General features: G+C 39.3%; 42 protein-coding genes, 1 pseudogene and 1 other annotated feature (2 of these 44 cut by a window edge). Of the genes and pseudogenes, 3 read left to right on the plus strand and 40 right to left on the minus strand.

The features are described 5' to 3' along the window. The 11 genes and pseudogenes from rlmD to trpD form a co-directional block, all read right to left on the minus strand. On the minus strand, window positions 1-455 hold the start of the coding sequence (rlmD, locus tag BLP50_RS05840) for a 23S rRNA (uracil(1939)-C(5))-methyltransferase RlmD (protein ID WP_090152443.1). 934 nt of this gene lie to the left of the window's left edge; the window shows 455 of its 1389 coding nt (coding positions 1-455); its start codon is at window positions 453-455; its stop codon lies beyond the left edge, outside the window. Between the two features lie 67 nt (window positions 456-522). Further along, window positions 523-2859 (minus strand): ATP-dependent helicase, encoded by a 2337-nt coding sequence (locus tag BLP50_RS05845; protein WP_090152446.1) that lies wholly within the window; start codon window positions 2857-2859, stop codon window positions 523-525. Between the two features lie 177 nt (window positions 2860-3036). Beyond that, window positions 3037-3681: a DUF1836 domain-containing protein gene (locus BLP50_RS05850; RefSeq protein WP_090152448.1), complete on the minus strand. Its 645-nt coding sequence runs from the start codon at window positions 3679-3681 to the stop codon at window positions 3037-3039. 118 nt (window positions 3682-3799) lie between these two features. Beyond that, window positions 3800-5083, minus strand: coding sequence for a group II intron reverse transcriptase/maturase (ltrA, locus tag BLP50_RS05855; RefSeq protein WP_090152451.1), 1284 nt, complete (start codon window positions 5081-5083; stop codon window positions 3800-3802). 592 nt (window positions 5084-5675) lie between these two features. Continuing rightward, window positions 5676-6242 carry an anthranilate synthase component II gene (locus tag BLP50_RS05860; RefSeq protein WP_090152452.1) on the minus strand — a complete coding sequence of 189 codons (567 nt, stop codon included), beginning with the start codon at window positions 6240-6242 and terminating at the stop codon, window positions 5676-5678. Continuing rightward, on the minus strand, window positions 6239-7747 hold the full coding sequence (gene trpE, locus BLP50_RS05865; protein WP_090152455.1) for an anthranilate synthase component I: 1509 nt from the start codon (window positions 7745-7747) through the stop codon (window positions 6239-6241). The genes BLP50_RS05860 and trpE overlap by 4 nt, the downstream gene beginning before the upstream one ends. Further along, window positions 7737-8510, minus strand: a complete 774-nt coding sequence (gene trpA / locus BLP50_RS05870) for a tryptophan synthase subunit alpha (protein ID WP_090152458.1) — start codon at window positions 8508-8510, stop codon at window positions 7737-7739. Before trpA ends, trpE begins: the two co-directional genes overlap by 11 nt. Continuing rightward, entirely contained in the window at window positions 8503-9732 is a 1230-nt protein-coding gene (trpB, locus tag BLP50_RS05875; RefSeq protein WP_334292399.1) for a tryptophan synthase subunit beta, read from the minus strand. Before trpB ends, trpA begins: the two co-directional genes overlap by 8 nt. Then, window positions 9727-10293: pseudogene (locus BLP50_RS14625) on the minus strand (phosphoribosylanthranilate isomerase); the annotation flags it as partial. The gene trpB and the pseudogene BLP50_RS14625, both read right to left, overlap by 6 nt. 1 nt (window position 10294) lies before the next feature. Next, window positions 10295-11074 carry an indole-3-glycerol phosphate synthase TrpC gene (gene trpC / locus BLP50_RS05880; RefSeq protein ID WP_090152465.1) on the minus strand — a complete coding sequence of 260 codons (780 nt, stop codon included), beginning with the start codon at window positions 11072-11074 and terminating at the stop codon, window positions 10295-10297. Window positions 11075-11083: 9 nt separating this feature from the next. Further along, window positions 11084-12145 (minus strand): anthranilate phosphoribosyltransferase, encoded by a 1062-nt coding sequence (gene trpD, locus BLP50_RS05885; RefSeq protein WP_090152468.1) that lies wholly within the window; start codon window positions 12143-12145, stop codon window positions 11084-11086. A gap of 74 nt (window positions 12146-12219) precedes the next feature. Further along, window positions 12220-12463 (minus strand) — a binding site (T-box leader). A 146-nt stretch (window positions 12464-12609) separates the two neighbouring features. Here trpD and BLP50_RS14300 point away from each other — a divergent pair. Together BLP50_RS14300 and BLP50_RS05890 are read left to right on the plus strand one after the other, a co-directional pair. Next, window positions 12610-12765 carry a hypothetical protein gene (locus BLP50_RS14300; RefSeq protein WP_163927259.1) on the plus strand — a complete coding sequence of 52 codons (156 nt, stop codon included), beginning with the start codon at window positions 12610-12612 and terminating at the stop codon, window positions 12763-12765. 9 nt (window positions 12766-12774) lie between these two features. Then, window positions 12775-13503, plus strand: coding sequence for an ion transporter (locus tag BLP50_RS05890; protein WP_090152470.1), 729 nt, complete (start codon window positions 12775-12777; stop codon window positions 13501-13503). A gap of 45 nt (window positions 13504-13548) precedes the next feature. Here the strand turns inward: BLP50_RS05890 and BLP50_RS05895 are convergent, their stop codons facing one another. The 4 genes from BLP50_RS05895 to BLP50_RS05910 form a co-directional block, all read right to left on the minus strand. Next, the gene (locus BLP50_RS05895; RefSeq protein ID WP_090152473.1) at window positions 13549-13839 is read right to left on the minus strand and encodes a YerC/YecD family TrpR-related protein; all 291 of its coding nucleotides are present in this window, start codon (window positions 13837-13839) and stop codon (window positions 13549-13551) included. Between the two features lie 267 nt (window positions 13840-14106). Next, window positions 14107-15117, minus strand: coding sequence for an aspartate--ammonia ligase (gene asnA / locus BLP50_RS05900; RefSeq protein WP_090152477.1), 1011 nt, complete (start codon window positions 15115-15117; stop codon window positions 14107-14109). 187 nt (window positions 15118-15304) lie between these two features. Next, a complete protein-coding gene (gene asnS / locus BLP50_RS05905; protein WP_090152479.1) occupies window positions 15305-16705 on the minus strand; it encodes an asparagine--tRNA ligase in 1401 nt (466 codons plus the stop codon). Window positions 16706-17051: 346 nt separating this feature from the next. Beyond that, the gene (locus BLP50_RS05910) at window positions 17052-18524 is read right to left on the minus strand and encodes a methyl-accepting chemotaxis protein (protein WP_090152482.1); all 1473 of its coding nucleotides are present in this window, start codon (window positions 18522-18524) and stop codon (window positions 17052-17054) included. Window positions 18525-18732: 208 nt separating this feature from the next. On the opposite strand from BLP50_RS05910, the gene BLP50_RS05915 reads away from it, so the two are divergent. Beyond that, window positions 18733-19956: a DUF4317 domain-containing protein gene (locus BLP50_RS05915; RefSeq protein ID WP_090152842.1), complete on the plus strand. Its 1224-nt coding sequence runs from the start codon at window positions 18733-18735 to the stop codon at window positions 19954-19956. 169 nt (window positions 19957-20125) lie between these two features. Here BLP50_RS05915 and BLP50_RS05920 read toward each other — a convergent pair whose 3' ends face one another. The 25 genes from BLP50_RS05920 to BLP50_RS06040 all read right to left on the minus strand — a co-directional run. Continuing rightward, window positions 20126-20848 (minus strand): N-acetylmuramoyl-L-alanine amidase family protein, encoded by a 723-nt coding sequence (locus tag BLP50_RS05920; protein ID WP_176753697.1) that lies wholly within the window; start codon window positions 20846-20848, stop codon window positions 20126-20128. 274 nt (window positions 20849-21122) lie between these two features. Beyond that, window positions 21123-22325, minus strand: a complete 1203-nt coding sequence (locus BLP50_RS05925) for an ABC transporter permease subunit (protein ID WP_242869224.1) — start codon at window positions 22323-22325, stop codon at window positions 21123-21125. Between the two features lie 17 nt (window positions 22326-22342). Continuing rightward, window positions 22343-23512: a multiple monosaccharide ABC transporter permease gene (mmsB, locus tag BLP50_RS05930; protein WP_090152487.1), complete on the minus strand. Its 1170-nt coding sequence runs from the start codon at window positions 23510-23512 to the stop codon at window positions 22343-22345. A 14-nt stretch (window positions 23513-23526) separates the two neighbouring features. Continuing rightward, the gene (gene mmsA, locus BLP50_RS05935) at window positions 23527-25032 is read right to left on the minus strand and encodes a multiple monosaccharide ABC transporter ATP-binding protein (RefSeq protein WP_205467991.1); all 1506 of its coding nucleotides are present in this window, start codon (window positions 25030-25032) and stop codon (window positions 23527-23529) included. Between the two features lie 175 nt (window positions 25033-25207). After that, window positions 25208-26347 carry a substrate-binding domain-containing protein gene (locus BLP50_RS05940; RefSeq protein WP_090152848.1) on the minus strand — a complete coding sequence of 380 codons (1140 nt, stop codon included), beginning with the start codon at window positions 26345-26347 and terminating at the stop codon, window positions 25208-25210. Between the two features lie 195 nt (window positions 26348-26542). Next, window positions 26543-27574: a substrate-binding domain-containing protein gene (locus tag BLP50_RS05945; protein WP_090152493.1), complete on the minus strand. Its 1032-nt coding sequence runs from the start codon at window positions 27572-27574 to the stop codon at window positions 26543-26545. Window positions 27575-27589: 15 nt separating this feature from the next. After that, a complete protein-coding gene (locus tag BLP50_RS05950; RefSeq protein WP_090152496.1) occupies window positions 27590-29179 on the minus strand; it encodes a response regulator in 1590 nt (529 codons plus the stop codon). A 12-nt stretch (window positions 29180-29191) separates the two neighbouring features. Beyond that, on the minus strand, window positions 29192-30670 hold the full coding sequence (locus tag BLP50_RS05955; RefSeq protein WP_242869225.1) for a histidine kinase: 1479 nt from the start codon (window positions 30668-30670) through the stop codon (window positions 29192-29194). Continuing rightward, window positions 30663-31706: a sugar ABC transporter substrate-binding protein gene (locus tag BLP50_RS05960; RefSeq protein ID WP_090152500.1), complete on the minus strand. Its 1044-nt coding sequence runs from the start codon at window positions 31704-31706 to the stop codon at window positions 30663-30665. The genes BLP50_RS05955 and BLP50_RS05960 overlap by 8 nt, the downstream gene beginning before the upstream one ends. Window positions 31707-31819: 113 nt before the next feature. Then, window positions 31820-32455: a TetR/AcrR family transcriptional regulator gene (locus BLP50_RS05965; RefSeq protein WP_090152503.1), complete on the minus strand. Its 636-nt coding sequence runs from the start codon at window positions 32453-32455 to the stop codon at window positions 31820-31822. A 50-nt stretch (window positions 32456-32505) separates the two neighbouring features. Further along, window positions 32506-33078: an FMN-binding protein gene (locus BLP50_RS05970; RefSeq protein ID WP_090152506.1), complete on the minus strand. Its 573-nt coding sequence runs from the start codon at window positions 33076-33078 to the stop codon at window positions 32506-32508. 24 nt (window positions 33079-33102) lie between these two features. Next, the gene (locus BLP50_RS05975; RefSeq protein WP_090152509.1) at window positions 33103-33786 is read right to left on the minus strand and encodes a thioesterase II family protein; all 684 of its coding nucleotides are present in this window, start codon (window positions 33784-33786) and stop codon (window positions 33103-33105) included. Between the two features lies 1 nt (window position 33787). After that, a complete protein-coding gene (locus BLP50_RS05980) occupies window positions 33788-35338 on the minus strand; it encodes an amino acid adenylation domain-containing protein (RefSeq protein ID WP_176753698.1) in 1551 nt (516 codons plus the stop codon). Window positions 35339-35358: 20 nt separating this feature from the next. Next, window positions 35359-35694: an FMN-binding protein gene (locus BLP50_RS05985; protein ID WP_090152514.1), complete on the minus strand. Its 336-nt coding sequence runs from the start codon at window positions 35692-35694 to the stop codon at window positions 35359-35361. A 3-nt stretch (window positions 35695-35697) separates the two neighbouring features. Continuing rightward, window positions 35698-36816 (minus strand): MFS transporter, encoded by a 1119-nt coding sequence (locus tag BLP50_RS05990; protein WP_090152517.1) that lies wholly within the window; start codon window positions 36814-36816, stop codon window positions 35698-35700. Beyond that, on the minus strand, window positions 36813-40274 hold the full coding sequence (locus BLP50_RS05995; protein WP_090152519.1) for a condensation domain-containing protein: 3462 nt from the start codon (window positions 40272-40274) through the stop codon (window positions 36813-36815). Before BLP50_RS05995 ends, BLP50_RS05990 begins: the two co-directional genes overlap by 4 nt. Window positions 40275-40292: 18 nt before the next feature. Beyond that, on the minus strand, window positions 40293-46265 hold the full coding sequence (locus tag BLP50_RS06000; RefSeq protein ID WP_090152522.1) for a type I polyketide synthase: 5973 nt from the start codon (window positions 46263-46265) through the stop codon (window positions 40293-40295). Between the two features lie 26 nt (window positions 46266-46291). After that, on the minus strand, window positions 46292-47164 hold the full coding sequence (locus BLP50_RS06005; RefSeq protein WP_176753699.1) for an FAD:protein FMN transferase: 873 nt from the start codon (window positions 47162-47164) through the stop codon (window positions 46292-46294). Window positions 47165-47354: 190 nt separating this feature from the next. Then, complete coding sequence (locus BLP50_RS06010; protein WP_090152528.1) at window positions 47355-48398, minus strand: hypothetical protein; 1044 nt, start codon at window positions 48396-48398, stop codon at window positions 47355-47357. A 132-nt stretch (window positions 48399-48530) separates the two neighbouring features. Beyond that, window positions 48531-49415 carry a CPBP family glutamic-type intramembrane protease gene (locus BLP50_RS06015; RefSeq protein WP_176753700.1) on the minus strand — a complete coding sequence of 295 codons (885 nt, stop codon included), beginning with the start codon at window positions 49413-49415 and terminating at the stop codon, window positions 48531-48533. A 17-nt stretch (window positions 49416-49432) separates the two neighbouring features. Then, entirely contained in the window at window positions 49433-51889 is a 2457-nt protein-coding gene (locus BLP50_RS06020) for a glycogen/starch/alpha-glucan phosphorylase (RefSeq protein ID WP_090152534.1), read from the minus strand. Window positions 51890-52166: 277 nt separating this feature from the next. Then, window positions 52167-55325 carry an isoleucine--tRNA ligase gene (ileS, locus tag BLP50_RS06025; RefSeq protein ID WP_090152537.1) on the minus strand — a complete coding sequence of 1053 codons (3159 nt, stop codon included), beginning with the start codon at window positions 55323-55325 and terminating at the stop codon, window positions 52167-52169. Window positions 55326-55342: 17 nt separating this feature from the next. Beyond that, window positions 55343-55756: a DUF4190 domain-containing protein gene (locus tag BLP50_RS06030; protein WP_090152540.1), complete on the minus strand. Its 414-nt coding sequence runs from the start codon at window positions 55754-55756 to the stop codon at window positions 55343-55345. 119 nt (window positions 55757-55875) lie between these two features. Then, window positions 55876-56907 (minus strand): S66 family peptidase, encoded by a 1032-nt coding sequence (locus tag BLP50_RS06035; RefSeq protein ID WP_090152543.1) that lies wholly within the window; start codon window positions 56905-56907, stop codon window positions 55876-55878. 30 nt (window positions 56908-56937) lie between these two features. After that, on the minus strand, window positions 56938-57671 hold the 3' end of the coding sequence (locus BLP50_RS06040) for a hybrid sensor histidine kinase/response regulator (protein WP_090152546.1). The gene runs 2884 nt beyond the window's last position; the window shows 734 of its 3618 coding nt (coding positions 2885-3618); its start codon lies beyond the right edge, outside the window; it ends in the stop codon at window positions 56938-56940.

Below are 57671 nucleotides of genomic sequence, written 5' to 3' on the forward strand. Positions count from 1 at the left end.
TTATGCATGCCAAGAGTAAGAGGTCCATCCTTGACCTCATCTCCAAATGAAAATTCCATTTTATTTCTGTATTCAAATTGATTTGGACTGGCCTTGATACCCTCGTATGTATCATTCCAAACATCTTCACCAATCACAGGAACCATGAGATCATATATCATGTCCTCTTTTATTTTAAGCTGGTTCTCATAGGAAAGAGACTGGTATGTACAGCCACCACATTTGCCAAAATGAACACATGCAGGGGCGTCCATCTCAAGTGGAGATGGTGCATCTACAGAAAGCAAATTGCCCTGGGCCTTTTCCTTTGATGACTTTTTGACTCTCACAGACACAGTCTGTCCTGGAAGTACTCCCTTGACTCTAAGGCGGTCTCCCTCGGCTGTCTCTATTATTCCCTTATTAGGAAAAGAAACCTTAACTACTTTTCCCTGAACTATATCTCCACGTTTCATATATACCTCACATATATTAACTACTACTAAATTTTTACGCTCCCGCAAGCCAATTTAGCTAACATTTTTAAATCTTTTTTAATTTTGCAAAGGATGCGAACATCTTCTTCACGCCCACGCCATCGAACTCTACCGTAACCTCGTAGTCGCGGCCCTCATCGATGATATCCTTTACTGTACCTTCTTTAAATTTAATATGGCTGACACGATCTCCAATGCCGTAGTCAAGCTCACCCTTTTCTATCTTAGTGCCATTTTTATTGGCAACTGCAGTAGTAGAACTGCCAACAGAAAATCTGCTAGCGCTGTAGCTACCCTTACCAGTAGATGCAGTAGAGCCTGCACTGCCATAGCTTGTAGATGCAGCAAATGGCTTACCAAAACCAGTAGGCTTCTGATATACCGAGTACTCACCAATAGGAGTGCTAGAATAATCATCCATAGGCTTTGGCTCCCAAAGATTGCCCTGTACAAGGCTCTCTGGAATCTCTTTTACAAATCGAGAAATCTTGTGGAAAGATGTCTCGCCTCTAATCATCCTCATGCGGGCTGCTGTCATAGTAAGATGCTCTCTGGCACGAGTTATTCCTACATAGGCAAGGCGTCGCTCTTCTTCAAGCTCAGAATCTGCTCCGCCGCCATCGAAAATAGCACCCTGACCTGGGAACAATCCATCCTCCATGCCTGCCATATAAACTCTAGGAAACTCAAGTCCCTTAGCGCCATGGAGAGTCATAAGCACAACATAGTTGTCACTCTCCTCATAGCTATCAATATCTGCAACGAGAGCCACGTCCTCTAAGAATCCAGAAAGTGTAGGCTCACCACCATCATCTCTTGTATCCTTTTCATAAGCTACTGCCTTAGTAAGCAACTCGTCGATATTTTCAATACGAGCCTTAGCCTCGTCTGTGCCCTCAGCTCTAAGTTCAGCAACATAATCAGTCTGATCTAAAATCTCCTCCACAAGAGCAGATACAGACTCCTCTGCTGCTATCTTGCGAAGCTTTTCAATGAGGCTGGTAAATCCCTGAATCTTAGTAGCTGCCTTGCCAATAGATGGAATATCCTCGCAGTGAACTAATGCCTCATAGAAATTAAGTCCACGCTCTCTTGCAAAATCAGATACCTTGGCGATAGTTGTAGCACCAATTCCACGCTTTGGAATGTTGATGATACGCTGAACAGAAATATCATCACTGCCGTTATCAACTGTCTTCAAATAAGCCAGTACGTCCTTGATTTCCTTACGGCTATAGAAATTAACTCCGCCTACAATTTTATAAGGGATACCCTCATAAATCATCTTCTCTTCTATAAGACGAGACTGAGCATTGGTACGATAAAGTACAGCACATTCTCTGTAGTCTGCCTCGCCTTTTCTAACTAGACCGCCAATATTACCAGCTATATAGCTAGCCTCCTCGTATGCACTGTCAAACTGCTGGAATGTAATCTTATCTCCAGACTCTGCCTCAGTCCAAAGTGCCTTTTCCTTACGTCCCTCATTGTTGGCAATAACAGAATTAGCCGCCTCCAAAATGTTGCCAGTAGAACGATAATTCTGCTCAAGCTTAATAACATGCGCCCCAGGAAAATGCTCCTCAAAGTTGAGAATATTGTAAATATCAGCACCACGGAATTTGTAAATAGACTGGTCATCATCACCAACCACACAGATATTCTGAGCTGCTCCAGTAAGCAAACGCACAAGCTCAAACTGAGCTGCATTGGTATCCTGATACTCGTCTACCATGATGTATTTGAACTTGTCATTGTAGTATGCCCTCACATCTCCATCAAGCTTGAGAAGCTCAACAGTCTTCATAATCAAATCATCAAAATCAAATGCATTATTCTGACGAAGTCTAGCCTGGTACTCTCTATAGACAGTAGCCTGACGGGACATATTAAAATCTCCCATAGCACGATTAGTGAATTCCTCTGGACCAATCAATTTATTCTTCGCATCGGAAATCACATTTAAAAAAGTACGCTCCTTGAACTGCTTAGTATCAATCTGAAGATACTTGCATACCTCCTTCATAAGTGTCTTGCAATCATCTGTATCGTAAATTGTAAAATTGCTAGAGTATCCCTGTCCAAGATTCTCGCAGAAACGACGGAGAATGCGAACACAAGAAGCATGGAATGTGGCTACCCATACACCATCAGAACCAAATCCTACTATATTATCAATACGCTCTCGCATCTCGCGAGCTGCCTTATTAGTAAAAGTGATAGCCATGATGTTGTATGGCATCACTCCCTTTTCAATCAAATAAGCAACTCGATGTGTCAACACTCTAGTCTTACCTGAGCCGGCACCTGCCAAAATAAGAACTGGGCCCTCAGTAGTCTCAACACCCTCTCGTTGCCTATCATTTAACATACTTAAATCCATAACTATTATTATCCTTACTAAAAACTATTAAACTGCCCCTTGTATTTATCCCCCAAGTGACAGCCATCTATCAATTCTCGCATGATAGATTTTCGAAAATTTGTTCTATTATTGTAACATAGAATTAAATCCCACGCCACCTTTATAATGCTTTGTATAAAGAAAAATTTATTTCTGCTATTCCTCTTTCTTGTGGCTAGCTTCACTGTCCTCAGACTTCTCAGCCTGCTCCTCTTCCTCTTTCCTGCGGTCAGAAATATACTGCTCTATCATCATCTTCTTTACAAAGACGTCAAATGAAAGAAGGCAGATAAATGTAAAGTCCTGCAAAATATCCTTGCTCTCTTCATCCTCTTCTTCAAACACCTCACGGCTGAAGTTGTATTTCTTAATAATATCCTTTGTAACTTCCTTGGCAACAGTGTGCTCGTAGCCAACCATATTGCAGTAGATGTCAAAGAAATCAACGCCCTCGCTATCACCGTAATATTTGGCATTTATTGGGTCTAATATACTCTTGATATCCTTGAGCCCGAGGAAATTTTTGAAATAGTAAATAAAAATCAAATTGAGCATATGCTCTCTTGAATATTTCTTTTTCTCCGGAGGTGGTAGAATCTGATTCTTGGTGTAGTTGTTAATCATGGTCTTGGTCATAGCCTTGTCCTCATTAACCTCTCGGACAGTACCAAGCTCCTGATTCAAAAATGTCAGCACCTGATCCATGTATAAATCAATATTAGGAATATCCTCAGGATGCACATAATCTATCTCTGCCAACTGGCGCAATATATCATTAAGTCTCTTTTTTGAATTATCCATTTCCCACCTCATCATAAGATACTTAGTCAAATCGAGTAGGAGGAATTTCTCACAAGTGAGAAATTCCGACCTCTCACACCACCGTGCGTACCGTTCGGTACACGGCGGTTCAATCAACTTAACAAGTAACACACCTTTCGGTGTAGTAATCTAACATTGAGACTAGTCCAAATGAGGCCAGTCTCTTGTTGTTTATTGCTACATTCACCGCTCCCTTGTTGCAAACATAGGCTATTCTATGACCTGTGTATGCAACTCGTCTTGCAGTATCTCTGTCAATTCCAAGTTTTACCAGGTTCTTTTCACGATTCTGTGGAGTTTTCCAGTGTTTCCAAATGCACATGCGGAGTCTGTATCGGATGAGATTATCCATCTTCCTACATAAAGTTTTCATACTACCTATCTTGAAGTAGTTCAACCAACCTCTAATGAGCTGATTAAGTTTCTTAACTTTGTAGCTGTTACTAACGCCCCAGCTGCGACATGTGAGTTCTTTCATTCTCTTCTTAAACTTTGCTACTGATTTTGCATGTGGTTTTGCCTTAAACTGATGTGCTCTTAAATCAAAATAGAAGCCAAATCCAAGGTATTTAAGTCCCTGTGGTCTGTCCACTTTACTTTTGGTCATGTTGACCTTGAGACCCAGTTCCTCCTCAATGAATCGAGAGATATTTCTCATGACTCTATTAGCAGACATTTCACTACCAACCATGATGATACAATCATCTGCGTATCTTACAAAGTCAAGCCCTCGCTTTTCCATCTCCTTATCCAGTTCATTGAGCATGATGTTCGCTAATAACGGCGAGAGATTTCCTCCTTGTGGTGTTCCTACAATAGAGTCCTCGTACTCATCATCAATCATGATTCCACTGACCAGGTACTTCCTAACGATAGAAATAACATCTCCATCTTTGATAGTTCTACCTATGATGGTCATAAGTTTATCGTGATTTACTGTGTCAAAGAACTTTTCCAAGTCAATGTCTACAATCCAATCATTACCGTCATTCATCATATCGAGCGCTGTTAGGATTGCTTGCTGTGCACATCTATTAGGTCTGAATCCATAACTGTGGTCATGGAATTGTTCCTCATAGATTGGTGTTAATACCTGGGCAATGGCTTGTTGTATGAATCTGTCTGTTACTGTTGGTACTCCTAGGTTTCTGACACCGCCATCAGGCTTTGGTATCTCCACTCTTCGTACTGGCTGAGGTTTATACTTTCTTGTCCTCAACTGTTCCTTGATTACATCGCCGTTCTTTTCAAGATGTTCTTTGAGTTCTGTGTACTTCATTCCGTCCACTCCCTCAGCACCTTTGTTTCGTACGACTTGCAGATATGCTCTGTTGAGATTATCACTAGATAGTATCTGCTCCATTAGACTACTTGTGTCCATGCGTTCTTTCCTTTCCGCCTCGCTTGATTTGACCACCTTTATCCCGATTGGTTACGGCAGGTGTTGCCATTTCTGCAACACGAGACATACTCAAACTTATTGATTGTTCACCCCTTCGCTCCATCTCCGTTACAGAGACTTCCTCGCTACTATGGGTTCGGCTGACTTCTCACAGTTCGTTGTTACTAGGCTAATGAAACCTCTGTGAGACCTCCACGCTTAAGGTGCACGCTCTTTCCTCTCATCTATCCGCCACATTTACTCGATTCCTACAAACGGCAACTTTACGGCTTCATCTTATTTTGCAGACTTACCAAGCAGAACCTAGCCTTATATGTGATTTCTGTCCGTCGGACCGAGAGTTTGCCTACAGCTTCCTTCAGATTCCATCTCACGATGGACACCCTTGCTGTTCAGCTATACACTTCCTCGTTGCCTAGGCGTGTTTGGGACTTTCACCCGTTAGAGCGCGCCCATGGCGCGCAAACAAAAATAAGATGTAGTTACTAAAACTACATCTTAGATTTTATCATAATTGACACGTGGAAAATAGGATTAAATCTCTATCCTATTCTCTTCCATCACTATTTAATTATGCCATAAGGAAGTTTTCTAACATCTGCTTGCCATTTGGAGTCAAAATAGACTCTGGATGGAACTGTAATCCATATACTTCGTAATCCTTGTGTTTTACAGCCATCACATCATTGTCATCAGATAATGCAACCACCTGTAGATTGCCTGGAAGTGTGTTAGTATCTGCTGCAAGAGAATGATATCTAGCTACCTTTATCTCATCTGGAAGACCTCTAAATACCTTGCACTCCTTGTCTATCTTTACCCTAGACTGCTTGCCATGCTTGAGCTCCTTAGCATAGGTAATCTCAGCACCAAATGTCTCGCAGATAGCCTGATGTCCAAGACACACACCAAGAATAGGAATCTTGCCTGCAAAATGAGCTATTACCTCCTCGCAGATTCCAGCATCAATTGGACGACCTGGCCCTGGGGAAATGATAATCTGGCTAGGATTAAGCTTTTCAATGTCGTGTATACTAAGTTCATCATTTCTCACAACTCTCACATCAGGCTCGATGTCACCTATCAATTGATACAAGTTATATGAAAAACTATCATAGTTATCAATTAATAAAATCATTCTAATCCTCCCTCGGCCTGCTCCACAGCCTTCACTACAGCCTTGGCCTTGTTAATGCATTCTTCAGCTTCCTTTTCTGGTACAGAATCAAATACGATACCAGCTCCTGAGCGAATGCATATACTATCATTTTTCTTATAAACAAGTCTTATGGCGATACACACATCTAGATTTCCTGAGAAATCAATGTATCCAAGCGCTCCACCATAGATGCCTCGCTTGCTTTGTTCAAGCTCCTCGATAATCTCACAGGCCCTAAATTTAGGTGCACCAGAAAGTGTACCAGCTGGAAGGATGGCATCTACCGCATCGATTACATCCTTGTCCTCGGCCAGCTCTCCAACAACTGTTGAACCTATATGCATTACATGGGAATATCGCTCAATTTCCATGTACTTTTCCACATTTACAGAGCCAATTCGACTGATTTTTCCAATATCGTTGCGACCTAAATCCACAAGCATATTGTGCTCAGCTCGCTCTTTTTCATCTGCAAGAAGCTCTGCCTCCAGTGCCTCATCCTCAGCCTGATTTTTTCCTCTTGGCCTTGTGCCAGCAAGAGGGAAAGTGCTTACCTTTCGCTGCTCCACCTTAACAAGTGTCTCAGGTGATGCTCCTGCTATTTCAATGTCATCACTTGAAAAATAGAACATATATGGCGATGGATTGCTAGCTCTAAGAAGTCTGTACACATCAAATAGACTTCCACTTGCTTTTGCAGTAAGTGGATTAGAAAGAACCACCTGGAAAATATCGCCTTCCTTGATATAGTTCTTGGCCTTCTCCACCATATTTCCATACTCAGCCTTTGTAAACTTTGGCTGGATTTCTGAATCTAGCTTAAGATGCTCAAACTCTTTTTTCTTTCCCTTTGTGAGAATTTCCTTAAGAGCCTCAAGTCTGAGATTCGCATCCTCGTATTCAGAAGCGATATCGCTTTCCTTATATGATACTCCATCAAGGGAAATACCTGTAATTAAATATATTTTCTGTCTAAAATTATCAAAGGCTATTACATCATCAAAGAGCATCAAATCCATGTCCTTGAACTCATCCTCACCATGATTTTCAAGAACCAGCTTTGGCTCACTATATTTGATGTAATCATAAGAAAAATAACCTACCAGACCGCCTGTAAATGTAGGAAGTCCCTGGATTGTAGGAGACTTATATTTCTTGATGACCTCTCGTAAAATCTCTCCTGGATGAGCCACTTTTCTCTCTTCGATTAGTGTCTTGCTGTTACCACTATTCTCCTTGATAGAGACAACTCCATCCTGGCAGGTAATTTCCATTTTAGGATTGAATCCTAAGAATGAATATCTTCCCCAAGTTTCTGTCTGACTAGCACTTTCAAGAAGATAGCACTGATGACTTGCATTTCTTAAAATGCGCACTGCCTCAATAGTGGTAAGGCTATCTGAAAGCATCTCTATAGCAACTGGAATTCTTTTGTATTCTTTTGTCTTTGCAAGTCGTACTACTTCTTCGATACTAGGAAACATGATAAGCCTCTTTCATTGATTTAACGAACTTTCCTACCTGCTGTGGCGCATCTTTACCATACTCGGCTACCACTTTCACAATGGCAGAACCAACAATTGCGCCATCTGCAATATCAGCCATCTCTGCAGCCTGTTCTGGTGTAGAAATACCAAATCCTACTGCACAAGGTACCTCTGTATTCTTGCGAACGCGCTCAACTACAGCCTTGATATTGCTATTGATTTTAGAACGCTCGCCTGTAACTCCAAGGCTTGAAACGATATAAATAAATCCCTTGGCATCTGCAGAAATCTTGTCAATTCTATCCTCAGAAGTAGGAGCAACCATTGAGATAAACTCTACTCCATACTCTGCTGCAGCATCCTCAAACTCTGCTTTTTCCTCAAATGGTACGTCAGGTAAAATGATGCCGCATATTCCTGTATCCTGACATCTCTCAAAGAATCTGTCGATTCCATAAGAGTAAACCACATTGGCATATGTCATAAATACAAGTGGAGTAGAAACTGTAGGGCTTACTTCCGCTACCATTTCAAATACATCATCTGTAGTAATGTTGTTTTTAAGAGCTCTGATATTGGCCTCCATAATTACTGGTCCCTCAGCTGTTGGGTCAGAAAATGGAATGCCAAGCTCGATTAAATCAGCGCCATTTGCAGCCAATTCTTTTATGATTTCTTTTGTTGTATCTAAATCTGGATCTCCGCATGTAATAAATGGGATAAATGCTTTTTTGTTGAATGCTTCTGTAATCTTACTCATAGATGTCCTCCCCTCTATAGCGGGCAATTGCTGCGCAGTCCTTATCACCGCGGCCTGAAACTGTAACAATAATAATCTGGTCCTTGTCCATTGTAGGAGCAAGCTTTCTAGCGTATGCAATAGCATGGGAACTCTCGATAGCTGCAATGATTCCTTCTGTCTTTGCAATGTACTCAAAAGCCTCTACAGCCTCTACGTCTGTAACTGGCACATACTCTGCTCTATGAATATCATGAAGATAAGCATGCTCTGGTCCAACACCAGGATAATCAAGACCTGCTGAAATAGAGTAAACTGGAGCAATCTGACCATATTTATCCTGACAGAAATATGACTTCATACCATGGAAAATACCTACCTTACCAGTATTAACTGTTGCAGCTGTCTCAAATGTATCAATACCTCTACCTGCAGCCTCACATCCGATGAGCTTAACTCCCTCATCACCGATGTAGTGATAGAAGCTTCCCATAGCATTGCTACCACCGCCAACGCAAGCGATAACTGCATCTGGAAGTCTACCCTCTGCCTCTAAAATCTGCTGTCTGCTTTCCTTTGAAATAACAGCCTGGAAATCTCTAACGATTGTAGGGAATGGATGTGGTCCCATAACAGAGCCAAGGCAATAATGTGTATCATCGATTCTTGTAGTCCACTCACGCATGCACTCTGAAACCGCATCCTTAAGTGTAGCTGTACCGCTAGTTACTGGAACAACATCTGCACCTAAAAGCTTCATTCTATATACGTTAAGTGCCTGGCGCTTGGTATCCTCCTCGCCCATGAAAATGACACATTCCATTCCAAGGAGAGCTGCTGCTGTTGCAGTTGCAACACCGTGCTGACCTGCACCTGTCTCTGCAATAAGTCTTGTCTTGCCCATCTTCTTTGCAAGAAGAGCCTGACCTAATACATTGTTAATCTTGTGAGAACCTGTGTGATTTAAATCCTCTCTCTTAAGGTAAATCTTGGCTCCACCAAGATCCTTTGTCATCTTTTCTGCATAATATAAAAGGCTTGGACGACCTGCATAATTATCAAGTAAGTCCTTGAGCTCACGATTGAACTCTGGGTCATCTTTATAATGATTGTATGCTTCTTCAAGCTCATTTACTGCATTCATCAGTGTCTCAGGAATATACTGTCCACCGTGGATACCAAATCTGCCCTTGCTTTTCACCACTTTTGCATCCTCTCTTACCGCATTTACGAATTCTTTCATTTTCTGTCCATCTTTTAATTTATCAGTCTCAATACCTGTGCTGACATCAACAGCATAAGGATTGGTTGCCTTTATAGCCTTTGCTACATTTTCCTGATTGAGGCCACCAGCTAAAATAAATGGTCGCTCTACATATGTAAGAAGGTTCCAGTTTAAAGTATTGCCCTCGCCCTTTCCTGCATCAAACATAACCATGTCTGCGCTGGATTTTTCTGCCTTAAGCAATTCCTCAGGAGAATCTCCCTTAAACATCTTGATTACAGGAATGCTCTTGTCCTGAAGCTCCTTAATATATTCCTCATCCTCATTTCCATGAAGCTGAGCCACATCAATGATCTTCTCCTGGAATAAATCCTCGATTTCCACTGGATTAGCATCCACAAAAACACCTACTGTTTTGATTTCAGGATTAAGCATTGCTCTAAATTTCTTAGCCTGGTCCTTTGATACTTTTCTTCTACTTTTCTCGTAGAAAACAAATCCGACATATTCTGGCTTTACTTCATTTGCCTTTTTAATGTCTTCTTCTCTTGTAAGTCCACATAATTTAATTGCTGTCATATCAATTCCCTCTTAATTCCTTTAGCTTAGCGGCCTTATCCTGGGCCTTCATCAATGTCTCACCAATTAAAACTGCATCTACTTTAGCTTCATTTAAAAGCTTTATATCACTAGCGTCTTTGATTCCGCTTTCTGAGACAAAAACTACATCATCAGGTATCATCTGTCTCAAGCGTCTGCTGTTTGAAGTATCAACTGAAAAATCCTTGAGATTTCTGTTATTCACTCCAATCACTCTAGCTCCTGCGCGGACAGCCATCTGAATCTCTGCCTCATCATGTGCTTCAACCAAAGCGCTTATTCCAAGTGTATCGCATATACGAATATACTCTCTTATCTGCTCCTCTGTCAGGATTGCGCAAATGAGAAGTACTGCCTTGGCACCAAGTAGCTTAGCCTCGTAAATCATGTATTCATCTACTGTAAAATCCTTTCGGATAACAGGAATGCTAACTTCGTCTGTGATTTCCTGTAGATACTGATCACTTCCTAAGAACCACTTTGGCTCTGTCAAAACTGAAATGCAATCAGCTCCGGCGGCCTCATAATCCTTTGCAATTGTAAGATAATCAAATTCCTGGGCTATTATTCCCTTTGATGGAGATGCCTTTTTGCATTCGCATATGAAACTCATTCCATCTTTTTTCAGGGCTTTTTCAAATTCAAAATCACCCTTTGGTTTTGATAATGCCTCGGTCTTAACTACATCAAGTGGTCTATGCTTTTTTGCCTCTTTTACTCGTACCTTTGCATATTCTGCCAGCTCATCAAGTATATTCATAAACATCTCCTAAACTGCACTTGTCTTTGCTTCGCTAGCTGAAGAATCTTCCTTGATTTCATTGCTAACTATAATAAACTTCTCTAATGTCTCAAGAGCCCTACCTGAATCGATGATGCTTGCTGCAAGCTCAATTCCTTCTTTAAATGAATCTGCCTTGCCTCCGATGTAAAGTGAAGCACCTGCATTCATAAGAACTGCATCTCTCTTAGGTCCCTTTGCACCATTTAAAATCTCTCTTGTGATTTTTGCATTCTCCTCTGGAGTGCCACCCTTTAAATCATCCTTTGTGCACTTTGAAAAACCAAAATCCTCCGGCTCGATAATGTATGTCTTGTACCATCCGTCCTTAATCTCACAAACCTTTGTCGAAGCACTCATTGAAATCTCATCAAGCTTGTCCATACCATATACAACCATGCCGCGCTTTACGCCAAGGTTAATAAGTACCTGAGCAAGTGGCTCTACAAGATACTCATCATATACACCTAAAAGCTGCATGGATGGAGTAGCTGGATTGGTAAGTGGTCCTAAAATGTTAAATACTGTTCTAAAACCAAGTTCCTTTCTGATAGCACCAACGTACTTCATTGATGTGTGATATTTCTGAGCGAAGAAGAAGCACATTCCTACCTTATCAAGAAGCTCTACACACTTGTCTGGGTCCTGAGCAATGTTAACTCCAAGAGCCTCAAGGCAATCAGCTGTTCCGCAAAGAGATGAAGCTGCTCTGTTGCCGTGCTTAGCAACCTTCATTCCGCCGGCTGCCGCTACAAGAGCTGATGTTGTAGAAATATTAAAGCTGTGTGCATTGTCTCCGCCTGTTCCAACGATTTCAAACACTTCCATGCCTGTGTTAACCTTTACTGCATGCTCTCTCATGGCTGCTGCACAACCTGCAATTTCCTCTGTCGTCTCAGCCTTAGCGCTCTTAGTAGAAAGGGCTGATAAAAATGCTGCATTCTGAGTCTGGCTAGTCTCACCATCCATAATCTCATTCATAACAGCGTACGCTTCATCATATGTTAAATCTCCCTTGTTAACGATTTTAACGATTGCTTCTTTGATCATTTTTCTCCTCCTTTGTAATCCTGTCTCGGTTTCTGAGGAAATAAAAAAGTCCCTGACAGAAACCTTTAGTTTCTATCAAGGACGAATAATCTAATCCGCGGTGCCACCTTGAATTCATGGGCTATGCCATGCTCTTACAGGATACTAACATATCCATGACAACTAACGTATGTCCTACGTCGTGCAATACTCTAACAAAACTGTTATTTCCTCACGCCCTCAGGAGTCCATTCCCAAATCACTATCCTACTGCATCCCACCATCGCAGCTCTCTCTTAGACATCATGAAGAGGTACTCTTCTCCCTCATCGGTTTAATACTTTATTGTGTTGAAGTAATATTAGCACCATCACACCCCTATGTCAACAAATATTTAGTTTATTTTTAGATTTAACTATTTAGATAAAGAATTTTCACACACTAATGCTACTATAAACCCATAACAGTAAAAAAGTGAGGTATATATGGCAGATCACAACACAGATAATTTCATAAGTGATTCCGGCGTAATCCAAAGCAATAAGACTAAGCAGGCGAGGCGCTTTGTTTTCTTGTGCAATATTATAACTGCTGCTCTTGCCATTCTTGGTCTGATAGCTTTTTACAAAGGATTTTTCTAGGAGACTACTATGTACGATTTTAAACGACGCATATACGAAGTAATTGAAGTATCTAGCATAGGTGATATATCCAGCCGCGCCTACGACAGGCTTATGACAACAGCAATCATCGTAGGTCTACTTCCACTGACCGTAAAAGAAATGAACAGTTATCTTGTGGCAATAGATATCTTTGTCAGCATACTTTTCATCTTTGACTACGCTGCTAGAGTCTACACTGCCGACTACAAAATGGGATATCAAAACTACAGGGCCTATATAGCATATATTTTTACACCCCTGGCAATTTTTGATTTCTTATCCATTATTCCTATCATCTATCTTTTTGTACCTGTGTCAGGGTTCATTTCTCTTCTTAGATTGTTCAGAGTCTTTCGAATGCTAAAACTAGTTCGCTACTCTAAGACAATGATTATCATCAGAAATGTAATAAGAAAAGTTAAGTCCCAGCTTATGGCTGTTTTGTTCCTTATTATTATTTACATATTTGGTGCGGCAATGCTCATCTTCCAGCTTGAGCCAAATCTGTTTAACAACTTTTTTGATGCCCTATACTGGGCTACCATTTCCATTACAACCATCGGCTACGGTGACATCTATCCCGTTACCACAGTGGGTCGACTGATTACTATGATATCAGCTCTCGTTGGCATGGCAGTCATCGCTCTTCCAACTGGTATCATCACCGCCGCCTACATGGCAGAGATAACGAAGAAGAAATCTAAATACGAACTCTAAATATCAAAAAAGACCAGGCTTAAAGCCTGGTCATATTATTATCTATTAATCGTTACTGATTCTGTTGAGAACTAAATCATAGCCATCATTACCATAATTCAACGCGCGATTAACACGACTGATAGTAGCTGAACTAGCACCAGTCTCGTCTGCGATGTCCTGATATGTGCGCTCCTCACGAAGCATCTTAGCCACCTCAAAGCGCTGCTTCATGGCAACCATCTCGTTAACAGTACATAAATCCTCAAAGAACTCGTATGCTTCTTCAACTGTCTCAAGACTAAGTATTGCACGAAGAAGCTCATCCATTTCTGCTGTCTCAAGTTTTTTATTCATTAATCATATACTCCTATTTAACTAAAATAAATAACCCACCCAGAATTTCCAAAACTAACTAAATCGCTGCATATTATTATGCTTGCGACAAACTATAAACTCCATGAAAAACATGGAAATATCATTACATAACAAAAGTGGACACCGTATGCCCACGACGCACAAAACTACTGTGCTTGTTTTCCTATAGTTTAGCACAGTAAAGTTTTAAAGTAAATATGTTTTTATAAAAAACAGAGAATTAGCCCCTTTCGGGGCCAACTCAAATTATAAAATGATTACGCCTCTTTCGCCTGCGTAAGCAATATCTTTCTCTGGCCAGAAAGAACACTGAACCTCTCCTATATGACACTTGCGAAGGAAGAACATACAGATACGGCTCTGACCAATACCACCGCCAATTGTATATGGCAATTTCTTCTCAAGTACAGCCTTCTGGAATGGAAGCTCTGCTCTCTCAGGACATCCAGCCTTGTCAAGCTGTGCCTTGAGGCTATCCTCGTCTACTCTGATACCCATTGATGAAAGCTCAAGTGAAATATCATCAACTGGGTAGTAAACAATGATATCTCCATTTAACTGCCAATCATCATAGTCAGGTGCACGACCGTCATGCTTCTTGCCTGAAGCAAGTAAATCACCAATCTTCATAAGGAAGATTGCGCCGTATTCCTTAGCTGCCTCATACTCACGCTCACTAGATGAAAGCTCTGGCCATCTGTCCTCAAGCTCCTGTGTAGTGATAAAGTGAATCTCCTCAGGAAGAATACACTCAACATAATCGTAAGAATTCGCAATGTATTTCTCTGTGACTCTAAGTGCTGCGTAGACACTCTTAACATATTTTTTAAGAGTCTCTTCGTTACGAGCCGACTTATCTATTATACACTCCCAATCCCATTGGTCAACATAAATCGAATGAATATTATCTGTATCCTCATCTCGGCGGATAGCATTCATATCTGTGTAAAGACCTTCGCCTACGTTGAATTTATATCTGCCAAGAGCCATTCTCTTCCATTTTGCAAGAGAATGAACAACCTCTACTTCCTTGTCGCCCTGCTCCTTAACACCGAAAGCAACAGGTCTCTCAACGCCATTCAAATTGTCGTTAAGACCAGATTCTGGCTCTACAAAAAGTGGAGCTGTTACACGATGAAGGTTGAGCTCTGCTGTAAGCTGTGCCTGGAAGAAGTCCTTTACCTTCTTAATCGCAATCTGTGTCTCTTTAAGGTCCAACGCCGAAGCGTACCCATCCGGGATGTATATCTTACTCATAACTAATGTATCCTCCTATATTTAGATGAGTAATCTCAACGGCAGACATACATGTCTTTCTAAAGACCTTAAAGTGCCGTCCCTACTTAGATGGTGCAAAGCAGCATCTTATGTAGGGCAACGAGCACGACAAGAGCGAAAGCGTGTCGTAGAAAGATATGTATGCTCTGTCGATGATGATTACGGATTATAAATCACAATTACCTACAGTTCTTGGGAATGGAATTACGTCACGGATGTTCCCCATTCCTGTGAGGTACATTACGCAACGCTCAAATCCAAGTCCGAAACCTGCATGACGAGATGAACCGTATTTACGAAGGTCAAGGTAGAATCCGTAGTCTTCTTCCTTAAGTCCACACTCCTGCATTCTCTTAAGAAGTACATCGTAGTCATCCTCACGCTGTGAGCCACCGATGATTTCTCCGATGCCAGGCACGAGACAGTCCATAGCTGCAACAGTCTTGCCGTCCTCGTTAAGTTTCATGTAGAATGCCTTTATTTCCTTTGGATAATCTGTAACGAATACAGGCTTTCCAAATATTTTCTCTGTTAAGTATCTCTCGTGCTCTGTCTGAAGGTCACAGCCCCAAGATACCTTGTAATCGAACTCATCGTTGTGCTTCTCAAGCTCTGCAACTGCATCTGTGTATGTGATGCGGCCAAAGTCTGATGTAGCTACATGATGAAGTCTATCAAGAAGTCCCTTGTCGATAAAGTTGTTGAAGAACTCCATCTCCTCTGGAGCATGCTCTAATACATAGTTGATGATGAACTTAATCATCTCCTCAGCAAGCTGCATATCATCCTCAAGATCTGCAAATGAAATCTCTGGCTCAATCATCCAGAACTCTGCTGCATGACGAGTTGTGTTAGAGTTCTCTGCACGGAATGTAGGACCAAATGTATAGATGTTCTTAAATGCCTGTGCATAAGTCTCACCATTTAACTGACCTGAAACAGTAAGGTTGGTAGCGTGGCCAAAGAAATCCTGTGAGAAATCAACTGCTCCATCCTCTGTCTTAGGGATGTTGTTAAGGTCCATTGTAGTAACCTGGAACATCTCACCTGCACCCTCACAGTCAGAACCTGTAATAAGTGGAGTATGAACATATACAAAATCACGCTCCTGGAAGAACTTGTGAATTGCATAAGCGCAAAGTGAACGAACTCTAAATACTGCCTGGAATGTATTTGTACGTGGACGAAGATGTGTCTGTGTACGAAGGTATTCCATAGTATGTCTCTTAGGCTGAATTGGATAATCAGGTGTTGATTTGCCCTCTACCTCAATTTTTGTAGCCTGAATCTCGAATGGCTGCTTAGCTTCTGGTGTAAGTGTAACAATACCAGTAACATATACTGCGGCGCCAACATTAAGACGTCTAACCTCATCGAAATTGTCGATATTATCCTGATTAAATACTACCTGCACTGGATTGAAGAAAGTACCATCAGCAAGTACCAAGAAACCGAATGTCTTAGAATCACGCATATTGCGAACCCATCCAGCAACAGTAACTTCCTTGTCCCCATAATCTTTGAAATTTCTCGAAAGTGTTCTTACGTCTGTGGTTTTAACGCTCATTGTTTTTCTCCTCATTTTTGATTAATGAAGAACTGCCATTAATAATTGTCTCCAACAATGGGCAGTTCTGTGTATCAAGGAATCTTCCCTAAAGGGCCCCTCCTTGACACAATAAAAGCCTCATCAAACTCTAGCTTGATGAGGCTCTCTAATTCATGTTTATCTGGAACATTCAAATCTCATCAACACAATAAAATTAAACTCCCTGATTATTATTCACGGAATTATTATTGTTATTATTGAGATTATTAAGCATAGATGTAAATGCCATGACTGTTCCCCTTCTTTATTTGACTAAAGTATAGTTATTTAAGCATTTGATGTCAAGCACTTATAACTAATCCAACTAGTTATTTTTATCCAGCTCGTAAACCTTGTTTGCAATCTTGTCCATAAGGTCCACAAAGTTGTTTACAACAGATACTGTTGAAGAACTATTGTTAGAAGCATTCTCGCAGTTTGCAGAGATCTCTTCTGTTGTAGCAGAAAGGTTTGTAACCTCCTCAACTATCTTGTTGTTGTTATCCTTAAGCTCGTTGACGTTTCTATTTACTTCGTCTACGTTGCTGTTGAGCTTGTCGAAGCCATCGTGGATAATAGAGAACTTATCTCTTGTAATCTCGATGTATTCAACCTGCTCGTTTGAAATTTCAACAGTCTCGTTAATCTTTTCAGATACAAGCTCTGTGTCGTTTGATAATTCGTCAAGGATAGATGAAATATTCTCTGTAGAATCCTTGGTCTGCTCTGCCAATGCTCTAATCTCATCTGCAACTACGGCAAAGCCCTTGCCTGCCTCACCAGCTCTAGCAGCCTCGATTGATGCGTTAAGAGCAAGCAAATTGGTCTGGGCACTGATTCCCTGAATGATGCTAATAATATCTCTAACAGCTGAGGCTCTATCCATCATCTCGCCTGCAGCTACCTTCATCTCTTCACTAGAAGACTTAGACTTCTCGGTGCTAGTCTGCAAATACTCTACAGCATCTGCGCCCTCTTTAATCTCAGTCATACATTCCTTAGCAATATCTACAAGCTCCTGAATCTGAGTGTAAATACCATCTATAAGTTCCTGAATATCAACAACTCTGCTAGACTGGCTCTCGATAGCCTCTGCTGCACCAGTTGTTCCAAGAGAAATCTCATTAAGAGCCTGGCTGATAGCCTCAACTTCCTTCTGTACTGACTGGATGCTATCCTGGCTTTCCTTCATCAAATCAGAAACCACTCTGGAAGTATCTCTTGTTTTGCCAATGAGCCTGTCACTCTTTTCAACCTGAAGCTGAATCTCGCCTGTATTTTCATCAAGAAGCATCTTCAAATGCTTGATTCCGTTTAAGGCGCCAACTGTTGCACAAATTGATACGATTATCTCAATCATAACTACATCTGCTACCGCTGTTGGTTCAGCAGCTGTAGCAAACATAGACATACCTCTAATAACATTTACAACCAATCCCCAGATTGCTGCCAACCTTACAAATGGCGCATCAAGCATAATTAAGATTACCATTAAAACTGGAATATAGAATGGGAATGGTGAATTGCCCTGCCCCAACATAAGACAAGCTGTATATGTTAAGAAAAACCAGCCCGTGCCAATTCTCTCAAGTCTAAGAGATTCCTTATTAGAGAAATACAAAACAATATAACATACTATTCCTATTACGCACATTATAATAGGAAGGATGCTTCGATATGGAGCGAAATCTACCGCAAATTGTAGCTGCGAGAAATTGCCCACAATAAGCAAGAAGCTCGATACCAATAAAACAATTAGTAAAATCTTGTTAGCTCTTTTAATTTGTACCCCGTTCATTATTTGCTCCTCCAAATAAAAAAATTATATTTTATACAATAATAATAAACCATTTGTTTTTTATAATCAATTTCACTCTTGAACTACTTTTCACAAGTCCATATAATTGAAGTTGATCGTTTAAAATATGTGTCAATCATAAGCAGAATCTGACTCATATATCCTATATACGAGAATAATATATTTTTTTGAAGAAAGCGTGAAAAAATTGAATAAAAAAGAAATTAACGAGATAAAAAGACGTTTTAAAAAGGATAATTGTAACTTTGACAAAATGGTAGGTTGCTATGTAGATGCCAACAAGGAAATGGTCCTCACTTTCAAGGAGACTTTTCTTAATCTTGAAGATGAAGAATTCCACAAGTATCTTGAAATTGCTAACAAATCCCTTTCAGGAACAGTTGGTAACAATCTTCTTGAGCTTCCATTTGACCCTAGTGAGGAAATCGAAGGCAGCGGACATGATTTATTAATGAAACTTCGCGAGAGCCGTCTTCAGGATGAGAAGCTTCTCATTGAATACTACAACAGAATTATCGAGTCATATGATTTTGTAGGTAATTTCCTTATTCTTCTTTACCACGATACCTATGATATTCCAGTTAAGACAACAGATGATTTGATGCTTGATGAGTCTGAGGAAGTATACGACTATATCATCTGCGCTATCTGCCCAGTACAGCTTTCAAAGCCAGGTCTTGGATACCGCGAGGACGAAAATAGAATCGGTGCTCGTATCAGAGACTGGGTTGTAGGACCTGTTGATACCGCCTTTACTTTCCCTTGCTTCACAGAGCGCTCTACTGATTTACATGCATGCCTTGCTTACACTAAAAACACAAAGGAGCCTCACGTAGAGTTCTGGGAAAACTGCATCGGCTGTGGCACTAAAAAGACTTCTACTCAGAAAAAGAACGCATTCAACAATATGCTTGATCAGGCTCTTGGCGAGGAAACAGAAGAAACAATCGAAAAGAAATTAGATATTCAGCAGAATCTTTCAGATTTCATTACAGTAGAAACTGAGCGACTTGGCGAGGATGAGCCAATCATCTTAGAGCCTCAGGATGTTGCAAACATCCTTACTGACTCAGGACTTTCTGATATGAAGGTAGAAAAGATTCAGGCCAACTTTGAAAACTATTTTGAGACTGCTCTTCCACTTGCAGATGAGCTTTTAGATGAAAAGGCTCTCAAGAACAATGAGCTTCGCCTTGAGAAAAACGTTCTTAAGGAACGTGTTGTAGACCTCACACAACAGCTTAAGGAAGCCACCGGAGTTACTTCTGAGGGAAAGCTTCCTGACATCGTAGTTAAGGTTTCCGATGACAAGGCTGCCTCTGTAACCACTGCCATTGTAGACGGCAAAAAATGTGTCTGCGTACCTATCGAACCAGATGAAACATTCATGCTCAACGGCGAAGAAATATAATAATCTATATTCCACTACAAAAAATGTATTATATAGGATTAATACCACTCTACGTGTATAGCTACAATTTTTGTTTTACAAGTATTTCTAGTGCAATTAGACTAACAAAAAGAGGCAATCCTAAAATTTTAGGACTGCCTCTTAATTTTTCTCTAGATATTCGCTCTATTTACCTCTGTGTGAAATAGCTGTCTACGCCAGCGGCGATTCCGTCAGCAAGTTCCTGCTGATAATCAACATTAAGTAATTTCTCTTCTTCGTCTTCATTGGCAAGGGAGCCAATTTCAACTACTGTGCTAGGAGCCTGACACCAGTTCATTACTGCCATATCATCATCTTCTACTAGACGAGCTCTAGAACCGGCTGCCTTTACAGAACCAAGTATTGTATCTGACAAAAGTCTGCCATCTTCGTAATTTCCGTAATTGTAAGGATTGTCCTCTGACTGGCAAACAACCTGAACGCCAGATGAACCATTTCCATCTTCCTTTGCACTTACAACTATAAACAAATCAGCATCAAACATATTTGCTATCATAGCACGTCCGCTATTGCTGATATTTACATCATTTGATGAACGGGTGAGAATTACTTCATAGCCTGCATTCTCAAGGTCTGCCTTAAGCTTTAATGCCACCTGAAGTGTCAACTCATACTCAGGATATCCCGTTGTTGCTCCAACATTACCTGAACTTGCCTCAGCACTAGTTCTAAAAGCACCTGGACCTACAGGTTCCTTGGAATCGTCAGCCACTTCCTGAAATGCAGGATCAATAACAATAACTCTTGGAGACGACTTTGCCATTACTTTAAAAGCACCACCAAACCAAGTGAACACTAGGAGTAATAGTACAAGATATGTCTGTATTAACTTTTTAGTACGTCCTTTCATGTAATCCACTCCTTTCATTGGGAAAACCCTCTAATGATATTATCGTCCACTATTGTGAAATTATTATGATAATTAAGTATATTATCCCACTTTTTCTGAATATTTCTACTATTATTTTTTACTTTTTCTGTCAAATTATTGTTCTTTTCAAATTCTAAATCCTAGCAAGCCCGTTTTCATTTCATATTAGGAATATCCTATTAAGTAAAAAAGGCCCACAGGAAACCTGCAGGCCTAAATATAAGAGAACAAAATGAAGAAAATAAACTAGTTATTACTTTGTAGCGTTCTTCTTATTATTAAGGATTTCGAATACTACTGCACCGAGAAGTACAACACCCTTAACAATCTTTTGCCAGTTTGCATCGATGTTCATAAGGAACATACCAATGTTGATTACACCGATAAGAGTAGCACCGATAATCATACCGAAAATAGTACCGCTTCCACCGTATGCACTAACACCACCAACTACACAAGCTGAGATTGCATCCATCTCGTAGTTCTGACCAGCTGTTGAATTAGCTGACTTATAACGAGCCATTGTAATGAATGCAGAGATTACTGTAAGTACAGCCATGTTCATGTAAGCTAAGAACATGATTCTCTTTGTATCGATACCAGAAAGACGAGTTGCCTCTGAGTTTCCACCGATTGTGTAGAAATAACGTCCAATATCTGTCTTAGATGTAATGAAATTGTAGATAAGTACAATTACAGCCACCCAGATAAGTGGATAAGGAACGCCACCTGCAAGTGAGTACTTGTAACCGAAAAGTAAGATTACGAAGCAAACAAGTACAAGTCTAACAACTAATGATGTGAAGCTTGAAACCTCATATCCCTTAGCAAGCTTGTTTTTACGCTCTCTTAAAGTTAAAAGTACAAATATAACTGCTGCTGCAATAGCAATCACAATACTTGTGAGATTGTACTGAACTCCACCGATTCTTGGACCACCGAAGAAGTCGTTGAGCTTTCCTGTGAAGAGTACACAGAAGTTCTCTGGAAGGTTACTGATACTAGAAGCACCATCCATCAATGCAACACCGAGACCTCTAAGAGCAAGGAAACCTGCAAGGGTTGCAATCCAAGGTGGAATGTTCATGTATGCGATAACGTATCCTAAAATACATCCATAAATAACACCAATAAGAAGCATTGCTGGAATACCGATGATTGTTGCTACAAGTGGATCCATGCCACCAGCCATAAGGCTTGTCATAATCTTTGCACCTACAACACCTACGAAACATACGAAAGAACCGCAGGAAAGATCGATATTACCACCAGTAAGCATACACATGAGCATACCAGTTGCAAGAACATAAACGTATGCGTTCTGTGTAATTAAAGCATTGAACTGACTAGGCTGGAGCATTTTGCCGCCTGTTGAAATATTAAAGAAGAGAACAACTATGATCAGTACAATGAGCATTGTATTATTCTTGATTACATTTAAAATTTTGTCTGCCACTTTTTGTTCCTCCCTTCCTACTTATTCTCTCTCTTAGACATTACGTCAAAGATAACAGCAACTAAAAGTACAAGACCCTTTACTACGTTCTGGTAGTTAGCATCTACACCCATGATAGACATACCCTGGTTGATAACACCCATAAGAAGGGCACCAACGATTGCTCCAAATACAGAACCAGTTCCGCCGTAAGCTGAAGCACCACCGATGAAGCAAGCACCGATTGCGTCCATCTCGAAATACATACCGTATGTAGGCTGTGCATTTGTGTAACGAGCAACTGTAAGGATACCAGCAACTGCTGTTAAGAATCCCATGTTTGTGTAAGCAAAAAAGTAAACCTTCTTTGTGTTGATACCAGAAAGCTGTGTAGCCTTCTCATTACCACCTACTGCGTAGAGGTAACGACCCATTGTAGTTCTAGTTGTAAAGTAGTGATAAGCAAGAACAACAACAACAATCCAAATAAGTGATGTAGGAATACCCTTGTATCCTGCAAGCTTATAGCTTAAGAAAAGGATTACAGCTGAGATAAGTACAATTTTTGCAGCAAAACCGCCAATGCTTGTTGTCTCATAGCCTTTTCTTGTAGCTGAAATTCTTGAACGGAACTCATTTAATACAAATATTGCTGTAGCGATAACACCAATAATCATACATGTTGTGTTAAACTCGCCACCGCCAAGGAAATCTGGAACGTAGCAATCAGCACCACCACCAAATACATTTAAGTATGTCTGGTTTGCAATGGCAACAACCTTACCATTAAGTACTACGTTTGAAAGACCTCTGAAGGCGTACATACCAGCAAGTGTAGCGATAAATGGTGGAACATTTATATATGCTACCCAGAAGGCCTGCCATGCACCAACTGCAACACCAACAAGTAACATGATGATAACAGCAAGTACCATGTTAACGCCTTTGCTCATAAGTAATGCGCCTACACCACCGATGAAACAAACAACCGATCCAACTGAAAGATCGATGTTACCACCGGTTAAGATACACATCAACATACCTGTTGCAAGTACGAATACATATGCATTCTGTGAAAGAAGGTTGTTAATGTTCTGTGGAAAAAGAATCTTTCCACCTGTTCCTATTGTAAATACTCCAATGATTACCACGAGGGCGATTACCATGGAATATTTCTTTATGATTTGTCCAAAACTAAGTGAACCCATGTTTTCTCTCCCTTCTATGACTTCAAGATGCAAGACATGATGCTCTCCTGCGATGCCTCAGCACCTTCCATTTCACCAACCATCTTGCCCTCATTCATTACATAAATTCTATCAGACATACCAAGTACCTCTGGAAGCTCTGAAGAAATCATGATAACTGATTTTCCAGCAGCAACAAGGTCATTGATAATGCAGTAAATCTCATATTTAGCACCAACATCGATACCTCGTGTAGGCTCATCGAGAATAAGTACATCTGGATTAGCATACATCCACTTTGCAAGAAGTACCTTCTGCTGGTTACCACCTGAAAGATTTCCTACATTCTGATCAACAGTAGGACACTTTGTTTTAAGCTTGCCTCTATATTCCTCGGCAACCTGATACTCTTTATCCTTATCGATAACTCTTCTAGTACAAAGCTCTGAAAGGTTTGCAAGAGAAGTGTTAACTCTGATTGGGTTAGAAAGAACAAGTCCATTACCCTTTCTATCCTCTGTAACATATGCAAGTCTGTGCTTGATAGCATCCTTAATATTCTTAAGGTGAACTTCCTCTCCATTAAGGAAAAGCTGACCTGAAATATTAGAGCCATAAGCCTTACCGAAAATACTCATAGCAAGCTCAGTACGTCCAGCACCCATAAGACCTGCGATACCAACTACCTCACCCTTACGTACGTTAATTGATACATCATCAACTACCTTACGCTCTGTGAACTGTGGATGGTAAACTGTCCAGTTCTTAACTTCCATAGCAACATCGCCAATCTTAACATCATGACGCTTTGGGAAACGGTCTGTCATCTCACGACCAACCATGCCCTTGATAATTCTATCTTCAGAAATATCATCTGTTGCCTTATCAAGTGTTTCAATTGTAGAACCATCACGGATAACTGTGATTTTATCTGCTACGTAAGAAACCTCATTAAGCTTATGAGAAATGATAATAGATGTCATTCCCTGCTTTTTGAATTCAAGAAGTAAATCAAGAAGAGCTCTTGAATCTGTCTCGTTAAGAGAAGATGTAGGCTCATCAAGAATAAGAAGTTTTGCGTGTTTAGCAAGAGCCTTTGCAATCTCTACAAGCTGCTGCTTACCAACACCGATATCTTTGATAAGAACACGGCTGCTCTCTGAAAGACCAACCATCTTCAAGTACTTGTCTGCCTCAGAATATGTCTTGTTCCAATCAATTGCCGATTTCTTTCCCTGCTCATTTCCAAGGAACATGTTCTCACCAATTGACATATATGGAATTAATGCTAATTCCTGATGGATAATAACGATTCCTTTTTCCTCTGAGTCCTTAATCTTTTGGAACTTACAAACCTCACCGTTATATACGATGTCACCTGTGTAAGAACCAAATGGATAAATACCACTTAAAACATTCATCAAAGTAGACTTACCAGCACCATTCTCACCTACAAGAGCGTGAATTTCGCCTTCTTCTACTTTAAGATTAACGTTATCAAGGGCCTTTACTCCTGGGAACTCTTTTGTGATGTTCTTCATCTCAAGTATTGTATTTCCCACTTGATATACCTCCCTTTTTTGTTTCAATAAGAATTTTCATTCTCTTCAAATCATTCTCTTTAAAATAGGGCGAGCTAAGCTCGCCCTATAAAGTTTACAACTAATGTTCGTGGTAAACATTTTTCCGTCGCGTAGCTAGGAAAAATATTTACTATTACTGTAACTGATCCTCTGTATAGTAACCAGAATCGATGAGGAGCTCCTTGTAGTTGTTAACATCTGCGAATACAGGCTCGCAAAGGAATGACTCAACTACCTTGTTACCATTGTTGTATGTTTCCTTATCGTTAACATCAACTGTCTCACCATTAAGGATCTGGCCTACCATCTTAACAACCTGTGAAGCAAGTGTACGTGTATCCTTGAATACTGACATAGACTGCTTACCAGCGATCATGTTCTTTGTGTTCTCAATATCGCAATCCTGACCTGTTACGATTGGGTACTCACCCTTGTAGTTAGCTGCAAGTGCGTTCTCAACACCAAGTGCTGTAGAGTCATTTGAGCAGAGGCAGATGTCAAGGTTTGTTCCATCAGCATAGTATGTTGAAAGGATGTTCTCCATTCTTGACTGAGCCTTCTCTGTTGCCCACTGAGCTGTAGCTACATCAGCGAATTCCTGCTGACCTGACTTGATTTCGATGATACCAGCATCGATGTAATCATCAAGAAGATCCATAGCACCGCTGTAGAAGAAGTTAGCATTGTTATCACCTGGATCACCAGCTGTAACTTCCATTGTGTATGTCTTAGAAGTATCGTTTACATCAAGACCAAGTGTATCGATGATGTACTGTCCCTGAACCTGACCTACTTTGTAGTTATCAAATGTAGCGTAGTAAGAAACAGCATCTGTGTTCATGATAAGACGGTCATAAGCGATAACTGGAATGTTCTGCTCAGCTGCCATATCCATAGCCTCACCAAGTGAAGAAGCCTCGATAGCTGCGATAACAAGAACATCACATCCGTCATTGATCATTGTCTCAATCTGAGAGATCTGTGTCTGTGTGTCGTTTGAAGCATACTGAAGTTCAACTTCGTAACCAGCTGCCTCAAGCTCTTTCTGCATGTTCTCGCCGTCCTGATTCCATCTCTGAAGATCCTTTGTAGGCATTGCTACACCAACCTTCTTGCCAGTAGCAGCTGCAGCCCCACCGTCTGTCGACTCTGTAGCTGTGTCTGTTGAAGCTGGTGCAGAGTTGTCTGTTGTCTCTGTGCTAGTACCGCAACCTACGAACATTGAAGCTGCCATAGCACCTGTCAAAAGTACACTTAATAATTTCTTTTTCATCTCTGTGAAAACCTCCCTTTCATTAGGTGTTTTTTGTATCTGTAAAAAAGATACCATTAACCCTTCTAAAAATGGTTGTCACTTTCTTCACATTTTTGTCTAAAACAATCTAACCACCAAAAAAGGACTAGCACATTTTTGTGCTAGTCCTAATCCAATTTGCAAATATGTGCTATCCACCACTGCCAAAGCCTGCTACTTGGCTACGTTTAGATAGACGTCCTCTCGGCTGTGGAAGCCTCCTTCGATGATGACTTCGTCCATGTTGGCGGCGTCAACGGCAACTGGCTCCACGGCCACGTATGGTATGGTGGTTGTGCCATCGTCGATAAATTCGGTTGTTTGTATTGCCTTTCCCTTGGCCAGCTGTACGGATAGTTCAGCAGCCTGTTCTGCAAGCTTGTTAACTGGCTTGTAAACAGTCATGTTCTGAGTGCCCTCTACTATGTGCTGGCAGGCGGTCAAATCTGCGTCTTGGCCTACCACTGGAATGACGCCTGCTAACTGGCTAACTGCAAGGGCTCTGATGACTGCAGTGGCTATATCGTCATTGCCACACATGATGCCATCGGCCTGTTTGATAAGATCTATATTCTCATAGACGTAGGAACTGCCCAGCTCTGCTTTCCAGCCTTCGCAGTTGTACATATCTAATATTTCGATGCCTTTTTCTTCCATTACTGATTTAAAGCCACTTTCAACCATTGGCACATTGTTGTCAGTATTTGGACCACATATCATTACAACTTTTTTAGAGCCCTGCTTTGCAAGTGCATCTCCAAGCATTCGACCTACCATTTCGTTGTCGAATGAAATGTATAGGTCCGCGTTAACGTCACGTATCAATCTGTCGTAACATACAACTGGGATGTTTTTTGCCTTAGCTTTGTTTACAACCTCGGTAAGTGCACCGCCATCAATTGGAATGATTACAAGGCAGTCAACACCCTTGTCAATAAAATACTGTATCTGTTCAATCTGCTTGGATACATCTCCATTGGCATTTTGAACATTCACTGTGGCTCCTAGGGATGAGGCAGTATCAACAAATACGTCTCTGTCCTTTTGCCATCTTTCAATTACGAATGAGTCAAAACACATTCCTATCTCAAGTGTGTTTGAATCCTCAGCATCACTGCTGTCATTTGTCATGGCCTCCCCACATCCTGACAAAATCATTGCGGACATAATTGCCACCGCAATAAATTTTCTCCTTAACCGTTTCATTACTTCCCTCCAATATTACCCCTTCGCATAATCTGTTGGCGTTTTTCCAGTGTACTTCTTAAAGTTTCTAGAAAAATAATTAGGGTCTGAATATCCTACCTCAGCCGAAATCTCCTTCATAGATTTATTGGTAGTTTTAAGCAGCTTTTTGGCTGCTTCTATTCTAAGTTTTGTAAGATAATCAATGAAGTTTTCTCCTGTTTCTTCCTTGAATACCTTTGAAAAATAGTAGGAACTTATATTTACCACTCTAGATACATCATCTAGGGTGAGTTCCTTCATATAATTGTTGTCAATGTACTGTTTTGCCTTGTTGATGGCACTCATAGTCTGCTCTTCCTGGCGGTTTGAAACCCAGAAGGTAGCTGACTTTATTTTCTCTACGAACCACATCCTCACCTCTTCATGGGTAGGATAATTTAAAAGCTCTGATAGGTAGTTTTGCCTGCTTTTAAATTCGTATTTACGACCTGTCTTCTCATAGGCTAGATGCTCAGCCCATAGTACAAATTCAAGACATTTCAGTCTAACGCTATCGCTGTCGCTAGCGTAATTTTCCTCCATCCAGTCGAAGAATGCCTGGGCAACTGATGCCGATTCATTGGTGTTGCCTAGCTCGATTTCATCAAAAAGCCTCTTTTCCATCTCCATTGGATAGTTGTCCTCATAGGAAACCTTTGTAGGCATATCATCAATGTGGGCTACGTGGCTGGTGGTTGAGATGAGGACTGAATTAGCCTCCTCGTATGACTCTGCCATCTTATCAAGCGGCTTTACCGAGCCAAATCCCACTCTGAAATTCATATCGAATCTATCAGATAGCTTGCGGCAAAGAGCTCTTGCCTTCTCCACAATTTCATTTCGCTCATTGTATGAAAGAGTGTCACCCTCGCAAGGAATCAGCATAGGGATTTTGTTGGACATAACCGCACCCATAATTCCCTTAATGTAATCCTCTGTTATGGTGTGAATCTCACGATAGGCCTTTTGTGCCTGGATGGAAACAGCAACAGCGCTGGTCATGTAGTTACCTACCTGCTCTCTACCAAAGACCATGCAGGCCATGTATCCATACTGTGAATCAATACCAAGAAGTGTCTTGTAATTATCAATATCTTCCTGGAAATATTCCTTGAAAAGCAAGTCTTGAATCAGACCATTTTCAATGATAGGAACTACAGTCTCAAGCTTTTCACGAACCCGTAAATCGTTGCGGCGCTTGGTCCTCTCACCATCGATATTGCTCATGGCCTTTTTCAGCACGGTAACTATAGTCTCCTTACTGACTGGCTTATTGAGATAATCAAGCACTCCCAAGGAGATAGCCTCCTTGGCATAGTCAAACTTGTCATAGGCCGTCATTACAACAAAAACTACATGGCTATTGAACTTCCTAATCTCTCGCATGGCCTCGATACCGTTGATTCCCGGCATCTGAATATCCATGAAAGCAATATCTGGCTGAAATTCCTCAGCCAACTCGATAACCTGTCTACCGGTTTTGGCTGTTCTTATCTCACAGCGACTGCCAAATTCTTTTTCTATTATGAATTTAAGTGAGTCAATGACGATTCCCTCATCGTCAGCTAGCATTATTTTGTACATTACTTAATACCCTTAATCTGTTTTGGAAAGGTAGAGAATTGTCTCTGTACCCTTGTTCTTCCCCTCTGAAATAATATCTAGGACATCGTCTCTCTCATAGAAAATATTGAGACGCTCGATACAATTGTCAAGGCCAACGCCATTGGAGTCAGACTTGCTTGGATCCCTAGTATATCCACCCTCAAGTATTTCCTCGATGGTCTTGGAATCCATTCCTATTCCGTTGTCCTTTATACTAACACAAATATAATCCTCTAGAGAATATACAGAAAGCTTAATTTTCTTGGCCCAATCTACATTTCTCACACCGTAGTTAATACTGTTTTCTACGATAGGCTGGATAATCATGCGAGGAATTTTAACATCTAAAAGGCTCTCATCTATATCCTTTGTAAAAAGAATCTCTCCAGCAAATCGCACATTTATAATGTAAATGTAAATATCTACAAGCTCGATTTCTTCCTTAAGAGTAACAATGTCCTTGTTCTTCTTTATATTATATCTAAAGAAATCAGCAACCCTCTGGAGATAATTGCTAGTCCTCTCTGCTCCCTCCATCATAGAAAGCTGGGCACCGGCATTTAAAGTGTTAAATAGAAAATGTGGGTTGATCTGGGCCTGCAAATATCTCAGCTCAGCGTCCTTAATATGATTCTCCATAATAAGCTCATTTTCCTTCAGTCGGCGCTCTACTTCCATGGACTCACGAAGCTTAACGATATACTCTCTTATAGAAATTACCATCTTGTTGAATGCGTTAGTAACAACACCTACCTCATCATTCGAATGAACGGTAAGCAATTCAATATCAAAATCTCCCTTTGAAACTCTGTTGGCAGAGTTGGAAAGCTTAATCAAAGGCTCCGTGATAGTAGATGCAATAAGTACTACGAATGAAAGGTTAGCAACTCCAATAATAATGAGAGTAAATAAGTTCAACTGCTCAAGTGTCTGCAGTGCTGACATCATTGCTGCATAAGACATAGAGTTGTTGACGAACTGCTTGTTATTTAAGCTATTGATGCTCTTTGAAATATAGCCGTGAAGTCTTGTGGCCTCATCGTAGTTGGTCTTGTATTTTTCAACATTACCACCACGCTTACTCTCTATGGCCTGATTGGTAAGCTCCAAATAGTTAAGGGACATGTTTCTAATATTTTTTTCCATGACACGATTCTCATTGTCATCATTGGTATTAGAAAGAGTCATAACCAGATTATTGTAATCCTGCTCGTAGGTATAGTACTGCTCCAAGGCGTCTGATGTCTTGGTGTCCAAATACCCAGTGGTAGCACTCTGGACTCTATCAAGGCAATCACTCAACTCGTTAAGAGAAGTATTGCTGGCGAATACCGCATCAAGAGAATCAATCATTCTGGCTGTTCCAAAGTAAAGCATCATATTTACAAGGAACAGCAAAATGGCTGGTGTACAAAATGCCAGAATCATTTTCTTTCTAAGGGAAAGGGTGACTTTAAGCTTTTTACTCATCGCTACCCTCCTCTAGATACTCAGCCACGTTGGACAAATCAATAATCTGTGTATCCACATTTATATAGTCTGAAACATAACCTGTATCTCTATATTCTATAAATGCCTTAGTGGCAGCACTTCCCATGCTTTCTGCATCAATACTTACAGTGCTTTTAATAACGCCGTGCTGAATACCAGTAAGGATTGTAGGTGTTTTGTAATTACCATACAGATGAATCTGACCTACCTTGTTGTAGTCAATCATAGCCTGATAAAAGCTGGTGGTTGTATCCTCATCAAGACAGATAACAAAAGGTGCCAAATCATTGTTCATGAAGAGATTCTGGATGTACTCTTCTGAAGCAAACTGTTCTTCATCCTCTATAATTCGTAAATCAAAATCGATTTTCTCCCCTGGCATCTCACTAGAGATTGCCTCCTGCAAGTTGTTGATTAGGCTGGTGGTGCTTGAATCCTCAGCACTTGAATTACCAATAATCATAACCGATGATTTTTCAACTAAATCTGGCGCGATTGATTTGGCATATAAATTGGCAATAGTATAGCTGTTAACGCCAATAAAGCTGACTCTGTCTGCAGGGTCCACATCAGTCTCTAAAGTAATTACAGAAATCCCTGCCTTTTTGGCTTTTTGAAAAAGCTCCTGAGGAATCTCTGCAGAGTCTCCCTCTATAAAAATGCCATCACAACCTGAGGCTATCGCCATCTCCATCAACTCAGCTCTAGTATAATCATCATCTACTGACTGAGATAAGAGATCCACATAAACTCTATTTTCATCACCGTATTCTTTTGCGGCCTCATATACCTGCTTCCAAAAATCAGAATCATCATCTGAAGAAATCATTACAACATAGGAATCGTACTGCTTGTACTCAGCCTCTCTTAAAAGCTCAGAAGCCTGCTCCATTCTATTCTTATATATAACAACACTGACAATGGTAGCAATAAACATAAAAGCAACAGCAACACCTGCCGCAATAGCAAGTGCACTGTTGCCTTTTACTTTAATTTTACGCCCACCAAATTTCATGATAATAATAATTCTCCGCCCTAACTCCTAAATTCACTAGAGATTATTATAATTAATCCATCCCTTTAAATCAACGGAAAGGCGCACCAAAACGGTGCGCCCCACTAAATTGCCTATTTTTTAATTATTTCAAGCATCATACCAAATACTTGATTTAAAAATTCATCTTTGCTTTCATCAAATTGATATTGGATGTAACCTGCTTTTTTATTTCCTAGCATAATAACACCAGCAAGCATCATCCAATAAATAAAGCTGACTTTTTTGGCATTATCATCCAGCTCAAAACTGTTACTTTCCTTCCCCGATTCAAGAAATTCTGCGATTTTATCAATTATGGATTCACCGACTTGATAAATATCGTCCAAAAGCGGGACTTGTAATCGTTCCTCTTTTTTCATCTCGATAGTTTCAAGCATTCTAGAAAAAACAAAAGGTGATTTGTCATATAACTCCGCCAAAATGTGGCAAATCTGATAGTACTTTTCAACCTCTGAAGCAGCATCCGACTTATTATCTACAACTTCTTCAATATTACTACTGATTTCATTCATCCCCTTCAATACAAGATAAAGTACTATTTCCTCTTTGTTCTTGAAATAGACATATATTGTTGATTTGCTATAATCCGCCTCTTTGGCAATCTGATCCATAGATGTTTTTTCGATACCGTTTACTGAAAATAATTTCTCCGCGGCATTCGCAATATTATCTCTATGGAATAACTCCATTTTTTCTGCTTTTGTCATAGTTAACGGCTCCCATTTTCTTTATTATTCCTACTAAATACTATAAATGTTTATTTTATCCCCTGCAATAAAGCATTTTTCACAGCAGTCTTAATAACCTTACTAGAATTTGTTGCTGAGCTGACAGCATCTACATCAACTGTCTGCTCTTCAACCATGTTTTCTACTATTATTTCAGCAGGTCCACCATGCTCATTAACATGCTTAAGCAAGTCAACTCTAACCAGCTTATGGTCCTTAACTTCAACTTCTACAACTGCTTTAATGTATCCAACATCGCTCTCGCCTGTGTATACTCCATCAGCCACAGAATTCAAGTCAACATCCCAGTCTTGCATTGCAGCCACTTGCTCCTGATACTTTTCATTACATACCATTTCTGTAATTCCGTAAGCTGCCAAAAGGATTACAGCCACCATTACAACCTTTTTAAAATATCTTTCATTTCCATTTTTTATGCTAATAAAAAATAGTACTGCAAGACCAATCACGGCAAGTCCAAGAGTTATAAAAATAACTGGTGGTCTATGACCAATAAGCTTTAAGTTTAAAAGCCCATATATCAATCCTCCTAAAAAGAGGATTAAGCAAATGATAGACTTTACGGTTATTTTATTTTTCATTATTTCACATTCTCCTTTAGTCTCTTATGATACGCTCTTTAAAATATCCCTCATTTCATTTGTGTCTTTGACTACAAAATGGTTTTCATCCAGCTGGAAGTACTGGGTTTCATTCTGGCTATACAGCTGCCAATATTTCCATCTTTCTCCAACTAGCTGATCTTTATTTCCATTTATAAGTACAAGAGGCGTCTCCACCTTGTTTATTTGTGGAACATAACGCTTAAGCAACACAAAGTCATTTCTTATGATATCAGTATATATTTCTTTAAAAAATTCATTTTCCAGTAATTCCTCTGGAACTCCACCAATGGATGCAACATACTCTAAGAATTCTTTATTATCCATCTCTTCAATGTTGCCAATATAGTCAAGCCAGAAATTTGGTGCCTGGCAAGCTGCAAGAACTACTTTTTTCAGATTATATCCCTCTGATTTAAACAAATTTTCTAATTGATAGCATATGATAGAGCCCATACTGTGTCCTAATAACATGAATGGTTCTGACTTATCCTTCAGTTGCTTTTTTATATCCTCTTCACACCAACCTACCAAGTCTTTCATGGAGCCAATAAGTGGCTCAGACATTCTAGTTCCATGGCCTGGATATTCAATTGGAATTATTTCACCAGCTTTCCCCATGGCCTTTTTCAAATCTGAATACATGCTTGCTTGTGCTCCAGCACTAGCCAAACAAAAGATTTTCATTTTAGACCACCTCCTTTGTAACCATGGCTGTGAAAGCTTTTCTATCTACTTTATTATTAGCCGAAAGTGGCAATTTCTCTAAGAAAATAAACTCAGATGGGATTGCGTACTCAGGCACATGCTGACGAAGTCTAGACTTGATTTCATTTACTTCAATTGTCTTTCCCTGGTTAAGCATAATTCCTGTAACCAGCTTGTCATCTCCCTCAATCTCCTTTTTTACGCAACTTATACTCTGGCTTATCTCGTCCATACCATTTAAGATACATTCAATTTCTTCTAGCTCCACTCTAAATCCATTGATTTTTACCTGATTATCCATTCTTCCACAGATTTGAATAATACCTTCCTTCGTAAGGATTCCTCTATCACCAGTATAGTAAAGACGCCCCAGCTTTTTGTTATTCTTAAATTGCTTGTTTGTCCTTTCTGTATCCTTAATATAATCAATAGCAAGTCCTGCACCACCAGAGACGATTTCCCCTTCTTCCATATCTACGAGCTTGCCATCCTTCATTACATACATGGTCTTATTGGCGATTGAGCAACCATAAGGTACATATGAAAGTTTTGACTTTCCTTCCTCATATAAATAGAAGTTGGACCATACACAAATCTCTGTTGGGCCACCTGAAATATAGAGATTCACAAAAGGAATATCCTTCAAAATATCAATAACCAAACTGTGTGGTACTACATCTCCACTGAGAATAATGTTTCTCACGCTTTGTAAACCATTAAAATCGGCTCCAGTATTTTCAACATATTCAAGCAACATCTTAACTACAGATGGAACAGCATTGATAAATGTTACGTTGTTTGTACTTACCCTCTCTTCTAAAAGAGCAAGATTTCTGTTGTCTTTGACTATTACCAAACTAGCGCCTGCTGCAAGGGTGCCAAATAAATCAAATACAGAAAGATCAAATGTAAGCTCTGATACCCCAAGGATTCTGTCATATTCATTTAGGCCGAAAAGTCTGTCCATTGTCTGGACTGTCTCAGCCACCGAAACATGAGGAAGCCTTACTCCCTTTGGCTTTCCTGTACTTCCTGATGTAAAAATTACATAAGCGCATTTTTCACCTGATACTTGATTTCTAGGATACTTCTTTTTAGCCTTAGGAAACTCCATCGATGACTCAACCATCTCTTGCTCACCAGTCATGTCCATAATGCTTTTGATTCTTTCTTCTCCAGCATCACTTTGAATAGGAACATAAGCTCTTTTGGTCTTTAGAATTCCCATGATTATTGCAACTGTTTTCCAGTCTCTATGAACCTTTACAATTACATAATCTTTGAAATTAGAATTCTTTTTGTCTAGATATAAAGCCACTCTATCAGAATATTCGTCCAATTCCTTGTAAGTTATTGTCCTATCTTCATCAATAATTGCTATTCGATCCCCATATTTATCTATAGTGTTATAGAAAATATCCAGAAGATTATCAAAATCATTCTTCACATCATTATCATTAAAAATCTCATATAATTTATTAATATCCACTTTTTCAAGCTTTGGCATAAATTTGTTATCAATTAATTCCATATCTTCCCCCATTTTTCATCCTATGCACTAACTGCATTCTTTAATGAATTTTCAATTGCCTTTAACATTACCTTGCAGCTATTTGATGCTCCGCTTACCATTCCAACATCAAATGATTTCTCATTATTAATCCAATCAATCATCTGCTCAGCCGCCTCTCCATGTTCGTGAACATGCTGAAGCAACTCAACATTTTCAATTTTGTGATCCTTGATTGTAGTCTTAATTCTGGCCTTTACAAGGATTGCATCGCAGAATCCCTCATAAACTCCATCTTTTACTTCATTTAAATCTGGTAAATCAACAATCATTTCCTTTACCATCTTTTTATATTTAAATAAATCTGTTAAATACATTTTCTACCTCCTTTGAAGCTGCATCTTTGTTTCCATTACAAGATGTACAATCATAAATAATCCAATAAGCAATCCGCTTACAATAAAAAGTCCCTTATGTGTAAAATCCATCACAAAGCCTGTAACAAATGGTCCACAGGCTGAGCCAATGGAATAAAACATTGAATATACACCCGTGGCCCATATGACATCATCCGAGGATACCCGCTCCATATTTAAAGCCGCTAGGGTGCTTGGATAAATCACGCATACACATGCACCTGCTATTAGTGAAAATAATAATTTCTGAGAAGTACCCACTATTAAAGCCAAGCTAAACAGCGCTCCTATAGAAAATAGTATGCAAGCTTTATAGATTCCAAGTTTTGCTGGAAGAGCTGAAAGGGGCAACATGCCTACAATTCCTCCTAGTACAAATGTCCCCAGCACAATTCCTGCAAATTTAAGGGAATATGAATCCTTTAAATAAATTGGATAGAATGCCGAAAATGCATTTTCAATAAATCCGTATGTATATCCTCCCAGTATAAATGGGAAGAAAAGAGCTATTTTATTTTCACTTCCGCTAGACTTATCATCTGAATCCCCCAATTTTAGCTTTGCTTTATATATAATCACCATATCAATAAGCAAAAGAACACAAGCTGCGCCAAAGGCTAAATTGGTTGAGATAGAAAACATAATAGTTCCAAGGGCTGTACTCACTGCAAATCCTATTGCGAAGAAAAATGCGTAAATTCCTGTAACCTTTGTTTTATCATCTGTATCTGTCTGGGCCAGATTATTTTGAATTGTTATAAAGTTAAAACTTATACCTAGCCCCACAACAAACATGCATATGAAAAAGGCAATTATTTTTGTAGAATTTACAAATACAAAAATCGCAATGACGGCAAATAACAGTGCCGAAATCACCAATTTGTATGCATCTGTTTTTCTACATATCTTCAGAAAGATAATTGAGCCAACAACCATGGCCACAAAGTATGTAGAACTAATCATTCCAATAATGTTTTCGCTAACACCTTTCGACTCTAAGAATAGAGTCGAAAGAGGAATAAATAATCCTGTAGCCATACCAACTAAAAAACCTAAGATATATAGGATTCCAACTTTTTTCATACAATCTCCTTTACGTCTTCACTAAGATGTCCTGCATAGAAAACATATAAATCCAGTAACTGTCTTATGTCTTTTTCTTTGCATCGTTCTTTGGAATACTCGATTCCAATATTCATACAACCATTTTCCAAATAGAAGAAAACTTCTATCTCACTAGTGCGAACTTGATCAGCCGTAGAGAATCTCTGTCCATCATTCTCGCTATTCAACTCAATGTAATTCAGGTTACTAACATCACGATTGCCCAAATAATTTATACGTATATCTGTGACTTTATTATCAGGGTAATGGCTGTCTCCAAGCTCTCTTCCACAAAGATCATAAGAGGCTCCATTCATTGGTACTTTTCTCAATTTGTTGTTAAATGTAGATACCAAGGATTCAAAACCTTTATTGGTTGTATCAATAGCAATTGGATAATTGATAGCAAAGTTTCCTACTGTATCCATATACATATTGTTATCAAGAACACGGCCATGCATTCTATGGCTTAAAGTGACTACATCGTTACCTGTAATCTCCTTTACGGTGTTATAAAGAACTGCTGAAAGCACTCCATACATTGGACTATTCATTGATGCAGCCATTTTTTGTAGCTGCTTTGTTTCAGATAATGACCAGGTATAGTGCACCATGTGGGCATCCTTTTCATTATTTGAAGCTTGTCTATCAATGGTCTTTAACCTAGTATTAGAAGCTGTTTCGGCCTGCCAATACTTCATATAGGTTTCTCTGTTTAAGTTGAACTTTTCATTTACGATTCGTATATACGTATCGAAGCCCGTCTTTTCATTTTCATAATTATAGGTGCCTTCATATATTGTTCCCTGAGAAAGCAATGTCCAATAATTATTCCAAAGTCTTCTGTATAAGATATCGTTGCTGACCATATCAAGTACTATATGATGTCCTATTACTAAAAACTCATAATCGTAATCTCCATGAACAAGGACTCGCACTTTCAGAAGGGGTAACTTATCAATGCTAAATTCCTTTGCTTCCTCCGTTAATAATTCTTCAATAAACTTATCAGTTGCCCCTTTGTCATTAGCTGTGTCTGAATAATACTTGATGTCATAATCCACATGATCCTGCAATTCATACTTTATGGTGTCACCCTCAATATATAATCGCATTCGAAGAGCTTCTGTTTCTTCAAACATTTTTTCAAGGGCTTCCTCAAGAATCTTAGTATCAAGCTTTGCCTTAAACGAAAATCTTGAATAGCCAAACCATCTATATGGTTTTTCAAAGTAATTTGTGAGCCACTTTTGGGCTGGGGCCAGCAATGTTTCTTCCCTTTTGAGGCTTATATATTTAGCCATCTCTTCAACGGTCTTTGCCTGGAATAAATGTACTTTTGAATTAACCTGGTACTTAGATATTAGTTCTGTCAAAAGTTTCATTTTTTCGATTGAACTAATTCCATAAACCTCTTCAAGTGGCTCACTTACATTTATCTCTTTATCTAAAATCTTCTGTATATCATTTTTAAGACTTTCTATAACTTCTCTATCGCTCTTTGAATGTTCAAGAACTACTTCAATTGCATTTTCAGAAGTCTGGTTAACAGTCTCAATTGTTCTAATCTTTGATAAATAGAACTTAAACTTATCATATAAATTTCGGATGAACTCATGAGAAAAGGCATCAATATCATAATTAAGTGAAAACATAAGTCTGCCTTCATCCATCTCAATCAAGGCATCAATAGAATTTTTGTTCATGCCTGTATATGCCTTGTAATCAAGAACATTTACAGCCTCATCCTCCTTGTCGATATGTGTATCACCTACAAATGATAAATAAAGATTTGATGCTAAACTCTTAACAGCCATCTTGCTAATCAGGTCATTTAGCTTTTTATTCTCAAGAACATTTTGTCCTCTCATCTTTTTTACAAAGCTGTAGCTTTCTCTCATGTCGTACTGATTTACAAAATGCTCATCAATTGTATCCTTTACACTCTTGGCAAATGCAATTGGATTCTTGCTGTCCTCATCTGTAACCTTAAAGGTGATTGTCATATTTTGGGCAAAGCATCCAATTACATCATTAAACTCAAAAGCCTTACCTGTTCTTCCTCCTGTAGGAAGATTAATAGTAATCTCATCAAATTCTTTATGAATAGATTTAAGTGCCAAAAGATATGACGAAACAATAATCGAATATGTACTCAATCCTTCTTTTGTTGCTATCTTTGAGAGAACTGTCATATCACCCTTTGAAATATGGAAAATCTGGGAATTAATATTGCCGAAAGGCTCCTCATTTTTATTTTCCTTTTCCAATGGGAACTGAAAATGTTTTGCTGGCTGAGGCTTAATGTCTCCATCAGGAATCCAGTTTAAAGATTCCTCAACCGCCTGCTTATATGCTAAAAAGCTTACTCCGTAATCAAGAGAATTCTTTTTCAAATAAGCTCTATACAGAGAAACGAAATCTCTTAAAATCTGCTGATTTCCCAAACCATCAGATACCAAATGACATGATGCCAAAACAATTTCAGTAACATTATCAGAGAGTCTAAAAGCATACAGTCTACATAGAGGATAAACATAAATATCAAACAAACTATTTAGTATTCTCTGGCAAAATTCATGAATGCATTTGTCCTGATTTAAATATGAGTAATCTCTGATATCAAATACTTCAACTTTTTGCTTATAGTTTTCTTCAAAACTTATAGATACCTCATCAAGGCTCTTTGCTTCTTTGTCACATGTAAAAAATGATCTAAGGGATGGTTGTCCTTTTAATAAATCATTCCAAACATTCTCAATGCCCTCTTCATCAAACTCCCCTTCAATTCTGATTCTAGATGCAAGGCTAAGCGTTCCAGTTGCAAAATATGACATAAAGAATAAGTGCTGTGAATAGTTCATTGGTAATTCTTCAGTGTCATCCTGAGTCTGCTCTACTTCAGATATATATATTTCATTCCCCTGATCAATATCCTCAAGCATCTTTTCGAACTCAGCAACTGTAGTCATATGCATAATTTTTTCTATGTCATATTTTTTATTATTGATGTGATCAGGATTGCACTTTAATAATAATTTGTTTACAAAATCAATCTTTTCCTTGTCATCAATTCCCATTTCACTGATTGACTTGTCTAGCGAAATTTCTGATGGCTGACACTTTAATATTTCAGCCAAAATTTCTTTGACTACTGACTGATTTTCTTCCTTTACTTCTTCTTTTTTTGCTTTATCACCTCCTTCAATTATTTCTTCCAACTGCCCTACTGTTTTAAGATTAACTAGGTTATCAATACCATACGTATCCATGATTTTATTTTTCATTTCTTCGCCAATGCCCTCAATTATTTTTTGCATTAGCATGATTTTTTTAATTGAATCAATGGCTAAATCATTATCAAGCTCCATGTCACTGCTAATAAAATCAATCGGATGTTCCGTAATTTCGTGTATTGCTTCCTTTACTATATTCATCTCCCATTATCCTCCAACCTAACACATTTCTTTTAAGCATTTCTCAGCTTCTTCTTTTGTTAATCGCTGATTAAATTCAATTCTGCTAATAACAACCTTCTCAGCCTGGGTTTTGTTAGCTCTATATTCTTGCTCTGCATACACAGCAAAACTATTTTTTGTGTGATAATCCCTATACTTTGAGCCATAATCAAGCACAAACCCCTGAATGTACTTTTCTGCAAGAGTACCAAGGTAAGATGCATCGTTATTATCTCCATCAACAATGGCATTTCCCTTTTTCTTTCTTTCACAGCCATAAGAAACTCTTGCATAATCTCCAGCAGCGACCCCATCAAGTTTTTCAATTAAATCTTCTTCACTTTCAGCCACAAGTGCTAGCTTGTAGGCAAACTGCTTAGAGTTTTGATTAATTTTTCGAATAATACCTCCTAAATCCTGCCTGTCATTTAAAATCGCTTCCTTGATAAATGAAGCGTTATTCTTCAGGCCATTTTCACTATAAGCACTAAATGTTAAAAGCACTGGGAAGCTTACATTTTCTCGTGTATCGTTTGTATACTTACCAATAACAACATGTGCATTTGTACCACCAAATCCAAAGGCATTTACACCTACGCAATAATCCTTTTGAGTAATCTTTTTGTTTTCAACTGCAAGCTCAAAATTCTTTTCCAGCTCTACGTACTTGCTTCTGTTTACAAGACCTGCCACAGGTGGAATCTCGTCATGCTCTAAAATTGCCAAGCACTTTACTAAACTAAGAAGTCCTGACGCTGCAAGAGGATGACCAAAATTACCTTTGGATGAACCGATATATACCGTATCATCCACATAATCTCCGTAGGCTTTTTGAATACTTGAAATTTCAACTGGATCACCAAGTGGTGTAGCCGTTCCATGGGCATCGATGTATTTAATCATGCCAGGAACCTCTGGATTCTGCTCAATCAGCTCAGACATAACTTCCTTTTCGCCATTTACTGTTGGAACTGTAATACCCTGAGTTGAACCATTATTGTTAGTTGTTACATCTTTGATTAGTCCGTAGATATAATCCCCATTTTCTACAGCATCTTTTTTACGCTTCAAGACAATACTAACAACTGCTTCTCCTAGCATCATTCCATCTGCTTTTTCATCAAATGGTCTGCAAGTATTTGTCCGTGACAATGCTCCAAGTTCAGTCATGCTCATGTATGGAGTATCTGAAAGATTCATATTAACTCCACCAACAACTGCCGCTTTTACTTTGCCATTTCTTAAGTCTCCACAGGCTACAGAAAGGGCAACAAGAGAGGATGAACATGCTGTATTTAGCACCATACTTGGTCCCTTAAGACCAAATGTATAGCTAACTCTAGCTGCCAGCTCATTCAAGCTATTGCCTGGCACAGCATCTGATTTCATACTTGCTGCTGACAAAATACGGGCTATTTTTTCAACACTATCTCCTGACTTTAGACAGTCTTCAATAGCCTTTATGTATCTGCCATTATTGAACTGCTCCGCATAGTTATTTTGCTCAGCTCCTACATATACGCCCACCTTTGAATCACTGTCAGAAATAATATTTCCATCCTGCATAGCCTCATAGGTTACCTTCAAAAATGTTCGTTGCTGAGGGTCCATATATCTGGCTTCCGATGGAGAAACCCCAAAGAACATTGGATCAAAATTGTAAGCTTCTTTTATTTCTCCACCTACCCATTTTTCTGATGATACCGCTGTTGAAAAATGGCTCTTATTAATTTCAGAAAGAACTACTTTTTTATTCTTTACGATATCCCAGAGCTCATCCATATTTGTAACCTCAGGAGCTCTAAGAGCAACTCCTACAATTGCTATGGACTTATCATCATTTTCTTTTTCTTCTGAAGTAGTTTCCTCACTAATTTCTACTTCAATATCATCAGCTGATTCTAAAATGTTATCCTCAATATACTGATACAACTGCTCCGGAGTTTGATATTCAAAGACAACAGTTGGGTAAATATTCTTGCCAAGACTATCTTTAATCTTTGCAATCATCTTGATTCCCTTCAAAGAATCAAGTCCAAGATCCATAAAGTTTTCCTGTTCATTATCAGTGGAAACCTCTACATCTAGGAATTCATTAATAAGGCTAAAGAAATCTTCTTTTGTAAATTTCTTTGAAACCACCTTAGGTTTAATAACATCTGTCGCGTGTGTTATTTCTTTTGAGGAAGCAATAGATTTCTGTTCCTTTGTCTCTACTTCTTCCTTAATTTCTACATTTTTCTTTTGCTCTTCATATGTATCAAAAATGTGGATATTCGTATTTACGTTATAGTTCTCTACACCTTCAAAGAAGCTAACAACCACCTGCTCCATATCTAAAAGTGTCAATCCATTGCTATGCATTATTTGTTCTTTATCCACATCATCAATATTCTTTTCGATGCCCTCATCAGTCTTCATCAATGCATAGTTAAGACCAAGTGCTGGGAAATCGGTTTTTTCAGCAAATGCATTTAAGAAAGCATTGCCTGCTGCATAATCTGCCAATCCCTTAGACCACTTTGGGTCTGTAGCTGATATAGAGGATAAAAGAACCATAAGTTGAAGCTCATTTTCCTTCCATACTCTTGAAAGGTTGATTGTTCCCATTACCTTTGGTGCAAGTACTGCTTCAATGTCTTCAATGTCATCATCCATTGTGCAAATGCCATTTCTATTTAAAACACCTGCCAGATGGAATATTACATCAACCTTGCCAACAGTCCTTTCTATCTCTTCTCTACATTGGCTGAGCTGCTCATAATCAGAGACATCACATTTAATTGGAATAATTCTTGGATTATCGCTTACACCGCCCTTACGGCTAAGAGTTACAATCTTGCACTCAGTACTGCCTAGCAAATAATCACATATATTCTTTCCAAGATTTCCATTGCCACCTGTTATGAGAACAACCTGGTCATGTAAATCAAAGTTTGTATTCTGCTGGCTACTAGCATCCACAAGTTTTCGCTCATAATATGTTTCATTTACTTCTTTTAAAATTTTATTATCAGAGAAAGCAAATTTTGGTTCCTTAGCATTGCTAATTAAAATACATCCCTTTACATTTCTTATATTTGCAATGAAGGAAAGCATAAAACATGCTACGGAATACTGAATCGAATAATTATTTGCATCAGCCTCTTCATTAACAACTATTGATACCCTGTAGTCCTTTTCTTTCTCTTGCTTTAGATTACTTAGGTAGCCTTTGGCATCTGCGTATAGGTTGACGATTTTCTCCTTTGAGATGGTATCAAGAGCATCAATTTTATATATCAGCTCTTCTGCGCCATCATTAGCTTCTTCAAGCCCCGTCTCCTTCCATTCCCATACATGCTTAATATTTTTTCTTCCAAATGATTTAAATATAGTCTCTGTAATGCCTTGGAATGGATATTCTGGTAAATCAACATTCTTAAATGGAATATTTAAGAAGCACTTGTCAATTGAAAATGATTTTGAAACTTTCGATATGGAAATTAATCCCTCACAGAAAATTTCATTGTCTTTGCTCTTTGGACTAAGAAGTGGTATACCTGTGAAATCACTATATTTGCTTCTTACCATATTAAGTAATGCCCCATTGCCACCACACTCGATACCCACATCGATTTTTTCTGCCAGTACTTTTTCAACATCTTCTTCAAATCTAACTGGCTTGATTAAATGGTCGGTCCAATAATTGACAGAATAGCTATCTACATATTCACCTGTTACATTTCCAACAATAGGAATCTTTGGCTCTTTGAATTCAATATTTTTAAGTGCCTCTCCAAACTCCTTTGCCGCTTCATCAAAAATAGGTGTATGGAAAGCTGATGCAACAGGAAGCTCTTTATACATCATCCCTTCCTTCTGAAGGTTTTCTAAAAAGCTCTTAATCTTTGATTTTTCGCCACCTACAACAATATGGCTTATATTGAATGCCGAATAATATACTTTATTCTTCTCTACAATAGGATCTAACTTTGCTCTATCATTTACGAAAACTGCAACCATTGTTCCTTTACCGTTGCATTTTTTCATGATATTTCCTCTAGCGGATACAATCTTCACAGCCTCCTCTAAAGTAACTACCTCTGCCAAAGCTGCTGCTATCCATTCGCCAATACTATGTCCTAGCATTGCCTTTGGAGTAACATCTGCATCCAATAACATTTTTCCTAAGCTATAACCAACGCTAAAGATAATTGCCTGTGCTCTCTCAGTGCTTACAATATCTTCTTTCTTTTCGTATAACAGTCCAGTTACATCAATGCCAAGTTCCTTTTCAAACAGCTGGCTGCATTTGTTTAAATAGTTTCTAAATACAGGATTTGAATCATACAGAGCCTTTGCCATCTTTAAATATTGAGAGCCCTGACCTGTATATAAAAATGCTATCTTTCTATCTTCTCTTTGATAAATATCATCTTTAGATTCAACAAGTTTTCCATCATTTACAATAAAAGGTAAAATAAATTTTTCATCCTCAGAAATCTTGTTTAACTTACATGCAATAGACCATACATCATTATTCTTCATAGATTTCAAAATTTGTTCTTTTCGTCTTTCAATAGTTTCTTTGTTATGTGCTCCAACAATCATTGGGAAGCACTTCATATCCTCTGATTCAACACTATTATATTTAAGTCCATTTTCAATTATGATGTGCGCATTAGTTCCACCAAATCCAAAGGAATTAATTGCTGCATATTTAAGTTCCTCAATCTTCTTTGTCTCTGTTGGAATATAAAATGGTGAATCCTCAACTTTTAATTTCTTATTTGGCACCTCATAATTAGCCTGCTTGAAAATTGTGTTATTCTGCATCATGCCAATTATCTTAACAACGCTTGCAATTCCAGATGCTGAAATTGCATGTCCAATATTTGACTTAACACTTCCCAAAGCCACACTTCTATTTGGAACATCCCACTTTTTAAATACCTGAGATAGAGAATTAAACTCACTTAAATCTCCGATTTTAGTTCCCGTACCGTGGGCTTCCATATAATCTATTTCTCTTGGTGAAATGCTTGAATCATTATAAAATGCAGTAATTACACTTCTCTGACGATTTGGATTTGGAGCCATAATGCCAAGAGTATGACCATCATTATTGATTACACTTCCTCTAATAATTCCATAGATATAATCATTATCTCTCTTAGCATCCTCTAATCTCTTCAAGAGAATTAATCCAGCTCCCTCTCCAGGAACAAATCCATCCGCTCTATCATCAAAAGCTCTTAAATTTCCTGATTTTGAAAGAGCTCCTGCTGCGCAAAATCCCATAATTGATGCTGGCGTATACTGAAGATAAATACCTCCGGCAATTGCCATATCACTTTCGTTGTATCTTAGTAACTGGCATGCATTATGAATTGCCACCAGTGAGGATGAGCATGCTGTATCAACAACCATGCTTGGTCCTGTCAAATTAAATTCGTGGGAAATTCTTCCAGAAATCAGATTAGTAATCGAATCTGGTAAATAATTGGCATGCCATGTTGGATGTCCAAACTTATCAAATAGCTTTTCACGAGTCTCTTCGTCTAACTGGAAAAATCTCGTATACATTCCATGAAGTTCATTTGATGCACTAGTACTAGCACCTATATAAACTGCTATATTTTTCCCATAATAATCTCTCTTTGCGTATCCTGCTCTATCAAATAATTTCTTAGTTAACTGAAGAGCAATTCGCTGCTGAGGATCTAATATTAAAGCCTCATCCTTTGACATATTGAAATACTCATAATCAAATTCTTCAGCCCCTTCTATAAATCCTCCTTTTTTACAATAAATTTTGTATGGTTCCTTAAAATCATCCGTAGCATATTTTGATTGTTCCCAACGCTCTTCTGGAATATCAGCCACACTCACAGTCCCCTTCATGAGGTTATCCCAGTACTCTTCAACATTTTTGGCCCCAGGGAACATTCCGCTGACTCCAATAATTGCTACATCTACTTGCTTCATTTACTTTTCTCCCTTCAACATTAGTCTTATATAATAGCTTCCGCTGGACGACTAGCTATCACTTCTCCGTTTTTATAAATGAAAATCGCAGCTATATTATTTTTATTACATTCCTCTATTGCTTCATCACCTCTTACATAAAAATCTGTAGCTCTGCAGTCACATAAAAATCCATCATCACCGATTACCGTTACACTGCAGAAAGGAGATTCAGCCGGATATCCAGTATTCATATCAATAATATGGTGATATAGCTTTCCATATCTTTTGAAATTCTGGATATAATCTCCTGAAGTTACAACAGAAGTATTCTTTTGATTTTTCAGCCATATATCTTGGGAGGTCACAGGATTAATTATCTTTATATCCTTGGTACTATCATTATTCGAATATACAAGGATATTTCCTCCAAGATTTAAATAAATACTTCTTACGTAACTTAGATTTTCATATTTGTTTTTTATGTATTGAGCAATGAATCCCTTTGCACAACCTCCTAAATCTATCAAGTTACTATCATTTGGTTTTACAAATCTCCACTTAAAACTAAGGTCTGCCTTTTTTTGTTTTTCCATCAAGCGCTTAATTCCTTCACTTGGTGGAATTGATTCATTAATAATCGCCTCCTTCCACAAGTAGGCATATACCCCGGAAAATAAACTGTAATTTCCTCCTGATTCGTTGGAGTATTCATAGCTTTTCTTTAGCACTTCAAGTGTAGGTTTCTCTACAAAGCTCCATCGTTCTTTTCTTCTGTTTAGCTTTGATATGGTGCTCTTTTTATCAAAGCAATTCCATTTCCTCTCAAACCTTCCAATAGTCTTTATTATTTGGAAGATTAAGTCTTTAGCTTGCGAACTTTTGTCGCAATCGACACATACATACATTACACTGTTCATACTGCAAAAATATTGATGCGACTCCACTTTTTGAACCCCCTTTCTTATTTTCGTACTGCCCGTACAATTAATATACCATAGGTGTATTGTGTGTACAATATATTTTTATGTAATCTTGTGTGCGTCAAATAAAAAATCCTTGTGTTTTTGTCACACAAGGATTTTTTATAACTAATTTTTTTCAAAATTATTACGTTGCGAAGTCTACATGTTGAACTCCGCCTGCATGTCCATCCCTTTCATGCAAGAACATGCCAGACTTTCTAACTGCTGCCGTGGCAGTGTTGTCATCATCATGGTGTACGAATTCAGTATCAATTCGTCCCAGGAAAATTGCCCCCACATCTGATTGTTTTAATCCGTAGGTTTCCTTTTCACCCTTCTCATTGATGGTCAAAATTTTCAGCTTGGCAAAAATGCTATCATTTTCATCTATCCAGCCATTGCCATCCTCATCAAATTCCGATAATTCTCTGAAACCATCTCCTGTTCTAGCTCCAAAAAGCTCAATTCCGTCATTGATTTCTCCATCCTCATTTCTATCAAGAGCCAAAAAGCCGGAACCTTTTTTGATGTTGTGGATTTCATCAAGTTCTCCATCAGCATCCAAATCAAATAGAAATGTCTGGGGTGAAATAGAGGTCGGATTGTCATCAAGATTGATAACAAGCGGGTCTGCGTACTCTCTCAGATGAATATGTGTCACATCATATTTTTCCACGAATGATTCTGACATAGCAAAGCTGTAGTCAAAGCTTAGCTTTCGTCCATCTGCAGTTATTGCTGTTCCCGTTGATGAGAACTCGACACTTTGATTTTGCCAGTATGCATAAGACACCTTGGTGGTCTCAACAAACATTTGGCCAGGCATTTCTGTTAATGTACCTGCGGGAGATGTATCACACATTTCCTCTCCAAACATTTTTGCAAATGAGCTGTCCTCATTCCACAATCCACCAAGAAGCAGCATCCTAAGCAAATACTCCATAGTATGAAGTTTAATTTTCCTACTTGAAGCTGAACTTAAGACAGGGTTTGATTCCCCCACTTCCTGAACCGTTCCCTTTGCAGATTTAGCATAGTTTAGTGAGGACAAAAAGTCATCGTCCCCTCCTAATACCTGTACTTCCTCCAAATTGAAAACGGGTCTTGATTCTGACTGAATCGTCAGTCTGGTTCCACTAGCGAAGCTAGCTTTTGAGGTCATAGAAACCTCAGAGTTTTGAATTACCATGTTCTTTCCTCCTATAAATAAAAGATTTATAAAGGAAAGTCCTTTTTCCTAGATCATAGGTGATTTTGAATAAAATCAAAAACCAGGAAAACCCGAAGGCCTTCCTGGTCCTATGATAAACTTCCGTGCAAATTATATATCGTCAAAATTGTCCTGATTGTTAACCTTTGCCGAGCCTCTTTTTAGAAGAATAACTGCAAAATATCCAACAATCAATGAGCCTAGCAACCATGAAAAATATGAGATGACTGTATTTCCACCTGTTGGTAAAAATCTCGATAAGTATGTGCCTAAAATGTTGTATACAATATGGATAATAATTGCAATTACTATATCATCATACAGATACATTATATAGCCAACAGCAAGACCGAATACAAATGTATAGCAACCTTGTAACATATTTCTATGATAAGCACCAAATAATACTGCCTGAAGAACAATTGCTACTGGAACTGGCAATGTTTTCAATGCTGCTGTAAGAGTTACTCCTCTAAAAAGGAGCTCCTCACAGATTGGTCCCAATAAAACTGCATACAATCCCATTAATAAGGACATTGACTCGCCTATGCCTGCGTTTTCTAGAAGTTGCATATATTCTGTATACCAATCTGGGAAAGCAACAACAATGGCTGCCATCAAATATGTGCAGATATACTGAAAAGCTATAGCCATAAGCACTATACCAGTTATTGTTATAGCTGGATTCAGCGAAGATTTGAAAAACACAAACTTGCTGTCCATCTTAAATAACTTTTTATAGATGAATCCAAAAACAATCGCTATTACTATTGCATAGACAACCTGAATTAAGCTATTAAACGTCCCACTAACTATGATGTCATTAATGTCTTGAATCATTTCTGCCCCTGTGGTCCCTTTAAACATTGCCATCACATAGACAACTGCGCCCTGGGCTGCCATTATCTCCAATATTATTTGAATAACGTAAGCAATAATGATTGGTAAAAATACCCATATTACATACTTACCTTTTTCGCTTTTGTTTTGATCCATTACTCTCTCCATCTAAGTTACTTAAGTTCTAGCTTATCAAGATGCCAAATATCATCTACATATTCTTGAATAGTTCTGTCAGAAGAGAACTTGCCAACATGGGCTACATTTGAAAGGGCCATCTTTGCCCATTTCTCTCTGTCCTTGTAAGCGGCCTGTATCTTCTCATGTGCCTCACAATATGAGGCAAAATCCTTCAGAACGAAATACATATCTGCTCTTTCAGTACACTGGGTATTCAAAAGTGAATTGTAAATCGGTCTAAATAACTCAGGATTATCAATGCTATAGTAGCCATTAATAAGCTGACCTAAAACCTTTTGAATATGAGGATTATTGTTCATCTCATCCACTGGATTGTAGTCATGATTCTTCTCATGAGCTATAACCTCGTCAGAGCTCATACCAAAGATGAAAATATTCTCTCCATCTAGCTCATTGTACATCTCAACATTGGCGCCATCCATTGTACCAATTGTGACAGCACCATTAAGCATGAACTTCATATTACCTGTACCTGATGCCTCTTTTGATGCAGTAGAAATCTGCTCAGAAACATCTGCTGCTGCAAATATCCACTCAGCATTAGATACGCGATAGTCTTCTATAAATACAACTTTTAACTTGTTATCAATGGACTTGTCGTTATTGATAACAGCAGTCACATTATTAATAAGCTTTATTATGAGCTTAGCATTCTCGTAACCTGCAGATGCCTTAGCTCCAAAAATAAATGTGGTTGGATAGAAATCCATATCTGGATTCTCTTTTATTTGATTGTAAAGGTACATTACATGCAAAATATTAAGAAGCTGACGCTTATATTCATGTAATCGCTTAACCTGTACATCAAAAATTGAATTTGGATCTACATTTACCTTGTTGTGGTCCCAAATGTACTTAGCAAGACGCTTTTTATTCTCAAGCTTTATCTCCATAAATTCATCTAGGGACTTTTTATCATTAAGATAATTCTCAAGCTTTTCCATGTTGGAAAGATCTGTAATCCAACTTCTGCCTATCTTGGAAATAACCCAATCAGACAATTTATAATTACCATGCATCAAGAAACGACGCTGGGTAATACCATTAGTTTTGTTGTTGAACTTCTCTGGATACATCTCATAGAAGTCGTGTAGAGAAACATTCTTAAGAATCTCTGTATGTAGGGCAGCAACACCGTTGACACTAAAGCTGGCAGCGATAGCCATGTGCGCCATCTTAACCTGTCCATCAGCTAAAATAGCCATACGATGAATTCTCTGCTCATCACCTGGAAACTTCGCTCTAATCTCCTCGCAGAAACGACGATTAATTTCCTCAACTATCATGTAAATACGAGGAAGCAATCCCTTAAAGATTTCCTCTGGCCATTTTTCAAGGGCCTCAGCCATGATAGTGTGGTTAGTATATGCCACACAGTGAGTTGTAACTTCCCATGCATCATCCCAGCCAAGTCCATGCTCATCCATAAGAAGACGCATAAGCTCAGCTACTGTAAGGGTTGGATGGGTATCATTCATCTGAAATACTACCTTTTCAGGAAGCTTCATAATGTCATGATGATAACGGAAATATTTGTTGAGAGCTCTCTGCAATGAAGCAGAAACAAAGAAATACTGCTGCTTTAAACGAAGCTCCTTGCCCTGAACATGATTGTCGTTTGGATACAAAACCTCAGTAAGGTTTCTAGCCAAATTCATGTCCTCAACCGCCTTGTTATAGTCGCCACGCTCAAATGAAGCAAGTCTAAATACTTCCTTTGGCTTAGCATCCCAAATCATAAGGGTATTAACCATACCATTATCAAAGCCAGTAACTGGCATATCGTAAGGTGTGGCAATTACAGAATTGTAGCCCTCATGTATATATTTTGTAGTCCCGTCTGGCTGACTTTCATAGCGCACCCAACCACCGAACTTAACTTCAAATTCGTATTCTGGACGCTCAAGCTCAAATGGATATCTGGTCTGAAGCCAATCATCAGGAACCTCCTTCTGATAGCCATCCTCAATCTTTTGCTTGAACATGCCATAGTGATATCTAATACCACAGCCATAGGCAGGGTATCTTAGGGTGGCAAGAGAATCCAAGAAACATGCTGCCAATCGACCTAAACCACCATTACCAAGAGCTGGATCCGGCTCCTGATCCTCGATTTCATTGATATCTATGCCCAATGCATCGAGAGCATCCATAACCTCTGTGTAGCCACGCATATTAATCATGTTGTTACCTAGAAGTCTACCAATAAGAAACTCCATCGACATGTAATATACGCACTTAGGATCCTGCTTGTTGAATTCCTTCTGAGTGGTGAGCCAGTTATCAATGACTACGTCGTTGACAACTTCTGCGCAAGCCCTATAGATTTCCTCCTTAGTGGCTTCCTCAAAGTCCTTCCTAAACATAGACTTCACACGATCCTGGATCTCGCGCTCAATCTCCTTAGTACTTGGCATTTGTCTCTTCATTTCTCAACCCCCTATCTAAATTCCGCTCGCATTCAGCTGGTCTCTCGCTGGTTACGTCTACAAGCCTGAGTATCTCTCCGCTCGACAACACGTCTCGCTTGAGAGATCTCAGAGCTTGATGCCTACCAGCTATTTATACACTTCTTACGAGCTAATTAGCTCGTAGCTATCAAGCTCTTAGTGTTGCCGCAGGAGACATGTAGTCGACGCAGGCAATATCTAAGGCTTGAGAGCGTAACGAGCGAACCATAGTATCGTGTGTACCACAGACTAATGGCTAGCGACGTGTTACGCTAAGTGTTACCTTCTCACCATTTATATTCCATTCTTTAGTGTGTGTTCCACTCACACCACAGACGATTTCGTCGGCGAGAACTTCACCAGCGATAACATCTTTGTTAGCTTCGAATACGTCTTTAATCTTAGCAGAAGATTCGTAAGAAACTGTGATTCGATCCATAACTTCGAAATCTGCTTCCTTACGCATTGTCTGAATCTTAGAAACGATTTCTCTAACGAATCCCTCCTCAAGAAGCTCTGGTGTAAGATTTGTATCAAGAACTACTGTTACGTAGTTGTCTCCATCTGCTACAAAGCCCTCTGTCTGAGCCATAGAGATAAGTAAGTCTTCCTCTGCAAGCTCGATAGATGCATCAACCTCAGGCAATTTAATAACCCCATTTGCCTTAAGTTCTGCGTAAGCTGCATTGCCATCAAGACTAGCGAGAGCCTTCTGGATACCACCAAGGAACTTGCCATACTTAGGTCCCACTGTACGAAGCTGTGGCTTGAAGCTGTATGATGTGAATGATGAAACATCATCTGTAAATATAGCCTTCTTAACATTAAGCTCATCCTCGATAATGCTTACATACATACCATCAAGCTCATGCTCAGCCTTGATGTACATCTGACCGATTGGCTGACGGTTCTTGATGTTAGCTGTATTTCTACATGCACGACCGTGTACAACAATCTTGAGAAGCTCATCCATGTCATCCTCAAGCTTCTTGTCAATGAATGCCTCATTAACAACAGGGAAATCACAAAGGTGAATTGATTCTGGAGCAGTCTTATCAACTGAGCGAACCATATTCTGGTAAATCTCCTCTGTCATAAATGGAATCATTGGAGCTGATGCAAGTGCAATATCCTTAAGGCAAGTGTAAAGAGTCATGTAAGCATTGATCTTGTCCTGCTCCATTCCCTTTGCCCAGAATCTATCACGGCAACGACGAACATACCAGTTAGATAAGTCGTCTACGAACTCATCAAGAGCACGTGCTGCCTCTGGAATCTTGTATGAACCAAGGTTCTCATCAACAGCCTTGATTGCTGAGTTAAGACGAGAAAGAATCCACTTATCCATAACTGCAAGCTTGCTGAAATCAAGCTCGTACTTAGTAGGATCAAACTCATCAATATTTGCATATAAGATATAGAAAGCGTATGTATTCCAAAGTGTTCCAAGGAACTTTCTCTGGCCTTCCATAACTGCATTCTCACCAAATCTCTTTGGAATCCATGGTGCTGAAGATGTGTAGAAGTACCATCTAATTGCATCTGCGCCCATCTTCTCAAGAGCATCAAATGGGTCTACTGCATTGCCCTTAGACTTTGACATCTTCTGTCCATTCTCATCCTGAACGTGGCCAAGTACAATAACGTTCTCATATGGAGCCTTGTTGAATAAAAGTGTAGACTCAGCCATAAGTGAGTAGAACCATCCACGTGTCTGGTCAACAGCCTCTGAAATGAACTTAGCAGGGAACTGCTGCTCAAATACCTCTTTGTTTTCAAATGGATAGTGATGCTGAGCAAATGGCATAGCACCTGAATCGAACCAGCAGTCAATAACCTCTGGTACACGCTTCATTGTGCCACCGCAATCAGGACATTTACATGTAACCTCATCAATGTATGGACGGTGAAGCTCAATAGACTCTGCATCAGATCTACCTGAAAGCTCTGCAAGCTCCTTGCGGCTACCAATTGAAATCTGCTTACCACAGTCTGGACACTCCCAGATATTAAGAGGAGTTCCCCAATATCTGTTACGAGAAATACCCCAGTCCTGAACATTCTCAAGCCAATCGCCGAAACGTCCCTTACCGATTGAATCTGGAATCCAGTTAACAGTGTTGTTATTTTTAATCAGGTCATCCTTAACCTCAGTCATCTTGATGAACCATGATTCTCTAGCATAGTAGATAAGTGGAGTATCGCATCTCCAGCAGTGTGGATACTCATGCTCGAACTTAGGAGCCTCGAAAAGCTGTCCCTTAGCATCCAAGTCCTTAAGGACGTTAGGATCTGCATCCTTAACAAACTGACCAGCGTAAGGAGTCTCTTCTGTAAGCTCACCCTTGCCGTCTACGAACTGAACGAAAGGAAGGTCATATTTGCGGCCTACCTTAGCATCGTCCTCACCAAATGCAGGAGCAATATGTACGATACCAGTACCATCTGACATAGTAACGTAATCATCGCATACTACGAAGTGAGCCTTCTTGTGCTGCTTTTCAGCTGCAACGCCTGCGCACTCGAAAAGTGGCTCATATTCCTTATATTCAAGGTCTGTTCCCTTGTATGTCTCAAGAACCTCGTATGCCTTCTCGCCCTCTTCCTTAGCAAGCTTGCCAAGTACCTTGTCAGCAAGTGCCTCTGCGAGAATGTATGTGTAACCATCTGCTGCCTTAACTCTGATGTATGTCTCTACTGGATTAACACAGAGTGCAAGGTTAGATGGAAGTGTCCAAGGTGTAGTTGTCCAAGCAAGGAAGTATGCATCCTCACCCTTGATTTTGAAACGAGCGATTGCTGAGCGTTCCTTAACAGTCTTGTAGCCCTGAGCAACCTCCTGTGCTGAAAGTGGAGTACCGCAACGTGGGCAATAAGGAACGATTTTGAATCCCTTGTAAAGGAGCTTCTTGTCCCAGATTGTCTTAAGTGCCCACCACTCAGACTCGATGAAATTGTCATCATATGTGATGTAAGGATTGTCCATATCAGCCCAGAAACCAACTGTGCCTGAGAAATCCTCCCACATTCCCTTATATTTCCAAACAGACTCCTTACATTTCTTAATGAAAGGCTCCATTCCGTACTCTTCGATCTGCTCTTTGCCATTGAGACCAAGAAGCTTTTCTACCTCAAGCTCTACTGGAAGACCGTGTGTATCCCAACCAGCCTTACGAGGAACAAATTTGCCCTTCATTGTCTGATATCTTGGAATCATATCCTTGATGGCTCTTGTTTCAACGTGACCAATATGTGGCTTACCATTGGCTGTTGGAGGTCCATCATAAAATGTATATGTCTCTCCCTCTTTTCTTGAATCCATTGACTTCTGGAAGATGTCATTCTCTTCCCAGAATTTCAGCACCTGTTTCTCCCTTTCTACGAAGTTCAGGCTTGCATCGACTTTGTTGTACATAAAACCTAAATTCCTTTCTATAACGTATCCTGTACGTCTAAATCATAATCACTATCAACTTCCATACCAGATATTTTCATCAAATCATATGATGCTGGTCTTATATGATCTATATTTCCAAGGATTAAACTAACGGAAGCAAAAAATAGAACCAAGCTAAGTACCGCCGTGATCAATCCTACTACTGCCATTATCTTTCCGTCCTTGCCCTTGTGGACAGCCAGATAAACGATTGAAAGAATAATAGCCGATATTCCAGTCAAAATATTAAACACAAATAAGAAAAATACCAGTGAAACAACACCTAAAACCATAGCTGTAACAGCTAGTCCTTTCTTAGGTCCAGGAGGTGTTACTGGGGTGTAAGAAGATGTGGGTTCAGGTGGTACTTTTACCTCATCTTCCTCCTCGAAAATGTAATCCTCGTTCATATTCTCTCCTAAAATTATTTATAATTATCCAATCTTATTTATCTTACCCTTTTACCCTTAATTTTACAAGAAAAAACCACCAGCATAAGAATGAATTCTTATTGCTAGTGGCATCACAGTTATTTCAAAGTAAAATCTATGGCGATATTGGCATCAGCCGTTACAGTGGCATATGCTCCGGAGATAATCGGCATAGCCGGCGCCAGATGTCCTACATCTGCATCCATTACGATTGGCTTGCCATATTTGCCAAGAATTGCTGTCACTGCCTTGTACTGGTCAAGCCCCATAAGGTCCTGTTTCCATGCTGCAAGAGGACGGCCAATGATGAAGCCGGCGGCATTCTTAAACCAGCCCGCTCTATCTAGATTCCATAGAGCTCTTCGAATTGACATTGTATTTAATTCACAGGCCTCCACAAACCAGATGACTTCCTTATATTTTTCATTGAATGCAGCCACATTGTCATATTTGGTGCCAACTAAATTAGCCAGACAATCTAGGCAGCCGCCAGTGATAATTCCCTTAAACTCTGGCAGGCGATTAACTTCAGCCTCTCCCATAAAAAGTCTAAGTTCCTTTTTCTCCGTAAGATTGTAGGATACAAAAGGGTGCTCCTCATCTTTTAGAGATTCAATTTCAAAGGAATCATAGCCTGTGACCCTCTGCTTTTTTCCTGTGAAAACATCAATTGTGTCTATGAGAGCCTGATGCAAATCCTCCTGTCCAAAGGCGCCAATGCTTGGTCCATAGATAGATGCTGTATCACAAATTGTATTTAGTAAAAATGTAAAATTGGTATTGTCAGAATAGCCCATATACCACTTAGGCTTTGCTGATTTTATAGCATCAAAATCCACATAGTCTAGGGTCTCACACATGAGCTCCCCACCACCACAAGCTATGAGCATGTCATTGTCTGAACTTACATAGTAATCTGTAAGCTCCTTGCCACAGTTTTCAGGTGTAGAGCTGATTCCTATACCATCATTTTTTCTACAGTTAGGGCCTTCTACAAGCTTGTAGCCCATATTCTCAAATCGTAAAACTGCTGCATCCATACAGCTTTTGTATGGCTCATCTGCACATCCAAAGGATGGTGCCACAAGTCCTATAGTTCCATTATCTTTCAAAAAAGCTGGATATCGCATTTATCATTCTCCTTGTATGCCTAATTGGACTTATTGTACCATATCCTCCACGATATCATCAGGCAAATATTTTCTAATTGTCTTTTCAAGCAACTGACCATCTATAGGCTTTGAAAAATATCCGGTAAATCCCTTTGATAGGTAGAACTCCTCGCCTCCAGCTTCTGTATTAGCTGTGATTGCAAACACTGGCAAATCCGGATATCTATCCCTGATTTTAGCCATAGTTTCAACACCATCCATGCCTTCCATAAAGTGGTCAAGTAACACCACATTGAAGTTGGTAGATTTTAATTTGTCTAGGCATTCCTCACCTGAGCGAGCTGTGGATATAAACATTTTAGTCGATGTCAAAAGTCCCTTGATTACAGCAAGATTCATGGAATTATCATCAACCACCAGAACTGCTCCATCCGGTGCAATAAATTGTGGCTTGTAAGAACCAGTCTTATATTCTTCCTTTTGTTCAACAAATCTACCGATTGGTGTGGCATCCACAACCTTTTGGTAAACAATAAGTGTAAACTCAGAGCCTTCGCCGTATACACTGGTGCATTTCAAGTCACCTTTCATAAGCTTTGTAAACTGGCGTGATATATCAAGGCCAAGACCTGCTCCTTGTATTCCACTATTTTCTTCCTCGTCCAGTCGCTCAAAGGCCTCGAATACCTTGGAAATATCTTCCTTTTTAATTCCAATTCCAGTATCCTTTACTGCAAATTTAATGATGCAGCTATCTCCATCCAAATCCTCTAGTCCCACCT

The sequence above is a fragment of the Pseudobutyrivibrio sp. AR14 genome, assembly GCF_900101325.1.
Taxonomy (GTDB): Bacteria; Bacillota; Clostridia; order Lachnospirales; family Lachnospiraceae; genus Pseudobutyrivibrio.

Coding starts and splice junctions, on each gene's coding strand:
- trpB (WP_334292399.1), bottom strand. CDS start 9,732: ATGAAAGAATTCGTAAATGCGGTAAGAGAGGATGCAAAAGTGGTGAAA.
- BLP50_RS06030 (WP_090152540.1), bottom strand. CDS start 55,756: ATGAACGAGGATTACATTTTCGAGGAGGAAGATGAGGTAAAAGTACCA.
- trpE (WP_090152455.1), bottom strand. CDS start 7,747: ATGTTTCCTAGTATCGAAGAAGTAGTACGACTTGCAAAGACAAAAGAA.
- BLP50_RS05985 (WP_090152514.1), bottom strand. CDS start 35,694: ATGTATTTAACAGATTTATTTAAATATAAAAAGATGGTAAAGGAAATG.
- BLP50_RS06010 (WP_090152528.1), bottom strand. CDS start 48,398: ATGGTAATTCAAAACTCTGAGGTTTCTATGACCTCAAAAGCTAGCTTC.
- BLP50_RS05975 (WP_090152509.1), bottom strand. CDS start 33,786: ATGAAAATCTTTTGTTTGGCTAGTGCTGGAGCACAAGCAAGCATGTAT.
- BLP50_RS05940 (WP_090152848.1), bottom strand. CDS start 26,347: ATGAAAAAGAAATTATTAAGTGTACTTTTGACAGGTGCTATGGCAGCT.
- asnS (WP_090152479.1), bottom strand. CDS start 16,705: ATGAGCGTTAAAACCACAGACGTAAGAACACTTTCGAGAAATTTCAAA.
- BLP50_RS05860 (WP_090152452.1), bottom strand. CDS start 6,242: ATGATTTTATTAATTGATAACTATGATAGTTTTTCATATAACTTGTAT.
- ltrA (WP_090152451.1), bottom strand. CDS start 5,083: ATGGACACAAGTAGTCTAATGGAGCAGATACTATCTAGTGATAATCTC.
- BLP50_RS06015 (WP_176753700.1), bottom strand. CDS start 49,415: ATGGATCAAAACAAAAGCGAAAAAGGTAAGTATGTAATATGGGTATTT.
- BLP50_RS06005 (WP_176753699.1), bottom strand. CDS start 47,164: ATGAACAGTGTAATGTATGTATGTGTCGATTGCGACAAAAGTTCGCAA.
- BLP50_RS05895 (WP_090152473.1), bottom strand. CDS start 13,839: ATGAATAAAAAACTTGAGACAGCAGAAATGGATGAGCTTCTTCGTGCA.
- mmsB (WP_090152487.1), bottom strand. CDS start 23,512: ATGGGTTCACTTAGTTTTGGACAAATCATAAAGAAATATTCCATGGTA.
- BLP50_RS14300 (WP_163927259.1), top strand. CDS start 12,610: ATGGCAGATCACAACACAGATAATTTCATAAGTGATTCCGGCGTAATC.
- trpA (WP_090152458.1), bottom strand. CDS start 8,510: ATGAGTAAGATTACAGAAGCATTCAACAAAAAAGCATTTATCCCATTT.
- asnA (WP_090152477.1), bottom strand. CDS start 15,117: ATGAGTAAGATATACATCCCGGATGGGTACGCTTCGGCGTTGGACCTT.
- BLP50_RS06020 (WP_090152534.1), bottom strand. CDS start 51,889: ATGAAGAGACAAATGCCAAGTACTAAGGAGATTGAGCGCGAGATCCAG.
- BLP50_RS05980 (WP_176753698.1), bottom strand. CDS start 35,338: ATGGAATTAATTGATAACAAATTTATGCCAAAGCTTGAAAAAGTGGAT.
- BLP50_RS05965 (WP_090152503.1), bottom strand. CDS start 32,455: ATGACAAAAGCAGAAAAAATGGAGTTATTCCATAGAGATAATATTGCG.
- BLP50_RS05955 (WP_242869225.1), bottom strand. CDS start 30,670: ATGAGTAAAAAGCTTAAAGTCACCCTTTCCCTTAGAAAGAAAATGATT.
- BLP50_RS05850 (WP_090152448.1), bottom strand. CDS start 3,681: ATGGATAATTCAAAAAAGAGACTTAATGATATATTGCGCCAGTTGGCA.
- BLP50_RS05995 (WP_090152519.1), bottom strand. CDS start 40,274: ATGAATATAGTAAAGGAAGCAATACACGAAATTACGGAACATCCGATT.
- BLP50_RS05920 (WP_176753697.1), bottom strand. CDS start 20,848: ATGAAAGGACGTACTAAAAAGTTAATACAGACATATCTTGTACTATTA.
- BLP50_RS05960 (WP_090152500.1), bottom strand. CDS start 31,706: ATGAAATTTGGTGGGCGTAAAATTAAAGTAAAAGGCAACAGTGCACTT.
- BLP50_RS05910 (WP_090152482.1), bottom strand. CDS start 18,524: ATGAACGGGGTACAAATTAAAAGAGCTAACAAGATTTTACTAATTGTT.
- BLP50_RS05950 (WP_090152496.1), bottom strand. CDS start 29,179: ATGTACAAAATAATGCTAGCTGACGATGAGGGAATCGTCATTGACTCA.
- BLP50_RS06035 (WP_090152543.1), bottom strand. CDS start 56,907: ATGCGATATCCAGCTTTTTTGAAAGATAATGGAACTATAGGACTTGTG.
- BLP50_RS06000 (WP_090152522.1), bottom strand. CDS start 46,265: ATGAAGCAAGTAGATGTAGCAATTATTGGAGTCAGCGGAATGTTCCCT.
- ileS (WP_090152537.1), bottom strand. CDS start 55,325: ATGTACAACAAAGTCGATGCAAGCCTGAACTTCGTAGAAAGGGAGAAA.
- BLP50_RS05845 (WP_090152446.1), bottom strand. CDS start 2,859: ATGGATTTAAGTATGTTAAATGATAGGCAACGAGAGGGTGTTGAGACT.
- mmsA (WP_205467991.1), bottom strand. CDS start 25,032: ATGAAGAACATCACAAAAGAGTTCCCAGGAGTAAAGGCCCTTGATAAC.
- trpC (WP_090152465.1), bottom strand. CDS start 11,074: ATGAATATACTTGATGAGCTGGCAGAATATGCAAAGGTACGAGTAAAA.
- BLP50_RS05890 (WP_090152470.1), top strand. CDS start 12,775: ATGTACGATTTTAAACGACGCATATACGAAGTAATTGAAGTATCTAGC.
- BLP50_RS05945 (WP_090152493.1), bottom strand. CDS start 27,574: ATGAAACGGTTAAGGAGAAAATTTATTGCGGTGGCAATTATGTCCGCA.
- BLP50_RS05970 (WP_090152506.1), bottom strand. CDS start 33,078: ATGAAAAATAAAATAACCGTAAAGTCTATCATTTGCTTAATCCTCTTT.
- trpD (WP_090152468.1), bottom strand. CDS start 12,145: ATGATCAAAGAAGCAATCGTTAAAATCGTTAACAAGGGAGATTTAACA.
- BLP50_RS05990 (WP_090152517.1), bottom strand. CDS start 36,816: ATGAAAAAAGTTGGAATCCTATATATCTTAGGTTTTTTAGTTGGTATG.